Raw genomic sequence first — 57,671 nt, forward strand, 5'->3', positions numbered from 1 at the left:
AGTATCATTTTACTCTTTCCAAAATAGACCTGTGCTGGTGTTAAATTGTTAATGGCTTCATGATAACGGTTAAAGTTATAGTGCTGAACAAACTTTTCCAATGCTTTTTCTAATTGGCCAGGAGTATAATAATTGTCTAGTTTTACTATATTTTTCATGGAACGGTGGTATCTTTCAATCTTACCCTGTGTCTGAGGATGTAAAGGACGACCTCTTACATGTTTGATATTATTGTCTTGCAAATAGGTTGCCAGCTCATTGGAGATGTAACAGGAACCGTTATCAGATAATAATTTAGGCTTGGTATTGTTGTTTAATACTTGTGCCTTTATTTGCGCTTGGTCTATGGTATGCATGACCTCTTCTGTTTTCATGGTGGAACAGAGTTTATAATGCACAATATAACGGCTGTAATCATCTAAAACGGTAGACAGGTAGTACCATCCCCAACCTACAATTTTAAAGTAAGTAAAGTCAGTTTGCCACATTTGATTAACAGCTGTGGTTTTATCTTTAAAGCTATCGGAAGCACTGGACATTCTAAAGGCTGGCACGGATATTAAACCATTGGCCTTTAAGATGCGGTACACACTGGATTCACTAATGTAATACTTATAGGTGTCGGTGATAAACCATGCCAGTTCCCTAGAGGACAGTTCAGGATTTTCCAAAGCAAGCTCTACCACTTTATCCCTATCGGCTTCATTGATTTTGTTCCATGCTGTATTGGATTTAGAACGCTTTCTAACTAATCCATCATAACCTTTTTCTAAATAGGCATTATACCAATTATAGAATGTGGTCTTATTGATTTTAAGTTCTTTAAGGGTTCTGGTAACCCCTAATTCTGATTGTTCCACAAGGCGAATAATCTCGTATTTTTCACTTGGACTGTAATGCATGTACTTTCTGTTTTTTAAATGTCGCCATTTAAGTTTTTTTTCAATACCCTGTTCTCTAAGGAAAGTTCTGCCACCAGTTCTTTTAAGGAGCTATTCTCTTGCTTTAATTCATTGACCTCTGTAGTATTGGCTTCTCGCATGGTGTCCCCGCTTAAGCGTTTCTTGCCTGCTTCCATAAAATCCTTGGTCCACTTATAGTAAGTACTATCGGTTATACCTTCCTTTCTACAAAGCTCTGCAATGGTGTATTCTCCCCGTATCCCTTCTATAACTATGCGTATTTTTTCCTCTGTGCTATAAAGTTTACGTGTCTTGCGTTTTACGGTTTTGATTAATGATTTTGCATTGTGTTCTCTGTTCATTGTAATGATTTTTAAGGTTAAAATTATAATCTTTTTTCTCTCTTAAAAATCAACCTATAAAAGTTCACTTTTTGCTGACGTTAAACACCTTTTACTGGAAAAGTTGAAGACTTTGACGAATATATTGCTGAAGATAAAAACAACTAAAAACAAAGGAACTAATTTAATAACGTGTACAACCTGTAACCGTATTTCAGAACGAGACATTTTTACAAAAACCAATCAATGAGAATTACGATTTTAATAATAATATTTCTTTCAATAAATTTTGCTTTCGGACAAAATAAGAAAGTGGAATACAATGAAATTATTCCCGAATATATAATTGCTGTTTGGGAAAATAACAAAACTTCAAACAGCTCGAAATTTATAGCTTCTGAACTTAATCAAATCAAAGGGTTTTTCGCTGAAATAAGTAAAAGAAAAAATAATATAACATCAATTGAATTTTTGAAAAAACCAACTAACAATACTTTAGTTGCTCATTATTTGAACATAAAACTTAAATGGAATTCATTCAACGGCCCTCACGTTGGATTAAAAAAAGAATCAAACAAAAAAGTAATCAAAAATTCTTTAAAAAATCTACCAAATAAAAATGCACTTTTAGCTTTTTATTACAGTTCCATTTTTATTGACGTTTTGAATAAACAAAAACCAATGAGCTTAGCTGAAGCAAACATTGATTTGGAAACTTTAAACCTTGATAATGATTCAGAAAAAGCTATTCTATTTTTAACTGCAATGAGACATGTTGGAAATCAAGTAACTTCTTATGCAACAACTCGATTTCCTAATAATTGTTTTAGAGCAAAAGAATATGTGGAAAATATGCCAAAATTTAATGGAAAAGTATTTTATGAATTTGAATTACCTAAGTTCGAGGATTTTAAAATAGAAGTAGATAAGCGAAAACCAAAAATGAGTTTCAAAGAAAGATATATTCCCGAATTCGAAAATGCTAAATTGGCAATTAAAAAATGTTTAGCAGAAGAAAAAACTAATCAATGAAAAACACCTTTCTTATACTGTTTCTTTTGCATTTCTTATCGGGATGCGGCAACCAGAAATTAACTCATAAAGAGACAGTCACTAAATATTACAATGCCTTTAATTCATCTGACTACAATAAAATTAAAACATTAATAAACGATAGTATTACAATTATTGAAGGAGATTACGCTATGCCTTTTACCCATGATAGTTTTTATGAACACTTTAAATGGGATTCCATATTTAAATCGTCTTATGAGGTAGTTGAAATAAAAGAAAAAAACAATCAGATTATTGTCTCTGTGGCTGCAAATTCTTTACGTTATGAGTTTTTAAAAAACAACCCTTTGACGTGTCATTACAAAATCTCTTTTAATTCTGGGAAAATCTCAAAAATTGAAACATTGGAATGCAATGGTGCTGATTGGGATATTTGGCAAAGACAAAGAGATTCTTTGGTTAGTTGGATTAACAAAAAGTACCCTAAACTTGATGGGTTCATTCATGATTTGACAATGAATGGCGCAATAAATTATTTAAAGGCGATTGAACTTCATAAGAATAGAAAAACTGCAAAAAATCAAACACAAATGGAATTGATGGTATTATCAAATTACGGAGCTGAAGAAAAAATAATATCTGATAGTACATCTATTGAACAAATTACGAAAACAATGAAAAACCTTAATTGGAACAAATTTCATCAAGTAATTCTTTCGACAGATAATAACAATTGGATTGAGGTTGGTGGTAACCTTTATGAAGATGGTCTTTCTTCTATGTATGAGGAAAATGGAAAGCAATTTATTATAAACAAACCACCATTATCAATTGACCATATGATAGAGATACTTATATCTTATTTTAATGAAGATGGGGAATTTAAAAAAGAAAACAGATATGAATAAAAGGAATCTAAACTTTCTAATAACTTTGCTTCTAGTTCCAATTATTACCATTGGACAAATACCAAAAGGACATTTTATAGACGCAGACAAAGCAACTGAAAAAGGGTATGTAGTAAAGCCCTTTAAACAAGAGAAAGAGGGTATTTATCATTACGCTGTTTTAACAGAATTACCATTCGAAAATGATTGCACAAATCGGCTTTCAGAAAAAGAGCAAATTGCTTGTGCAGAAAAAAAATTAAGAAAGCTTATATATGAAAAACTAACTTCTGAAAATACTTTTAAAGGAAACGTTTATGTCTATTTATCAGTAACTAAAGATGCTGAAATAACAGATGTTAGCATAAATTCATATCCTAAGTCTAAAGAGATAGAAGAGTTAATAAAAGAAGCTATTAGCAAAATAGAAATTAAAGCTGGAAAATTCAACAATGAAATAGTTATATCAAGATTATGGACTTCTTTTACATTTCCATCATCCTCTAAAGAGTTATTATCTGAATCATTGGAGAAAATGAAAGCAGATAAAAATGCTGAATACAAAAAGTACGAAAATCTCATTTTTGATGCAACTCAATATATTTTTTCAAACCCTATTTACCCTAATGGAAAAGAATTTCAAGCAGCAAACAAAATAATTGGATTTTGGAAAAATAAAGACACAGGGTTAAATATCCCTATTGGTAATGATTTCTACAATGTATTAACAAACAAAAACCAGCAGCAATACTTATATATGGTTGGAATGATGAATCACTCTCTTAATCAAAAGATAAACCATAAAAGAATATTAGCTTGTAAGCCAATTGAAGGACAAAAATATAAAGAACAAAAAGATGTTCAGGAAGTACAACTAGAAGGAGCCAAAATTCTATTGAAATTTATAGGAAACTCTAAAAACAATGTTCCAATGAATTCAAAAACAAAGAAGTATTATAAAGCATTTGAAAAGAATAAATTGAATGAAAAATTATTTAATTAAATGCAAAAAGCGTTAATCATTTTCTTTTTATTACCTATTTGTAGCATACTAAACGCTCAAGAACTGGACACTTACGATTTCAATTCCATAAACATCAACAATTGGATGAAAGTTCCTCATGTAAATGGGAGATTAGCAACCCAAGAGGATGTAAAAAATAATAGGGCAATTTATATTAGTAGTAAATCAGAAAAGTATGTTCCTTTAGATTTAGATATTCCATTTCTTGCTTACTTTATAGATGCTAGGACTGAAAGAAAGGATACGGTAGTGGTTATTCAAGCTAATATGACAAATAATGGGATTTATACTGGATTTAGGTCATTTCATACTGGGGGTTATGGCACTTCTTTATTAAAAGATTTAGTTCTAATTAATACAAATCAACTTATTGGGCAAGAAAAAATAGGAATGAAAGAAGTTTATATTCACAACAATTTAGTTTATAAAATATCTAATGATAGCCTTTTAAATGGAGTTGCTCAACGCAAACGGAAAAATGGACATTTAGTATATGAAGAAGAATACAAAAAGGGTGTTATTCTAGTTAGTAAGCTATATTTCAATGGAAAAGCCAAGATAGTTTCCAATAAATTTATATATAATCCCAATAAACCACAAGTACTTTCAAAAGAATACGCTTATAATCTCAATGGCGAGATTATCGAAGTTAAAACCTATGATGATAATGGTGTAAAAGTACTTCTAGAACAATTTCAAAAAGGAAAGTTGACTTATAGCTGCCAATATATTGGAAAAAAGAAACACGGACTTGAATTAGGATATATAGGAAGTAAAGATGGAAAAAAACCAACCTATCGTTGTGAATACGTTAATGGGGAAAAACACGGAACTCAATATTGTCTCAATGAAAAAGGTATTGAAGAAATAAAAAGGTTTAATAACGGGAAAAGAATAAAAACAACTATCGTCAACAAAGAACTTAACTAATGAAGAATTTAATTTCGCTCTATATCTTGATTATTCCAATTCTAGCTTTTGGGCAATTTAACCCATTTGAAAAATTGGACTATGACAAAGTTATAGCTTATGAATATCAAGGAGAAGGTGGATTACTTATTGAAAATTGCCTTAATAAGAAAAAAGAGAAAATTTATAAGAAAATAACTTTAACTGAAAAGCAAACTGAAAAACTAGAAACCATACTTATTTCCAAAAAGAGTTACGGTAATACAACTATGTCTTGTTTTGACCCTCATTTTGGGGTTGTTTATTATCTAAAGGAGAAAATAGTTGGAACAGTTAGTATTTGTTTAGAATGCAACTACCTGATTTCATCTGAAAAAATTCCAGCAACAGAATTAAAAATGATAAAAATTTCAGATGACTATTCATATCCTGCTAAAGGATTCAGTAAAATAGCTCGAAAAAAAATATATAATTATTGTAAAGAAATCGGATTTATCAAATATTTGAAACCGCTGACTTCATATCTTGATGAATAACACAAATGGATAAAAGACTAAACCAAAAACACACCAAAGAATCTTTTTATTATTGTCTGTCGAGAATGCTAGAAAGAGCATCTTATTATGGTCTTCGTGCTCTAGTCGTTTTATATATGACTGGAGAAATCCTAAAAATGGAAAGCACAGAAGCAATAATGATTTTTGGGTGGTTCGCTGGTTCAGTCGTATTCTCACAAATTGTTGGGGCTTTACTTGGAGACTTACTAATTGGAAATAAAAAATTGGTAATTATTGGTGGCTTCATTCAAACAATTGGTGCATTTAGCCTTTGTATCCCTTCGACAACTGGACTTTACATAGGATTATTTCTTATCGTAATAGGCAGTGGGTTTTATACGCCAAATATTATTTCAAATTTCGGAAAATTATATTTGACCAAAACAAAGCTGTTAGATTCAGGGTTCACTTTATTTTACCTAGCAATAAATTTAGGTTCATTTCTTGGAATTTTATTAATAGGATATTCTGGAGAAAAATTTGGTTACAATATTGGATTTATTATATCTGGAATACTAATGTTGCTGTCATTGGTTCCTGTACTTATTTTAAAAGAAAGGACATCTAACAAAATTAAAGGAAACGAATTACCAATAGGCAAAAGAATTTTAAACATATCTATTGCTTTCATTGCTGTAGGACTCTTTTGGGCTATATATGAAGTCTTAAATATTCGGATTTTTGATTTACACTTGGAATTCAGTGAAATTTCACCTTTGAGTATTCCTAAAAGTATGTGGCAGTCCCTTAACGCAATATTTATTTTACCCATTAGTATAGTTGCAATTGTTTTGTGGACATATTTCTACAGTACTCAATTCTTTAAATTAATGCTTGGTTTTATTTTTGGAGTAATATCATTTGGAATTTTATTCCTTATTCCTGAAGTACCTTCTGAACAACATATAATGACATATTTACTATCATTACTTTTTCTTGGTATTTCGGAAATACATATTGCGCCAATAATACATTCAATATTGACAAAATATTCTAACCCAAAATATTTAGCAATTATAATTAGTTTGGCATTTATCCCTACAAGATTAATATCTATAATTTTTGGTTTATTCAATGATAAATTTTATGACAACCCAATTTCGGGATTAACATTTGGAATAATTACAATGGTCATAATTGCTATTGGACTTATAGGATATGTATCGTGGAATAAAAAAGCACTAAATTAAACATGATATTTACTTCTGATAAGGACTACAAATCCACAAAAAAAATAAAACAAGGTGTCTCAAAAATAAAAGAGGAATTTGAGCCTCTTGCAAAATGGATTGACCAAAAGTATGATGTAAAAACTTTAAATGTTTTATTTGATTATATGGACAATATCAAATCTCATCCTCGTCTACAAGTTTGTCTTGAATATGCAAGCGATAAAGGAAAGTTCATGGATAATAGAACTTATAATTTTGACGTAAGAAAACAAAAGGAGATTGCAAAAAAATTTGGAGAGATTACTTCAAATTACGAATTGAAAAATAAGCCGAGTTGGATTCAAAGAATACTTGGGTTAACTTATAAGTCAAAAAATCTATACGTTTATTTTACTGATTTTGAATCCATAGCAAAAATAGAGGCAAATGAAAGTATTCCCGATAAGGAAATAATTCAACTGAAATCTAGATTAAATAATCAAGAGCTATGGGAAATTGACAAAAAATTTGATGGAGTAACTTTCTTCTTGTTCACAGATGAACTATTAAAAAAATATCAAGATTCTGAAACACATAAAATATGGAATGGACAATATTTTCATTTATTGACTAATTACGATGAATTCGGGTATTTCAAAAAAGATTATTTCTATGTTCATCTTGATAGCAAAGAGAATTTTGATAACAATTATGAAAGTAACTGGTTTTATTACTATAAATAGCAAAGTATTGCAACGAAAAACTAAATTAAAAACAAATATAACCTTTAGTTATATTTCAGGACATAGCATTATGAAGCAAACCTATGTATTTGTATTTCTGATTTCATTTTTCAATTGCAAAAATGATGTTTATTCTGATAAAGAAAAATTCATTACAACAGTTGATGGGAATACAAATGTCCTTTATAAGAACTCTTTTGAGAATGGTGTGGTTAAGGATTCAATCTCAGCATGGTATTATGACCAAGGCATATCGCTTAGTTCTAGACTGAGTTATAAAAAAGCAAAAGAAAATTTTGAAAATGCAAATAAATTAGAGCCAAATAATGTGAGTATTATTAATGTTTTAGGAAATGTTTGTGCTGAATTAAAAGAATTTGATGAATCAAATAATTATTTTGAAAAAGCACTATCATTGGATAGTAAATATTGGATGACTTACTTGAATTATGGCTTCTCAAGAGCCAGAAATGATGAATATGAAAAAGCTATTGAATTATATAACAAAGGACTTAGCTTTCAAAGAAATGGAAAAAAAAGAGGCTACTTCTATTATAATATGTCAAGAGCTTATTATCAATTAGATGAAATTGAAAAAGCTAAAAAACACATTAATAAAGCGATTGAACTAGTTAATGATGAATATTTAAAAAAAGAAGTTATTAATTTTAGAAATACAGTTTACAAAAAATGATTTTAACCATATTTTAAGGAACTGACTTTCAGTGAATCAAGAATTGAACATATCTGAATTAATTATCGATTACCAAAATTCGACTCAACAAGTAGTTCAAATTGTAAATGAATTATCAGATAAATTGGTAGAGTTATTGTAAAGATAACACGCAACTTCAAATAAATCCTAAACATGATAATATTTAATCAGTTGTAACAAAAACATATTATCTATATACAAACACATTGTATATCACATGAAGAATGACTTATAATAATCTAATAATAATTAAGGGTGGTTCCTATATTAATATAAAAAAGGCATTACAGCAATGGATTGATTTATATTCGGAAAATTTTTCAAACAATCTTCAATTTGAATTATACAAAAATGGTCGTGGGAATCACATCATAAAAGCAGACGATAGACTGGATAACAATAGATTTTTTTATTTGGTTAATTATATGGATTATCCGGAAAACATAAATTATAATGTTGACATAAAAGGATATACAAAAGCTAGGGAACTCGATAAACAATTAGACAATCAAGAATTGTTAATTTACATTCCAAAATCAGATACTGAATATGACAATGTCTATGCTGTTACAAAAGATAACAGGCATTTTAAAATTGATTTTGGTGGCAAAATAAAAGAGGTGACTGGTGATATAACTTTTTCTTCACATAATATCGAAAAGCTTGAAAACCCAGAAACCTTAAAAGCGTCCCTACATAAAAGAAAAAAAAGAGAGGAAGATTCTGTTGATAGTATCAAAAAGCGATTTAATATCATCTTCATTATTTTTATAATCGTTTTGTTTCTAAATCTCATAGTTCCACACTTAAAAGTTGATGTTGAAGTTTTTCAAAAAACAACATTATTTACAGGTATGGGAGTTGGTCTTTGGTTTTTTATGGATTATGAAATGTTAAGACATAATTCCTTTTACCTCAAAAGTTTTTTAATTGCATTAGGATTTTACTATTACGGTTTATTTCTAGAACACCATTATTCGTCATATTTCTCCAATATGACAGCTGGTAATTTTTTATATCCGCTAACGCTATTAATTGTTCAATACCCAACTAGAAGAATTTATAAATTAATTTTTAATAGAGAACCCGAAGTAGATAAGCATGGGAAAATTGCAGATTTAATCTATACAATGATTCTGTTTTTTTCATTCGCTATATTACCTTTTCTAATTGTGGATTATTTAAAATAAAATGGGATACACTTTAAAGGCATATTTAGGAAAAACCGAAAACTTAAACTCCATTTTAGAAAGGTTCAGTGAAGCTCAAATTGTAGATTTAAAACATGGCTTTTCTTTAATTCCTATGACTGAAGAATTGTTTGATGAAATCAATAATGATGAAGCTAGTGCAGGAATATCCACATTCGAGTTTCTTGACAAAAAAATGGAGCAAAAGACCATTGAATTAGTTGGAGATAAAGAAATTGCCTATGTTGAATCCGATTTTTTTGGTGGAAAAGGTGGGCATATTGGAATCATTTGGAAAAATAAACAATGTGTATTTCTTGGAAAGTTTAAAAAAGGAACAATGAACAAAGTTTTAAAAAAGTTGGGAGTAATTCGAACTTTGCTAAAAGACGAATTTGAAACTGTTGGATTAGATAAAAACAGACATACTGAAGATTGGATTGAATAATATTTTACTAACTGGAAACTATGTTTCACTCATTTTCGTTTTCGTTAACTAGAACTCTGCTATATTTTAGAAGGAAACTATAAATCATGAAAAAAATAATTATAACTACAATTTGGATTTTTATTTCCCAACTTGTTATTAGTCAAAATTGTTTAGATGTTAAATTCAAATTACGTGGATATTTCTATGCTGGCACAAGCCAAACTGATTCAATAGCTGCCGGGGGATTTTATGAAGACCAAAATTCTCCTAAAACTATTGATAACAAAATTAATAGGCTTTCGTCTGACGAGAAGTTTCAGATTATTGCAAAAAACGACTCTATTTCAGAGTTTTCTACAGATATAAAAGGATTTAAAGTTTTCGTAATAAACAAAACCGATTCTATAGTTAAGCTACCAGCGCAAGACAGTAGGTTATACTTAAAAAGGCAAGTGTTTTATAATGATAAATGGAGAGATATAGAATACCTACCTAGCAGTTGGTGCGGAAATAGTTATCACTCTGTTTTTATAAAACCAAATGAATACTGGGATTTTAACGCTCCATGCCTAACTGGGAAAATAGAAGCGAAATTTAGATTTGAATTGTATGTCAATGAAAATTTAATTATTTATTCCAATGAATTTAGTGGTAACTTTAACAAAAAGCAACTAATAAAAGAACAGGGACATAAACTAGTTGGATTAATGGACCCTTACAATAATTAAGGTCGTATACAATAAATAAAGGCCTTACAAATAACCGTAATCATACTTCAAAACTGTGTACATTAGAGCATCATTGATTTTAATCTTCTTAACCTTATGTGATTTCACCTTTGGGCAAAATACTATAAGGGTTGCAGGAAAAGTACTTTCTGAAGAAGGAGTCGTCCCCGAGGCATTTGTCATGATTGGTTCTCAGGGTTCAATAACAAATGAAAAAGGTGTTTTTAAATTTCAATATACTTCTGAAACTTCTCCACTTGAATTAAAAATTGAAGTTTCTGCGCTTGGATATAAAGCTCAGGAGTTAATCTTTTCAGCTAAAGAGACGAACTTTGAAGAACTTTCAATTACTTTAAGTCTGTTTCCTAATGTTAATGCTAAAACAGCTTTAGAAGACATCAAAAAAGGAAAAATTCAATTTTTGTTATCTGGCGGTATTGCTCCTGTAATTTATAGTTCAGACAAGAACTTCACTTTAAAGTATGGTGTTTCATTTTACGAATTTGGCTGTGAAGCTATTTCAAATGAATCATTAAAAAAATACAATGCCGTCATTGCAGAATATTTAGACAAAAAAATCGGTAAAAAATGGAGAAAAGAAGTTCGAGATGATATCATTGGGATAAAATAAAAGGATTAAACATTATATAATTTTAAAATAATGAAATACCCGATTTACTTTCTGCTATTGTTTACAATTTGGAGCTGTAAACAAAATCAAATTGAAGGAATTGAGATTGGACATACACTTTATACAAACCAATCACTAAAACAAAACAAAGAACTAACTGATTTAATAGCTCGAATAATTAAAAAAGATTCGAAAGCTCTTGAATGGCTAACCGAGTTTTGGTGTGGTGGTGGAGCTGGTTGTTATGATTTAGGAATCATCACGTCTGAAATTGTTTATAAAATTGGAGAGGATAATTTTATGAAAATGACATCCAAATTAAACACAAAGCAAAAAAATAATTTAGAGGGACTTTTGAATGCTGGATTAGAATATGGATACGAACCAGACAGGAATTTAAATATAGAGTTTCCTAATTTGTATAAATTCTTAAATGCTCAAGAACTTGAAAATTTGCAGCTCAACAAACCAAATACATTTGAATTTATAGACCTAAATAAAATTCCAGATTCACTCGAATTAATAATTAATAAAAGTTTGAAGGGTGATTTCAATGGGGACGAAGTAGTAGATTTTTTCTCATTAGTAAATAACAAGAAGACAAACGAAAAAGGAGTGTTAATAATACATAATTCAGTATCTCAGGAAACTTTTGTCTATGGCGCTGGAAAAGAAGTTCATGGAATGACAAACTTGAATTGGATTGAGGTTCTTGAAATTATACCAAAAGGCGAAATTGTTGCGCCAGATTTAGTTGACAAGGAAACTGGAGATATACTTGGACCGGACCAAACTCAAAATTTTAAATTAATTGGAAACGGAATATCTATGAGTGTTGAAGAATCTCATGGTGGCGGAATTCTATTTTGGAACGGTAACAATTATCAATGGTATCATATAGAATAAAACCCACCACAATACCCCACCACCATAAAAAACAAAAAAGCCCTAGCATCTGCTAAGGCTTATCATTACTAGTGGAGAAGATGGGATTCGAACCCACGACCTCTTGACTGCCAGTCAAGCGCTCTAGCCAACTGAGCTACATCCCCTTAAATTCATTTTAATCCACTTAAAACTAAAACGGGTATATTACTGTTAAAGTCTTTTTTTAAGATTACGTTTTTCTCCCATTTTTTTATAAAAAAACCTCGTTTTCTTCTTACCACACATAGCATATCTGGGTTATGAGATTGATAATGCTCTAAAACACCATGGTACGTAGTTGCATTTTCTGTTTTGGTAATATTTTCAACTATACTTTTCAGCTTTTTACTTACATCAAAATCACCATCGTTATAATAATGCGTTTTTACCAATAACAGATTTACAATAGTTTTAAAATTATCTTTAATATCAATTAAAGGGGATAAAGCTTTTTCCTTTCTAATAATTGCTGACTTAACAGCTAACAAAATATTTTTAAAAGGCTTAAACTGATAACCTTCTGGGATAATAAGTGCAGGTATTTGAGTTTGCTTAATAATTTTTCCAGAGGTTTTTCCTAAAAAGACCTCATCTTTTATTGAGTTTGTTCTAGGCTCAACTAAAATTAAATCAACGTCAGCTGCTTTACATGCTAGCTCTAGTGTATCAACTAATTTCCCTTTTAAAGTTTTTACAATAACATCAACTCCTTTTGTATCAATTTTAGATACTAAATCGTTTAAAAAGGTTTTACTCTCCTGCTCTATAATATGGTCTACTTTTATCATAGTACCAGCTTTGGTATATACATTATAAATTTGTACAATGTATAATTTTGCATTAAAAGCTTTGGCAAAATCTACGGCATATTGCAAATGACTTAGAGCATTTTTTGACGATCCTACAGGTACTAAAATATTCTTCATAATAAAAAATTTAAAAGACTAAATTTGTAGCAACTTTATGCAAAAGTAAACATTAAAAATGATTCGTAAAGCAACACTTAAAGATATCGATGAAATTATAAAAATAACCAAAGCATGTGCTCGTTTTATGATAAGTAAAGGTATTTATCAATGGAACAAACATTATCCCAATAAAAGTGCTTTTAAAAATGATATTTTAAGAAACGAATTACATGTTATTGAAAGCAAAAAAACGCTAGTTGGTTGTGTAGTTATTTCATCGCTTATGGATGAAGAATATGCACCTATTTCTTGGTTGACTGAAAATAAACGTAATATTTATATTCATAGATTAGCAATTCATCCAAATTATCAGGGTAAGGGCTATGCACAAAAATTAATGGATTTTGCTGAAAAATTTGCAAAAGAAAACAATTACAGTTCTGTAAGATTAGATACTTTTTCTCAAAATAAAAGAAATCAAAAATTTTATGAATTACGAGGTTATAAACGATTGGGAAACATTTATTTCCCTAAGCAAAGTCAACATCCGTTTTACTGTTACGAACTAGTATTGTGAGAACCAACATAAGTTTAAAACATATAAACAAATTGGCTATTCCAGCTTTAATATCTGGAGTTTCTGAGCCCATTCTGTCATTAACCGATGCTGCCATAGTTGGAAACGTTGATTTTAATGCTACCGAAGCTTTAGCTGCGGTTGGTATTGTAACTACTTTTTTATCGATGCTAATTTGGGTTTTGGGGCAAACCAGAAGTGCTATTTCTTCAATAGTATCTCAATATGTTGGTGCTAACAAGCTCGATAAAATTAAAAACCTTCCAGCGCAAGCTATATTTATTATTACATCATTAAGCATATTAATAATTATAGGAACTTACCCTTTTGCTAATAACATTTTTAAACTTTATAATGCCTCTGGCTTAATTTTAGATTATAGTGTAGAGTATTACAGAATTCGTGTTTTCGGGTTTCCCTTCACACTTTTTACCATAGCTGTTTTTGGTGCTTTTCGTGGTTTGCAAAACACTTATTACCCCATGCTAATTGCCATTACAGGAACTATAGTAAACATTATTTTAGACTTTCTTCTAGTTTACGGAATTGATGGTTTTATTTCTCCAATGCATATTAAAGGTGCTGCTTATGCCAGTGTAATTGCTCAATTAGCTATGGCTGTTTTATCTGCTTATTATTTGCTTAAAAAAACATCAATTCCTTTAAAATTAAGCTTTCCTTTTAACAAAGAAATAAATCGTTTTTTATTAATGATTATTAACCTTTTTGTGCGCACTATAGCTTTAAACGTTACGCTCTATTATGCTAGTGCTTTTGCCACAAGTTATGGTGCAACATATATTGCAGCCTATACTATCGCCATTAATTTATGGTTCCTTGGCGCCTTTATTGTAGATGGTTATGCTAGTGCAGGTAATATTTTATCGGGTAAATTATTTGGAGGAAAAGAATATAATTTACTTATTTCTTTAAGCAACAAGCTAATAAAGTACGGCATTATTATAGGGGTGCTAATTGCGGTTATTGGTGGTTTATTATATTATCCTTTAGGACGTATATTTACAAACGATCCCGAAGTTTTAAAACAGTTTTACAGCATATTTTGGATTGTTTTAGCAATGCAACCACTTTGTACACTTGCCTTTATTTTTGATGGTATTTTTAAAGGTTTAGGCAAAATGAAGGTATTACGAAATGTGCTTTTAGCATCAACTTTTTTAGTGTTTATTCCTATTTTGTTTTGGCTAGATTATTTGGATTATAAGCTTTATGCCATTTTTATCGCTATAACATTTTGGATTATTGCTCGTGGTTTTCCTTTAATTCTAATTTTCAGAAAAATATTTATTCCGCTGTCAAAAAACAATTAACTTTGAGCCTATAACACACCCTTAATTAAAAATAATTTTCATGAAACCGTTAATCGCCTTACAAGAATCAGAAGCTTATGATGCGGGATATAACATAGGTTACACTATTGGAAAATATTTGCCTTTAGTAGTTGTAATTGTAATAGCATACTTAATTTACAGGTACATTAAAAATAAATCTAAAAAATAAAAGCAATGGATATATTAAATTTTATAAGTGGAAACGGATTGTTTCTGTTACTAGGTTTAGTTTTAATAATCGTTTATTTTGTAAATAGAAGAAAAAGAAGATAGTATCTTTGTACAGCAAATAACATTATAACATGAGCAATATTCGTATAACAAAACAATTTTCTTTTGAAACAGGTCATGCCCTTTATGGTTACGATGGCAAATGTAAAAACGTACATGGGCATAGCTATACGCTTTACGTTACTGTTATTGGTAAACCTATAAAAGATGCTTCTAATGCAAAGTATGGAATGGTTATCGATTTTAAAGATTTAAAAAATATTGTAAAAGAAGAGATTGTTAATATATTCGATCATGCCACAGTATTTAATAAAAACACGCCTCATGTTGAGCTAGCTAAAGAGCTAGAAAATAGAGGGCATAATGTGCTTTTAGTAGATTATCAACCTACAAGTGAAATGATGGTTATCGACTTTTCTAAAAAAATTAAAAAACGTTTACCTGAAAATATTAAACTCCATTCATTAAAACTTCAAGAAACGGCAACTTCGTTTGCTGAATGGTTTGCAAGAGACAATGAATAACCTCTACAACATATCAATTCCAGAAGGAAAATATATATATTTTGCATCCGATAATCATTTAGGAGCACCAACCAAAGAAGCATCTTTGCCTCGTGAAAAGAAATTTGTTGCATGGTTAGACCACATAAAACAAGATGCTGTAGCTATTTTTCTTTTAGGCGATTTATTCGATTTTTGGATGGATTATAAAAAAGTAGTCCCAAAAGGATTTACCCGTACGTTAGGCAAACTTGCAGAACTATCAGATTCTGGAATTCCAATCTACTACTTTGTAGGAAATCATGATCTTTGGATGAATGGTTATTTTGAAGAAGAACTCAACATTCCTGTATTTCATAAACCACAAGAATTTATCTTTAATAGGATTGCCGAGGGTACTCGAAGTACATTTTTTATAGGCCATGGTGATGGTCTAGGACCAAGTGACAAAGGGTACAAGCGCATGAAAAAAGTGTTTACTAATTCGTTTTGTAAATGGCTGTTTAGATGGTTACACCCTGATTTGGGGGTAAGGTTGGCACAATATTTATCAGTAAAAAACAAATTGATTTCTGGTGAAGAAGATGCTAAATTTTTAGGTGAAGACAATGAGTGGCTTGTACAATATTGCAAACGTAAACTTGAAAAAAAACACCACGACTATTTTGTATTTGGGCATAGGCATTTGCCTTTAAATATAACCCTAAACGAAAAATCAAAATACCTAAATCTTGGCGATTGGATTAATTATTACACGTATGGTGTTTTTGATGGAAAAACTATGGAGTTAAAAACATTTGGATAAGTGTTTTGCCCTTTTAAATTATATCAATTTAGCTATATCTAAATTAAATACTGATTATTTACTTTATTATTAACCTTTTGTATTTATAAACGTGGAAGACCTTTATTTGTATTTAATAATTTTTGGTGTAGGGATTGCCGTTGGTATTATTAACACAATTGCTGGAGGAGGTTCTTTGTTAACATTACCGGTTCTAATATTTTGTGGTTTACCTCCTGGCGTTGCAAACGGTACTAACAGAATAGGTATTGTATTTCAAACGGCTATGGCAACTGCTGGCTTTAAAAGCAAAGGGATTTCAACATTTCCATTTAATATTTATTTAGGTATTTCTGCCATTTTTGGAGCAATAATTGGAGCTAATATAGCTGTTGATATTAATGGCGAAACTTTTAACAAGATTCTTGCCTTAATTATGGTAATTGTTGTGCTTTTAATTTTATTTAAGCCTAAACTAAAATCTATTGATTTACAAGAACGACTTACAGGAAAATATTTATGGGTTGGTATAATAGCCTTTTTCTTTTTTGGAATTTATGGTGGTTTTATAAATGCTGGATTAGGGTTTATTATTATTCTGTTTTTACACTTTTTTCATAAAATGGATTTAATTAGAGTTAATGCCACAAAAGTTGTTGTAGTTTTTATTTATACTCTTTCTGCTCTTGCTGTTTTTGTTATAAACGACAAAGTAAATTGGGAAATTGGATTGGTTTTAGCTTTAGGAAATGGACTTGGAGCTTGGTTTGGAAGTCGATTTTCTGTTAAAAAAGGAGAAGGTTTTATAAAATCTTTTTTAGTTGTAATGATTATACTTATGTCTATTAAACTATGGTTTTTTAACTAATCCCTTTTCTAGTTTAAAATTATTTTTTATATCCCTCAATTTAAGCTGAAGAGTTGTATTCCCTCTAAATTCATTTTCATCAATAGAGTAAACTGCTTTAAAAGGTTTTTTTTCTGAAATAACATCAAACTTTTTGCCCATACCAAACCCAATACAAACTACACTCTTAGAAGATTCTGTTTGAGTAGCTGTTAAACGCAAATGTGTTTTGTCTTGTCCTACACATTTTCCGTAACCGGTATCTATTAAATTTTCAGTCATAAAAACGGGGGTCATATTCGTTGGCCCGTAGGGTGCAAACTGCTTTAAGATTCTATAAAACTTTGGCGTAATGTCATTTAAATCAATTTGTGTATCAATTTCAATCTCTGGAGTTAATAAATTTCTATCAATCGTTTTATTTACTTCTTCTTCAAAAGCTTGTTTAAAAGCTTCGTAGTTTTCTTCTTTAAGTGTTAATCCTGCTGCATATTTATGTCCGCCAAATTGCTCTATATGTTCACTACAAGCTTCTATTGCATTATACACATCAAACCCTCGAACGGAACGTGCTGATGCTGCTAACTTTTCGCCACTTCTTGTAAACACAATTGTAGGCCGGTAATAGGTTTCTGTTAATCTAGAAGCCACAATACCAATAACGCCTTTATGCCAATCTTTATGGTAAACAACAGTAGTAAGTTGGTTTTGCTCTTTATTGTCTTCAATTTGTTTAAGTGCTTCTTGTGTAATTTGTTTGTCTGTTTCACGCCTGTCTAAATTATATTCGTCAATTTCAATGGCATATTGTCGTGCTTTATCATCCTCTTCTTCAGTCAACAATGTCACTGCATAATTACCGTGTTTCATGCGTCCAGCAGCATTAATTCTTGGGGCGACAATAAAAACCACATCAGTAATAGTAAGTTCGGTCTTTTTAACTTGATTTAAAATAGCTTTTATTCCTGGTCGTGGATTTGTATTAATAACCATAAGCCCGAAGTAAGCCAACGTTCTGTTTTCGCCATCAATAGGCACAATATCTGCACCAATGGCTGTAGCAACCAAATCTAAATAATCGGTTAAATCTTCAATGGTTTCTCCATCTTTTGATGCTAAAGCTTGAACCAATTTAAAACCTACACCACAACCACATAATTCTTTATATGGGTAATTACAATCTTCTCGTTTGGGGTCTAAAACTGCTGCTGCTTTTGGTATTTCTGCTCCTGGCCTGTGATGATCGCAAATAATAAAATCGATACCTAATTTTTTAGCGTGCTCTACTTTTTCAACCGATTTAATACCACAATCTAAAGCAATAATTAACGAAAAATCGTTTTCTAAAGCAAAGTTTATACCTTTATATGAAATACCATAACCTTCATCATACCGGTTAGGAATATAGGTATGAACAAGTGGGTAATTCGTTTTTAAATAGGTAGACATTAAAGCTACCGCCGTAGTACCATCTACATCATAATCGCCATAAACCAAAATATTTTCTTTATTGACCATGGCTTTTTTAATGCGCGCCACAGCCTTATCCATATCTTTCATTAAAAATGGATCGTGCAAATCTTTTAAACTGGGTCTGAAAAACGTTTTAGCCTCTTCAAAAGTTTCAATACCACGTTGCAACAATAGGGTTGCAATAGCAGTATTTACTTGTAATGCTTCTTTTAATAACGCTAATTTATTGGCTTCTGGTTTTGGCTTAAGTGTCCAACGCATTTTTACGAATTATGATAATGGATTTGAATTTTTATATCGGCAAAATGACGAAACATTTCCATAACACCACAATATTTTTCAACCGATAAATCCACTGCGTTTTTAATTTTCTTTTCTTTTAAATCTTTACCATAAAAATGATAATCGACTGATACTTTATGGTAATATTTTGGGTGCTCGTCTGTAAGTTCGCCTTCAATAACTATTTTAAAATCATCTATTTTAACGCGCATTTTATTTAAAACTGAAACGACATCTAACCCCGAGCAGCCAGCAAGTGAAGATAACATCATAGCCTTAGGAGCCATGCCAGAATTGGTGCCTCCAAAATCCTCTGAAGCATCCATCATTATAGAATCCCAACGCGGGTTATCCGATTCAAAAACCATATTACCTTTCCAATTTGTGGTAACTTTATCTGCCATTTTTTTAATATTTTTTGTTTCTTATAATTTCAAAAATACTACTTAAATACTTAAAACAATAATCTTGATATTATTATGAGATCCCTTTTTAAATTTATATTTATTATTAATAATACTTCCTCTCGTTAGTCAAACTAACCATTTTATCTCAAAAATATATGAAACGTATAATATTTATAGAGAGCCTATTTTAGAAAAAGTTGGATTAAAATAATGATATTCAATCTTTAATTAACAGGTTTAAAAACAAAAAGTATTTACTTTAAAAAAGTAGGACAATTTATTGATGGATGAGATTTAACTTGAATTTACAACAAAAAAGCGACTATAAGAGTCTCTGTGCTCAGTGATCTCAAAAAAATATTGCCAAATTTGGTTTACCGCTCTAATTCGGAGAAGCCAGGACTTTTAGACTCAATAACTACCACGGTTTTGCAGAAATCAATTTCTGTTGGGTTGTTTCTTAGCTTATTTTCAAATTCTTAAATGCTCATTATTCTATTTGTTCTTGCCTTCTACCACAATGACTATTTCTCCTTTTGGCAATTTATTGGTATAATATTCTAAAACTTCTTTTGCAGTACCTCTTACTGTTTCTTCATAGAGTTTAGTAAGTTCTCTTGAGACAGAAACTGGTCTGTCTTTACCAAAATATTCACAAAAGTGCCCCAATGTTTTTACCAGTTTATGTGGGCTTTCATAAAAAATTATAGTTCTAGTTTCTTCAGCTAAAAGTTGCAAACGGGTTTGTCTTCCTTTTTTAACAGGTAAAAAGCCTTCAAACACAAATTTATCATTTGGCAAACCTGAATTTACCAAAGCAGGCACAAAAGCGGTAGCTCCGGGTAAGCAATCTACTTCAATATGGTTTTCAATGCATGCTCGACTTAGTAAAAATCCAGGGTCTGAAATAGCTGGTGTGCCTGCATCACTTATTAATGCTACCAATGTTCCTCCTTTTATTTTTTGAATAATGCTTTCTAAGGTTTTATGCTCATTATGCATGTGGTGAGACTGCATATGCGTTGAAATATTAAAATGCTTTAGTAATTTCCCAGAAGTTCGTGTGTCTTCAGCCAGAATTAAATCGGCTTCTTTTAAAACTTCAATGGCACGAAAGGTAATGTCTTTTAAATTGCCTATAGGTGTTGGTACTATGTAAAGTTTACTCATGTGTTAGGGATTGAACGGTCTGTTTGATCTCGCCGACGAAGGAGGAAGCAAGTAGTGAAATATTTATATTCATGAGTTCAATATTATAAAATTTTAACCCACGAATAAAGTGCGACCTATTTTGGTGTCTGAGGTTTTCGAAGGCACCAAAATAGGTAACACCCAAATTTTAAACAAATTTACTTTTTATTATATGTATAAAGCGTTCTTCAAACTCTTTTTTGTCTTCCCAGTCGTTATAATCTGGTTTTACAATATCTTCTATAAAACGTTTAGCATCGCTAAAAGAAACTGTAGTGTGTAATTGAGACAAAACGCGATTGTAATCTTCGCTTTTACCATTAAACAAATGCTTAATAAAAGCTATTTTATCGTTTAGCCCAATATTAAATTCGCCTGTTTTTAGTTTATCGTTTAACGATTTTTTTTCGCTACTGTTTTGCATTTTTGAAACAGGCTCGAAAACTGGTGTTTTTTCAAAACCAGAGGTAATAGTTTCTAAATCTGTTTTATGCTCTGCCGTGGGTTTTACAGGTTGTTTTTTTGGAAGAGCTTCCTTAAAAACCGAATCAACTTGCAGCGTTTCTTGAGGCATTTGAGCTACCATATCTTTAATCGTTTCCATTAAAGGTTCGGTAATTTCTTCATCCTCAACATCGTCAAGATTAATGTAGACTTTATCTTCTACCTCAATATTATCGCTTACTTTATTATTAAAAGCAGTTTCTAGCATGTCAAAAAAAGAGGAATCGCTACCAATAGACGGAATGTCGTCTTCAAAATTTTCGTGAGCAAATTTTAGTACCGAAAGTTTTTCGTAAAGTGCACGAGCCTCTGTATGCATTTTTAAAACGTCTTCTTTCCCTTTTAATTTAAGAATTCTATGAGCTATACTAATGAGTTCCGACTCTAATTTCTTCTTCATTATTTATATTTTTAAAATTATTGCTATTTAGGCTTTTGATTTTTAATAAATTTACGCCACCTTTATACAAACGAATAAATCCTTTGTTATAGTGTTAAAATTACGAAATGTTTCTTGAAAATACAGTAAATCATAAAGAACAATTTGGTTGGATTGAAGTTATTTGTGGCTCCATGTTTTCTGGAAAGACAGAAGAACTTATTAGAAGGCTTAAACGTGCGCAATTTGCAAGACAAAAAGTTGAAATTTTTAAACCTGCAATTGATGTGCGTTATGATGAAGATATGGTCGTCTCTCATGATGCTAACGAAATTCGCTCTACGCCTGTGCCTGCAGCAGCTAATATTCCTATTTTAGCTGATGGTTGTGATGTTGTTGGTATTGATGAAGCCCAATTTTTTGATGATGAAATAGTACGTGTTTGTAACGATTTAGCCAATAAAGGGGTTCGTGTAATAGTAGCTGGATTAGATATGGATTTTAAAGGTAACCCCTTTGGTCCCATGCCAAATCTTATGGCAACTGCCGAATATGTAACCAAAGTGCATGCGGTTTGTACACGAACAGGAAATTTAGCTCAATACAGTTATCGTAAAGCTAAAAGCGATAATATTGTGCTTTTAGGTGAAGTTGACGAATACGAACCTTTAAGTAGAGCCGCATATTACAAAGCTATGGTGCGTGATAAAGTACGAAGTATGAAAGTTAATAATGCCGAAGAAGTTATTTCTAAACCAAAAAAATCGAATGCCTAAAGCGCAAGAAACGGTACTTGAAATTGATTTAAAAGCACTTAAAAATAACTTTGAGTATTTAAAATCTAAACTTAATGATAACACTAAGTTTTTAGCGGTTGTTAAAGCTTTTGGATATGGGAGTGATGCTTGCAAAATAGCCAAATTTTTGCAAAATCTTAGTGTTGATTATTTTGCAGTAGCTTATGTTAACGAAGGTGTTGCACTACGAAATGCAGGCATTGCAAAACCTATTTTAGTTTTGCATCCGCAAACTGTAAATTTTAAAACTTTAATAGAATATTGTTTAGAACCTAGCTTATATAACGTAAAGGTTTTAAATGAATTTATTACTATCGCTTCCGCGGAAAAGCAAAACAATTATCCCATACACATTAAACTCAATACAGGTTTAAATCGATTAGGGTTTTGGGAAAATGATGTAGATTATATCATTTCAAAATTAAAAAATATAGATGCTGTAAAAGTGAAATCTGTTTTTTCACATCTAGCCGCAAGCGAAGATTTAAATGAAAAGGCATTCACATTAAATCAAATTAATAGTTTTAAAAAGACATCAAAATATATGATTAATGCATTGGGATATTTACCAATGCTTCATTTATGTAATACCTCTGGCATATTAAATTACCCTGAAGCTCATTTGGATATGGTTAGAAGCGGTATTGGACTATATGGCTTTGGAAATTCTGAAAAAGAGACTAAAAACCTAAAACCTATTGCAACTCTTAAAACTATTATTTCTCAAATTCATCTTATAGAAAAAGGCGAATCTGTAGGTTATAATCGCGCCTTTAAAAGTAATGGTTTTTTAAAAACAGCAACACTCCCAATTGGACATGCAGATGGTATAGGAAGACAGTACGGTAATGGCAAAGGTTTTGTAACAGTAAATGGGCAAAAAGCCAAAATTATTGGTAATGTTTGTATGGATATGATCATGATAAATATTACAAATATAGAATGTAAAGAAGGTGATGAAGTCGTTGTTTTTGATGTTAATTATACGGCAGAAGACTTGGCAGAAACCGTAAATTCTATTTCCTATGAATTAATAACTAGTATTTCGCAACGTGTTAAGCGCATTTTTAAAAATTAACTTTTTTAACTATTTTAGTAACTTACTAACTAAAACTATTAATTATTATGCTAAAAGAGTTTAAAGAATTTGCAATGAAAGGCAACCTTGTAGACATTGCAGTTGGTTTTGTAATGGGGGCTGCTTTTAACAAAGTAGTCGCTTCGTTTACAGGAGGCATTGTGTCTCCGCTAATTGGTTTGTTATTCGACACTGATTTTAAAGACTTAAGAATGAAATTAAGAGACGGAGTTGAAAACGACGCAGGTGAACAGGTAGGAGAAATTTGGTTAGAACATGGTCAATTTATCACTAATGTATTAGATTTTATTATTGTAGCATTCGTAATGTTTATGGTTGTAAAAGGTGTTAATAAAATGAAGAAAAAAGAAGAACCAGCGCCAGAAGCACTAGCAGGACCATCGCAAGAAGATTTACTTACTGAAATTCGAGATTTGCTTAAAAAATAAAGATTGTTAAATAAATAACATTTTGTTATTTGTTGTCAAAAACCCTTTGTTTTTTTAAAACAAAGGGTTTTTATATATTTTAAAATAGAATTAATACTTAGTTTTGTAGCTCTAATTTTATAAAAAAACAAAAAATGAAAGTAGCTGTTGTAGGAGCCACAGGAATGGTTGGCGAAGTGATGTTAAAAGTATTAGCAGAACGTAATTTTCCTATTACCGAATTATTGTTAGTTGCCTCAGAGCGTTCTGTAGGTAAAAAACTAAAATATAAAAATGAAGAATATACCGTTATAGGTTTAGCTGATGCTGTAGCTGCAAAACCAGAAATTGCCATTTTTTCTGCTGGTGGTGGCACATCATTAGAATGGGCACCAAAATTTGCTGAAGTTGGTACTACGGTAATTGATAATTCTTCAGCTTGGAGAATGGATCCTACTAAAAAATTAGTGGTTCCAGAAATTAATGCCAACGAGTTAACTAAAGCCGATAAAATTATAGCAAATCCTAATTGCTCAACTATTCAAATGGTTATGGCATTGGCTCCTTTGCACAAAAAATATAAAATGAAACGTGTTGTTGTTTCTACATATCAATCGGTTTCTGGTACTGGCGTAAAAGCTGTACAACAGCTAGAAAACGAAATAGCTGGTATTGATGGCGAAATGGCTTATCCCTACCCAATTGGTAGAAATGCTTTACCTCATTGCGATGTTTTTGAAGACAACGGTTACACCAAAGAAGAAATGAAGTTAGCACGCGAACCTCAAAAAATATTTAACGATAAAACCTTTTCTGTAACAGCAACCGCTGTTAGAATTCCAACTGCTGGTGGACATAGTGAATCTGTAAATGTGGAGTTTGAACATGATTTTGATTTGTCTGATGTTAGAAAACTTTTACATGAAACTTCGGGGGTAGTAGTTCAAGATAATACCGATACAAACACTTACCCAATGCCAATATATGCACATGATAAAGATGATGTTTTTGTGGGCAGAATTCGTAGAGACGAAACCCAACCAAACACATTAAACATGTGGATTGTTGCCGATAATTTACGTAAAGGCGCAGCAACCAATGCTGTACAAATTGGAGAGTATTTAATTGAAAATAATTTAGTATAGTTTTTTAACTTAAAATTATATTTAGCCTTAAAGAGCCTGTCTTTTCAGACAAGCTCTTTTTTTTGCAATTTTTCTAGTAAATTCTTAAATTTTAAGAATGAGTAGAAAAGTAGTTTTGAAGACTTATAATATAACCAAGATCACTTAACCCCATTATTCATCGTCGCTAGAATTTTGAATAGGATTCAGATTTTGATTTTATAATTTTGCTTTTGTCTGATTTTTGGAAAATTCACTCTACTTTTAAAAGTTTTACTGGGGGGGTTCTTTGTTTTTAGAGCAAAAACAGACGTTTAAGACAAGACATAGCAATTCCAAGGTTGTTTTTATGCAAACAACAACCGTTACTGTGTCATGAGTTCTCGAAATAAATCTTTGTACACAAAAGCTTTGGACAAGTTATAATAGATGCGCCTTTTTGGGATTTTTATTGTAGCACCTATTTTGAGTAAGTAAGTTCTTATACTACTTATTTGCCATGTTTTGGGTTTGTGATAAGTTGTGTTTTTAATTTTACTCTTTAACAGTAAAAACATTTCATAGGCTAGGCTACCAAGAAACAACAGGAAGAAGTTAGCCCAAAACCCGTGGTTAGATAAGCGGTCTGAAAAACACATGTTTTTCACTTCCTTGATACGATTTTTACTAGCTTCGCCTGGTTTTACCTAGAAGTCAAAATAAATCGCTCTTGCTTGCTGGTTTTCTATATTACTTACAAAGTGACACACATTGAGACCTTTTCCTGTACTTTCTACTTTACAATAGCATTGTTTCTGTTTATGCCAGCTTTTGGCACGATATGTATAAGTGATAAAGTGTTGGTGTTTTTTACCTTGATTTAGGTATAAATGCTTAACAGCTTTTTCTGTACGTATAGTCTTTGTTTTTAAAACACCATTTTACTAAATCCTTACATCGAACTCAGGTTTAAAGATAACCACCATTAGTATTTACTAAAGAAAACGCAAAAGAATTAATTTTTTATTTAAGAAAAATATTGACGAAAGATTTTATGCGTTTGCATTTATAAAGCCTTTAACTTTTGTTATGACTTCTTTTAAATGATTTGGAAGTATAGATTTATCCCAAGGGTGTTGTGCACCAAAAACATGATTTGCATCTTTTATAATTTTTAGTTTATTGCTTGAATTCCATTTATTAAGCTGTTGTGCTTCATCTAGTATTACGCTAGAATCCGTATCTCCATGAATAATTAAATAAGGGATTTTTAAATTTGATACTGCACGTTTGATTGTAAGTCTATTTTTATTAGCAATAAAGTCTTCATAAAACTGATAGTAATGTGGCATTTGCTGTTTTGTTCGCCCATTTAAAACATATTTTACACCATCTTTTTTCCATTGTTTTAAATCGCCTAATGCCGATACTCTTTTTTCAAAATCACATACACCTGCTAAACTAATTACCAATTTTATTCTACTATCTTCTTCAGCTTTTATTGTTACAATACCACCAGCTCTACTATGCCCCATTAAAATAATATTATTTATATCAGCATTGTTTTTTAGCTCAGAACTAGAGCAAATCCAATCTATAACTAGTCCTAAATCATCCAATTCTTTGGTGTAATTATTATTTGCAAAAGCCTCCAAATCTGGAAAATCAATAGGTTGTTTAACCGTGCCACCATTATGAGAAAAATTAAATTTTATAAAACAAAAACCAGCATCAGCAAATGTTTCTGCCATTAAATTCCACGCACCCCAATCTTTAAATCCTTTGTAACCGTGACAAAAAATCACAACCTGTTTTTTAATACCGTTATTATTAAAATACAAATCGGTTAAAATGGGTTTTTTGTGTTTTCCGTTAATAATTATATTTTTTTCAATAGTCATTTATACTTCTTTTTCAATGAAAGGCATATCTATATCACAAATTTCTAAAATGAGTTTTTTTAGTTCATCGCTAAATTTATCTAATGTAGTATTCGTGATTAAAGCATCTTTTTTAGCATGAGCTCCCGCCTTATCTTTTTTAGCAAATTTTAAAAAGCCACGACGCATATTTTTAAATGAGATAATACCAGCCTCAACAGGAAGTTTTATCTGATTAGATTGACGCATCATTAAAGCATAAGTAAGCACCTGAAAGCTCTTACTGTATTTTTTATAATCGGTTGTAATTGCTTCCCAGTTTACAATTTCAACATCACCTTTATTAACAAGCTCTGTTTTGTAATCAATAATTCTTGTGACTCCATTACGCTCATCAACACGATCTACTTTACCTGTTAAATTAATTAAGAATTTAAGTTCTGGTATGTTGATTTGAACCTTGTTTTCTGTTTCAATAGCAATTATTTTTATGTGGTTTCCAGCTTTTAAATCTTCTATTTCTAAATCTAAAAAGTTAGACACATAATGTTTTGTTATTTCAAAAACAATAAGATTTTTACCTTTTGTTATATCACCTTCTTTATATTCATTTTTAAAATGATAGCTTACTCTTTCAGAGATTTTTAATTTTAATTTTTCAATATTTTCAACCGTTAAAAATACACCAATAAATGGCTTGTAAAAATCTTCAAGTGTATTGTGCACTATAGTGCCTAAAGTATTTGCGGCAACAGTTTCTTCAACGTTATCGTAGCCTTTTATTTTTAATATTTTCTGATAATAAAAATCAATAGGATTCCTGATGTAGTTTGTAAGAGACGAAGGCGAAAACCCTTTTTCTGCAACTTCAATAATTTGATTTAGTAGCTCAGGTGTTTTACTTATCTCGTTTAGTTTAGGTTCTATAATTGGTACATGAGGCGCTATAATTTGATGTTTTATGTTATGAATTTTCTCTAACTGTAACTGTGTAATAAATCTGCTTTTTTCGCCACCAGTTAGCACATCGGCTTCAGTACTATATAAAATATAAATGTTTTTAGCACGCTGTAAAAGTCTGTAAAAATGATAGGTGTAAACGGCATCCTTCTCTTTATAAGTAGGCAGATTGTTTTCTAATTTAACATCAAACGGAATAAACGAGTTGTTAGTTTTTCCAGAGGGTAAAACACCTTCGTTAACTGATGAAATAATAACAGTTTTAAAATCTAATACACGAGATTCTAGCATACCCATAATTTGTAAACCCTGCAAAGGCTCTCCTTGAAAATCTAGGGTTTGAGTACTTAACAATTCTTTGTAAACACCAAATAATGTTGAGATGTCTTTGATGTGATTGTACTCTAAATTTAATTGAGATAACTCATTAAATAGCGTATTAAACTTTACTAAATATTCTAAAGACAAAATGTTTGAAGCTTTGTTTTTAGATAAGTTGTTTTTTATGGTTAAAATTAATTGTGAGCAATTTTTTAAAACTTCGGTAATAGATGTTTCCCAATTAGAAAATAGGATGTCAATAATACCTTCAGTGTTGTTTGCAATTTGTTTAAGCCTATTTATTGTTAGATAAATAATATTATTAGCCTCAATAGTTTCAATTATTTTTGAAGCGTAATCTGTAGAATTAAAATAAAATAAAGGTCTTATAAACTGGTTAGATATAATGTTTATAACATCTTTATAATAGAATGATTTTGGAGTATTTTTATGAAGATTAAATAAGTTCTCAAATAACGATGCTAGCGAAATAGATTTAAGCGGAAAACCCATTGTAATATTTAAAGCATCAATGGTTGGTGGTAATGAGTTTAAAACAGGAATTAATAAGTTCTCGTCGCCTAAAACAACAGCGGTATTTTGTAAAGACGATTTTTTTTTACTTAAATTATTTAAAAGTGTACCAATGTGTTTTGATTGTCCAATGTTTTTTGGAATACCATAAATATAAATGTTTTTTTCTTCTGAATAATTATTAGTTATCCAATTAAATGGGTGCTTTTCAAAGTGTTTCCAGTTTGTTTTATGTTGTTTTATAAATAATGCCGCATCGTGTTTTGGGTTGTTAAAAAACTCAGCATCAATATCCCAATACATTGTTGCTAAGTTGTTTTCTAGTAGCTTTTGTATTATAGTTTCTTCGGCTGTATTTAAGGCGTTAAACCCTAAAAAAACATGCTGTTTTTCTGAGTTTTTTATGATATAAGAATTTATATTTTTTGCTGCTTCCCTATAAATTAATCCTTGATAACCAGAGTTTTTACTTAATAGCTGCTTAGTAAAATGTGTGTAATAATTGTAAAGTTTATTCCAAAAGGACAGATGTTTTTTAACAAAGTCGGTTTGGTTTTCGTTTAAGGACCAATGATTAAGCTCTTGAATATTGCTTAAATAATTAAATATGTTTTCTTGTGGGATAAGGTATCTGTCAATCTCATTAAAATCTTGAAGTAATATTTGTGCCCATTTTGAAAATGACTCAAACGAATCTTGCTGTTCTTTAGGTGTTTGCTCTAAATAGCTATTGTAAAACTCAAATAAAAGCTTAGTATTAGAGATAGGTTTTATTTGAGAAAGATCTTCTACAAATTCCTCGATACTAATAATTTTTGGAGAAAAAATAGTTTTACTTGAAACTTTATAAAGTTGATGCTTTAAAAATAGGCCAGCTCTTTTACTAGGTAAAACAAAGGTTAATTTTGAAAGATTTATTTGGGAATCTTTTAAATCTTTTAAAACATCAAAAATAAAAGTCGTCATTAAAGTTTAATTGATATGATATAAAAATAAAAAACGCTTCGGGATATCCGAAGCGTTTTTATAAAACTTATTTATTTAAAAACTAAAACTAGTTTTTTATTTTGCTAAGTTAATTTCAACACGTCTGTTGTTAGCTCTACCAGCTCTAGTTTTGTTAGTATCAATTGGTCTAGATTCTCCGTAACCAAGAGCAGATAATCTAAATGCATCAATACCATTTTCAATTAAATATTCCTTAACTGAATTAGCTCTAGAATCAGATAATCTTTGGTTTAATGTTTCGCTACCAACACTATCAGTGTGTCCTTCTACAGTAAATTTAGAAGTTGGGTATTCTTTTAAAATTTTGATAATATCAGATAAAACAGCTGCAGATTGTTTTTTGATAGTAGATTTACCAGTATCAAATAAAATCGTTTTAGCATACGCATTAAGTTGCTTTTGTACTTCTTCTGTTACTTCTGGGCAACCGTTATTAGCAACAGTGCCTTTAATGTCTACACAGTTATCATCTTTATCCAAAACACCATCACCATCAGTGTCTGGCCAAGGACATCCTTTGTTTGCAGCAGGACCAGCAGTGTTAACACACTTGTCATCACCATCAGCAACACCATCACCGTCAGCATCTGGACAACCAGCTAAAGCTTTTAAACCAGCTACTGTAGGACAGTTATCATCTTTATCGGCAACACCGTCACCATCAGAATCTGGGCATCCATTGAATTCAGTTAAACCAGCTTCGTTTGGGCAAGAGTCTTTAGAATCTTCTATGCCATCACCATCAGAATCTGGACATCCGTTGAAAGCTTCTAAACCAGCAACATCTGGACAAGCATCATCTTTGTCGTATATGCCATCACCATCGGTGTCAACTCCACCAAATTTGATAGAGATACCAACAGTATGTTGGAAATGTGTTTGTAAATAATCTTCAAATGCATGTTTGTATGCAGACTGAACTGTTAAACCAATGTTTTCATTAAACCAAACATTTAAGCCTAAAGTACCGTTAACTGTACCAGCTCCAACTTCGTCAATCCAAGTATAACCACCACCTAGACCTAAATAAGGATCAATGGTTGTGCCATTCAAGAAGTTGTACTTAATAGTACCATCAAGACCATAGTATGATAAATCATCTACCGTTATTGCTTCTGAACTTCCAGGTACTTCACCCCATTTACTAATTCTATTAATAGAACCAGCAACTCCAAAAGAAAATTTGTCTCCTAAGTATTTAGATACAGAGATCGTTGACAAAGAAGGTAAAATGTTGTAATTATCCGTATCAACAAATTTACTAAAGATTGTTTCACTAAAAGGGATACCATCTCCAGAAGGATATGCGTCAACTGCATTTGTCCCTATGGTAATTTGCCACGGGTTGTTTTCGTCTTGTGCATTTACGTTGCTATAACCAAGTACAAGCAACATAGCGAACAATAATCTGCTAAGATTTTTCATATTCAAAAGTTTAATTTTTAAGTGTTATTTGTTAGCAAAAGTAAGTTGTTAAATTTTATTAACAAAGACAAATGTATAAAAATATTACATAATTCGTTTGTTTATCGATAGTTCAGAATGATTTTAGATAATATTTAGTGCTTTCCCAACTTTTGTAAACGCAGCAATAGCCTTGTCTAAATGCGTTTTTGTATGAGCAGCTGATAGTTGTACGCGAATTCTTGCTTTTCCTTTCGGTACAACGGGAAAAAAGAACCCTATAACATATATTCCTTCATTTAAAAGCATATTTGCCATGGTTTGAGATAATTTTGCATCGTATAACATTACAGGAACAATAGCAGAGTCGCCATCAATAATATCTAAACCTGCGGCTTTCATACCTTTTTTAAAATAATTAGTGTTCCATTCTAGTTTATCTCTTAATTCAGTATTGTTTGAAAGCATATCAAAAACTTTAATTGATGCCCCAACAATAGCTGGAGCTAAAGAGTTTGAGAACAAATAAGGTCTAGACCGTTGGCGTAGTATATCGATAATCTCTTTTTTACCAGTAGTGTAACCGCCCATGGCACCACCTAATGCTTTTCCTAAAGTACCTGTAATAATGTCTATACGTTGCATCACATTTTTTTCTTCTAGTGTACCTCGCCCTGTTTTTCCAATAAAACCTGTTGCATGGCATTCGTCTATCATTACCAAAGCATCATATTTATCAGCTAAATCGCAAATTTGATCAAGTGGCGCTACCAATCCATCCATAGAAAACACACCGTCTGTAACTATTATTTTAAAACGAGCTCCATTTTTATTAGCTTCAATAAGTTGGCTTTCTAAATCTGCCATATCACTATTTTGATAACGATAACGTGCTGCTTTACACAAACGAACACCATCAATTATAGAAGCGTGATTTAAAGAATCTGAAATAATAGCATCATCTTTTGTTAGTAAAGGTTCAAAAACACCTCCGTTAGCATCAAAAGCTGCGGCATATAATATGGTGTCTTCGGTTTGATAAAAATCTGCAATTTTTTGCTCTAATTCTTTATGAATATCTTGGGTTCCACATATAAAGCGAACAGAACTCATGCCAAAACCATGAGTATTCATAGTGTCTTTTGCTGCTTGAATAACTTCTGGGTGCGATGATAAGCCTAAATAGTTATTAGCACAAAAGTTTAAAACGGTTTCGCCTGTATTTAAAGTTATTTCGGCACCTTGTGCTGAGGTTATTATGCGCTCTTCTTTATAAAGCCCTTGGTTTTTAATATCCTGAATTTCTTTTTGTAAATGTTGTTTTATAGTGCTGTACATTTTATATGAGTTTTTGCAAAGTTATATTTCTTTTATTTGAATATCATTATTTATATAAACAAGAATTTTTTTAATAACTTTTAAATTCATCTGTTCTAAAACATCTTGATACGATTGTAATTGTTGCTCATGTTTTTTGTTCTCTAAACCTGTTTTGTAATCTATAATAACAGCTTCGTTGTTAGGGTTTATCACTACGCGATCTGGTCGTAAAACAATACCCTCTGTTGTAATAATATCACGTTCATTATATATAATATGGTTTAAGGTAAAATAGTCTTGAAGTTTTGAATGATTAACAATATCGTTTACAATGGTTTTTAAAATTGTGGATTGTTCTTTATTAATAGAAGAGTTATTTGTAAAATCGTTTATGGCATCATCAATATCGTTAGTAGTATTGATTTTAGACATAATGTTATGTATAAGATTTCCTTTTTCAATAGCTTCTTTCTGCACTGTATCCCAAAGTAAGCCAGATTTTGTTACTACTTTAATATTGAGCGCCTCTTTGGCTGTTGAAATAAATTCTTGCTGAATTTGAGTTTCTTTTTTAGTACTTCTTTTAGCGCTTATAACTATCGGGGTTCCGAAGCTATAAGTTAATTTAGAATCTTGCCATTCGTTAATAGATTTTAAATACTCAATAAACAACCCAGAATATTTTTTAGTATTTACATCGCCTTTTGACGAAATATCTTTTGTAGAAATAACATGCAGTTGCTCTACAGCTCGGGTTAATGTTACATACAGTAAATTTATGTTGTCTAATTCTTGCTCAGATTTATGTTTGTTAAATATACGTAACCCTTCATCATCATAATGTTCAAAATCTTTATTATAATTTAAAAGTGTATGCGAAAAGCCATTGTATTTTTCTTTATTTAGCGCAAACCATTCTTTGGGTTCCAACTCTCGATAAATATCTAAATCGGCAAATGGAAAAATAACTACCGGAAATTCTAAACCTTTAGATTTATGAATAGTCATTATTTGAACTGCATTTTGTCCTTTTGGAGACACAATACTTAAGCTTTCTTTTTTCTTGTCAAAATAGTTTAAAAATCCAGAAATATCTGAGCCTTTCTTTTGCGAATAATCTAAAACTACATCTAAATAAAACTGAATGTACGCGTTTGATGTTTTTACCAAATTAAAACTTCTTACAATAGTTTCTACCATATTGTAAAGTGGTAATTGTAATAAATCGGCACTACTTATTTTAATATTAAATTCCTCAAAATTTTTAAATAGTTGCGGTAATTCTAAATTGATATGATTTGTAAAGAACTCATGCTTATCTTTAACATTAAAAAGTGTTGCTAGATAAATTAAAAGCGCCATTTTTATTTCTTTGTTTTTGGGCTGAATTAAAAGTGCTAAAACATCATTTATAAAATTAACTTCGGGGGCATTTCGTAATAGCAAAGTCTCAGAAGATACAATAGGAATATTATGCTGACTTAAATAATTTGCCACAGTAACGCCTTCTTTTTTCTTGCGTACTAAAACACAAATATCAGTTAAATCAAAACCATTTTCTAAACAATTATTTATGGCATTTAAGGTGTGTGCTGAAAACAACGCGTTTCTATCATCCCCTTTTTCAATATCTAAAAACAATAATTTTACATAACCAGCTTCATTTATCGTGTTATTTTGGTATGCATTTTTATAAAGCGATTTGTAATTATCATCAGTAAAAACTTGTTGCGACAAAAATTTAAAAAAACCATTGTTAAAATCTACTATTTCTTTAAAACTTCGGTAATTGTCATCAAGCGGTTCTACTTTTTGTTCAATATGAAAAGGCCGTTTAGTTTTATTAAATAAATCTATAAACTGTTCTGCTTTACCACCGCGCCAACGGTAAATAGCTTGTTTAGCGTCGCCAACTAACATGGTAGTTCCATTTTCGGCAGAAAGGGAGTTGTCTAAAAGCGGAATTAAATTCTCCCATTGTAAAACTGATGTATCCTGAAACTCATCAATAAAATAATGTTTAAATTTTTCGCCAATGCGTTCGTATATAAAAGGCGTTGGCTGGTTTTGTATTTCTTTACTAATAATGCTGTTAAATTCTGAAATAAGCATTTTATTTTGCTCAATTTTTAAAATACGTAGTTCATTATTTATAGCATTTAAAACCGAAAGAGGTGTAACGTTTTTATAAAAAGCTTTTAAAAATTTAAGATGAAAAACAAATTGCTTTGTGTTTTTAAAAATACTAACTAATTGAGGCTGATTTTGGTTTATAATTGAAGCAACATCATCAGAAACTTTTTTAGGATAAAGCGGGTTATGTTCTAATAAATCAACTTGCCAATTCAAATCGAAATTAACATCAAACTTTTTATTTACAAGATTTTGAAAGTGTTTTGGCAACGACCCTCTCGAAAAATCGCCAAACTCCAAACCTGCTTCTTCAATTAAAGTTAAAACACTTTGAGCTTCCTCAATAATTTGTTTTTCAAATAAAACAATATCTTTTTTTAAATGGGTTTTAAGACCTTTAAAATCACTTAAAGTTTTATGCTTTAAGGTTTCAATAAACGGCATATCGTTTTCGTTAACCAACAATTTTGCAATCTTATTAAAATCAAAAGACACATCCCAACTTTTATCATCATTGGCTTTTTCAATAGCAAAATCCACCAAAATTTTAGTAAGTGCATCATCAGTTCCTGCTTTTGCAATTAAACTATCAACCGCTTCATTTAAAAGTAGATCTTGGTCTAATTCAACTTCAAAATTTAAAGGCAATTTTAAGTCGTGTGCAAAGGTTCGTATCAATTTATGTGTAAAACCATCAATAGTGCTAATATTAAACGCAGCATAATTATGTATAATGGTATTTAGTAGTTTTTTAGATTTTTCATGAAGCTCTTTAGGTTCTATTTCTAATTCTTTACAAATGTCATCAAACATACTACTTGAAGTTTTCAAAATAGCGTCTTCAGAAAACGTTTTTAACATGTCTATAATGCGCTCTTTCATTTCGGTAACCGCTTTATTAGTAAACGTAATTGCCAAAATATTTTTAAATAGATACTGGTTACTAGAGCTAAATAAAATTTTTAAATACGCTTTTACTAAGGTGTAGGTTTTCCCGCTTCCTGCAGAAGCATTATAAATTGTAAAAGATGAATTTAACTGCATAAAACAAATTTAGAGACAATATAGAAACTATCAATGGTTTGATAACAATTTATTATTTTTTATTAACCTGTTTTATCCGTAAATTTGAATGAAAATAAATACTAATATTTAAAACATAGAAAAATTATGGCTTTCGAATTACCGAAATTAGGATACAATTATGATGCTTTAGAACCGCATATAGATGCTCGTACTATGGAGATACACCATTCTAAACATCACCAAGGATATACAAACAACTTAAATAATGCTATTGCAGGAACAGATTTAGATGGAAAATCTATTGAAGATATTCTTGCAAATTTAGACATGAATAATGGAGCTGTTAGAAATAATGGTGGCGGATTTTACAACCACTCATTGTTTTGGACAGTTATAAATCCTGAAGACAGAGGCTATTTATCTGGCGATTTAAAAGATGCTATAGAAGCAGCTTATGGATCTAAAGACGAATTTATTGCGGCGTTTAGTAAAGCAGCAGCAACACGTTTTGGCTCAGGTTGGGCATGGTTATGTGTACACAAAGGTGGTAAAGTAGAAATCTGCTCTACACCAAATCAAGATAACCCATTAATGCCAGGAGTTAGTTGTGGTGGCACACCAATTTTAGGATTAGATGTTTGGGAACACGCCTATTATTTAAACTACCAAAACCGTCGTCCAGATTATATTAATGCGTTTTTTAACGTTGTTAATTGGAATGAAGTAGAGCGTCGTTACGCAGAGGCAAAATAAGCAATGAACCAATTTTGAAATAAAATTGTGTGAGTCGTTTATGCTGAGGTAGTTGAAGCATCTTATTAAATATAAATCGTCTAGTACATGTGCTAGACGATTTTTTTATGGCGTTACCCCAAGGGTCGAGCTTTCACTACTCGCTTCCTCCTGCGTCGGCGAGCTCAAACATGTCGTTCAATCCCTAACGCGCGCGTTTGCAGAAAACAATTATTAATTTAAAGTTGGATTATTATTATTTAAATTCAGAGTTTAGAATTTAAGGAATTAAATAAAATAGCTTTAATTTGTTTAGACGTATGTTGTTTACAGTATTTCATTTTAATTCATATAGATGATTGTCAAAATCCTCTAAAAGGAATACTTTTTCAAAAGCTGTCTCAAAACTTAGTTTTAAATCATTTTTTACATAAAATGAGTGCTCTCCAACTCCACCAATTAATAGTAATAGCCATTGTTTACAATTTGTATTACTAATATATTTTTTAACTTTTTTAACTTTTTTTTCTTTTTTATCAATTGCTTTTAATAGTTTTTCCTCATTAAGTGTGGGAACCATATATGCTCCGAAATTCGCGTTTATGCTTTTTTGTGAATGCGGCATTTTTATTAAGTCATCGAATAAATTATTCTTAATAACAATATCGTTAATAACAAATTCTCTTATAACATCAATAAAAATTTTCAAAATATGATTCTTGTCTTTATTAGAGAATAAAATGCCTTTTCTTATGTAACAATTAACTAAAAAATTTGGCATATCAACTTCTTTTTCAAGTTCACGCTCAGCAAGTAATGCTATATTCTTGAAAAAACCTGTTCTTTCAAGAATTTTATCAACAAATATTGATTGATGCTCAAGTCCAATTTTTATAGAACCATTAGTTATTATAAAATCAGGTTGTTCTCTTGACTCAGAAATCTTAAAATCAGGAAAATAGGTGCATAAAAATTTTCCAACTTGACACAATTCTAAATTTTTTTGATTCTCACTTTGGTTGAACCTGTCTAAACCCTTAACTAGATGATATATTTTTGTTTTTAAACAGTCATTCAAAGGTGTTTTGTTTTCTTTTGGTTGGAGTAAGTTCATATAATGGGAAATGTGTTATCGTAATAACTTTTATAACTCATACCATATAAAGATAATTTTTTAAAAGGAGTAAGAATACAATAAATACAAATAATTATAAAAAAGAGGTTCCCGTGGAAGGTAGGGGTTAATAAAAAAATGAAAAAGGTGAACGAGTGTTCACCTTTTTGCCCCAAATCTACCATAAACTTAACCTACTTATGTTATGGTGAAACAAATATATATTGCTAAAACAGCTTACTAAAATATTTTAGGTAAACGGTTTATATATTGGCTTAAAAGAGATAGTACAACATTTGTTAGGCAAAAGGACTTTTTTAAAAACAACTAGAAATACGTCAGTTATATGCATAAAAAAAGGCGAACATATGTTCACCTTTTTTTGCCCCAAATCTACCATGAACTTAACCTACTTATGTTATGGTGAGACCAATTTATATGTATTTAACATAAATCGATTATTTTTTAGACAAACGGTATATTTTTACAGATTAAATGTTTTTTAGCAAAAAAGATGCAATAAAATTATGTAGTTCTTATTTAATAAGCGCGCTCATTATTGCCTTCGTAAAAATTAATAAAAGCTCTGTTTACAACTCTGTTTCCTCCAACGGTTGGATAGTTTCCTGTAAAGTACCAATCACCTAAATGTTCGGGGCATGCTTTATGTAAATTTTCTACTGGTTGAAAAATAATTTTAATTTCTGCCTTAACACTTTCGTCACTTAATAATTCTGATGCTTTATCTGATATTTCTTCATCAGTAAATGGATCGTAAATTTCCTTAACAAAGTTTTTTACGTCTTTATCGTCTAATTCGGTTTGACCTAAACATTTATTGTAAACATCTTCTACAATATGATACATGTTTCTGTCTTTAAGTAATGCTAATGCAGACCTAAAAGCAATTAGCGTTTCAAGATTAGCCATATCTATACCGTAACAATCTGGATAACGTATTTGTGGTGCCGAAGAAACAACTATAATCTTTTTCGGATTCAATCTATCCAACATTTTAAGAATACTCTTTTTTAATGTTGTGCCACGAACAATACTATCGTCTATTATTACCAAATTATCGTTTGGTTTAATAACGCCATAAGTTACATCATAAACATGTGCAACTAAATCATCTCGACTACTGTCTTCGGTTATAAATGTTCGTAACTTAACATCTTTAATCGCTATTTTTTCAATGCGTGGTCTTTCTTCTAAAATTTCAGTAACGCTTTTAGCAGACATTTTCCCGCCACCACTTAAAATAGCTTTGGTTTTCTGTTCGTTTAAATAATCTTCTACAGTTTCAATCATTCCAAAAAATGAAGTTTCAGCTGTATTAGGGATATAAGAGAAAACAGTATTTTTTGTATCTCCCCCAATAGCTTCAATAACTTTTGGCATTAATAATTTACCAAGTTCTTTTCGTTCTTGGTATATTTCGGCATCACTTCCTCGAGAAAAATAAATACGCTCAAACGAACAGGATTTTTTTTCTAAAGGGTCTAATATTTTTTTGATGCCTACTTTTCCTGACTTTTTTGTAATAATAGCATGCCCGGGTTCTAACTCTTTTACATCTTCAAAATTTACATTAAAAACCGTTTGAATTACAGGGCGTTCTGAAGCTACAACAACCACTTCATCATCTTTATAATAATAAGTAGGGCGAATACCTGCAGGGTCTCTTAAAACAAAAAAATCGCCATGACCTATAAGACCAGCCATGGCATAACCTCCATCCCAATTTTTTGCTGCTCGTTTTAAAATTTTACTTACCTTAAGCCGTTCAGCAATTAGTGGTGAAGCTTCTCTTTTGTTATAGCCTTCTTTTTTTAGGTCTTTATAGATTTTGCTTACAGCGTCATCTAAAAAATGACCTATTTTTTCCATAACTGTAATGGTATCAGTATATTCTTTTGGATGCTGACCTAATTCTATAAGGTTGCTAAAAAGCTCTTTAACATTGGTCATGTTAAAGTTTCCAGCCATTATTAAATTTCTATGCATCCAATTGTTTTGTCTTAAAAATGGATGCACACTTTCTACGCTATTTTTTCCAAAGGTACCATAGCGTACATGACCTAATAATACTTCACCGATATACGGGATGTTCTTTTTTTGAGCAGCAACATCGTTAGCATATTCTGGATGTTCATTAAATTCTTTATTAATGCGCTCATTAATTTGCGCAAAAATATCTTGAATGGGTTGTTGTGCTATTGAGCGCACACGACTTATGTAACGCTCACCTGGTTTGGTGTTTAATTTAATGCTTGCAAAACCAGCACCATCTTGTCCGCGATTGTGCTGTTTTTCCATCATTAAATACATCTTATTTACACCATAAAATGCGCTACCATATTTTTCTTTATAATATTCTAGTGGTTTTAAAAGCCTAATTACTGCTATTCCACATTCGTGCTTTAGTGCATCACTCATTATAAATATTATTAGTGTTTTTGATTTTTAAATATCTTTTATAAAAACCTATTTTAAATTAAAAACGCACTCTAAATAGAGCGCGTTAGTTTATGTTAATTCAATATCAAATTGCGTTAGTTGTTTAAACTGCAATAATCGTTTATGTACTTCTTCACTTGTTAGGTTTACCATACGTTCTGTTCCAAACTTTTCAACACAAAATGATGCTAATGTAGAACCGTATATTACTGCGTTTTTCATGTTTTCGAATGATGTGTCTCCTGTTTTTGCAATGTAACCTGCAAATCCTCCAGCGAAAGTGTCGCCAGCTCCTGTAGGATCAAAAACTTCTTCAAGGGGTAAAGCTGGAGCGTAGAACACATGGTCGTTGTGGAATAGCAATGCGCCATGCTCACCTTTTTTAATTACGACATATTTTGGCCCCATTTCATGAATTTTTCGTGCAGCAACAACCAAAGAATACTCGCCTGTTAACTGTCTTGCTTCCTCATCGTTTATAGTAATTACATCAATACGTTTTATAACATTATGCAAATCATCTAAAGCAGAATCCATCCAAAAATTCATAGTGTCTAAAATCACCATTTTTGGTTTAGTTGTTATTTGATCTAAAACACCAGATTGAACGATAGGATGTAAATTCCCTAACATAACCACTTCAGCATCTTTATAATTTTCTGGAACTACAGGATTAAAATCAGCAAGTGTATTTAACTCGGTAGCTAAGGTGTCTCTAGAATTCATATCGTTATGATAGCGTCCGCTCCAAAAAAACGTTTTGCCGTTTTCAACAATTTCAACTCCTGAAAGGTTAATATTTTTGTTTGATAATAAATCTAGATAATCTTGAGGAAAATCGCCACCAACAATTGAAACCGCAGTGGCATCTACATTAAAATGAGAGGCAGCAAGACTAATAAAAGTAGCAGCACCACCAAGTATTTTATCGGTTTTACCGAAAGGCGTTTCAATAGCATCAAAAGCCATTGTGCCTACAATTACTAATTTACCCATGAAATGGTATTAACATTTTTTGCAAATATAAGCCTTTTAAGTACTATTTGAAGAATATATTTTTTGAAATTTTTTTGTTTCTCTTGATGAAGGTTAAAAGTTAGAGATAGAATTATTTACCCCCAAAATACTATATAAATAATTCTTTATTACTTCAGTGTTTTTCTTGTTTTGGAGAGCTCTCATGTGACTTTTGAAAAGATTATGTGTCTTAGACATGTAAATTGTTGTTATTAAAAAAATTGTATGAAATATATAAAAGCTTTACCGCTATCAATATTATTGTGTTTCTTTTTTACTGATTCAGTGTTTTCTCAAGTTGGTATTGGAACAACATCACCAAGTGCACATTTGGAAGTAGATGTGTCATCTGATGTAAATCTTCCTGCACTAGAGTTAAATACTCAAGCTGTACCAACAGGTTCTGCAGAAGGTCAATTGGCTGTTATTGGAGATGCAACAAATGGATACAAGCTATACATGTATGATGATGTTAGAGATAAGTGGTTAAGTGTTGAAGTTTTTGTTTTACCATTTGGCAGAAACGGAAATGTTGATAATACGCCCATGAAGACTGCTGGAAATGTTACCAATAATAGAGTTGGATATCGTATGCCATTTAATGGAACAATTATACATGCCACAGTAAGAACTAACGATAATAGTGGTGCTCAAGCTAAACAATTTGATATTCAAGTTAGAACTGGAAATGCAAATATTTCTAGTACACCTATAACTACTGCAGCGGCTGAAGCAACAAATACAGCATTAAATGTAGATTTTTCTGCTGGGAATTATATTAATGTTAGGATTAATAATGACGGGAATGTAAATGTTAATAACCCAGTTGTAACGCTTTGGGTTAAATGGCGTCAATAATTATTTCCTCCCAAAATCTGCTGGAATTTCTCCCCAAGCTTTAGTTTCCCATTTTACAATAACGGTTTTGTAGTTGTTATTCCTCAGCCAATCAATAGCTCTATCAATAAGCTCAAAAAGCGATTTGTTTTTATCAGTTCGAGCTAATTTGGTGTTACAGTTTTTCTTTTTAACCCAACTTATAGCTGTTCTAGAATCGGTATAAAGAATCCTATCACTATTATTTTTTTTAAGAAGAGCTAACCCATGTACAATAGCTAGAAATTCACCTATATTATTTGTGCCTTCTTCAAAAGGGCCTTGAATAAAAAGTTGTTTTTTTGTTTTTGTATCAACACCTCGGTACTCCATTTTTCCTGGATTTCCACTTGAAGCGGCATCAACCGAAATAGAATTATAATTAGGTTGTCCTATTTTTTTTAATTGAACTTCAGAAAGTTCACTTTTAAATTTAGCCGTTTTACCAATGTAGTCTTTATAATTACCTTTCAAAGCTTTTTTTGCGGCATCAAAGGTTAAAAATGATTTGTACTGTGCACCTTGAAAATCTTTTATTTGAGCTTTACAATCATCCCAAGATTCAAAAACTCCTGTGTTGTGTCCTTTCCAAACAGTGTAATATTTCTTTTCCTTTTTTGACATGAATTATTTTTTAACACGAATTTTACGAATTAGCACTAATTGCTTTGGGTTTTAGTTTTTTTAAATTTAGAATTTAAGTAACCGTTCAACCACCTTCGGGAAATGTTCCATCTCCAATTCATGAATTTTTGCAGCAATATCTTCAGCTGAATCATTTTCATTTACCTCACATTTTGCCTGAAAAATAATAGCCCCTTCATCATAATGTTCGTTTACATAATGAATAGTAATACCTGTTTCAGTTTCATTATTAGCAACAACAGCTTTATGGACGTTCATTCCATACATGCCTTTCCCTCCATATTTTGGTAATAACGCAGGGTGCACATTAATAACTTTGTTGGGGAAAGCATTTAGAATGTTTTCTGGAAATTTCCATAAAAACCCAGCTAATACAATTAAATCTGGGTTAGATGCTTTTAAAATATTTAAAACATTATCCGTTTTAGTAAAAGCTATTCTGTTAAATGACAACGCGCTAACTTTTAGTTTTTTACAGCGCTCTAAAACTTTGGCATGAGGATTGTTAGTTAATACCTGAATAACAGAAGCATTATCTCTGTTGTGAAAAAACTTAATTAAATTTTCAGCATTAGTACCACTTCCGGACGCAAAAATTACAATACGTTTCATCTGTTGGTTTTTATTTTAAAATTAATGTCAGATGTAATTCGTAAATCGAAATTACCACAATGTTCAGCAAAATTCATAAGCTCATTTCATTTTACAGATAATCAATGTTATATTATTCAAACAAAAAAAAGAATAATTATTAACAATTAGAAGGGAAAATAGAAATACTTAAAAGTAATTTTAGTAAATTACCAACACATTTTTTTACTAAAAGGTTGTTTTAAAATAAAGTTTTTTATTTTTGCCACTTAATTAAAACTTAAAATTAAAAAATTATGTCAGACATTGCATCAAGAGTAAAAGCGATTATCGTAGACAAATTAGGGGTAGATGAGAATGAAGTTGTAGCAGAAGCTAGCTTTACTAACGATTTAGGAGCGGACTCATTAGACACTGTAGAATTAATCATGGAATTCGAAAAAGAATTTGATATTCAAATTCCAGACGATCAAGCTGAAAACATTGCAACAGTAGGTCAAGCTATATCTTATATAGAAGCTGCAAAATAAGCACTAAAAATTTATGGAAATAAAGCGCGTTGTAGTCACAGGATTAGGGGCTTTAACACCAATTGGCAATACCAAAGATAAATATTGGGAAGGTTTAATTAGTGGTAAAAGTGGTGCTGCGCCTATAACATATTATGATACCGAAAAGTTTAAAACCAAATTCGCTTGCGAGGTTAAAAACTTTAATGCAACTGATTTTCTTGATAGAAAAGAGGCTCGTAAAATGGATAAGTTTGCGCAGTATGCTATGATAGCATCAGATGAAGCTATTGCAGATGCCAACTTAAAAATTGATACGTTAAACAAATTGCGTGTTGGTGTTATATGGGGAGCAGGTATTGGTGGTTTAGAAACCTTTCAGCAAGAAGTATTAAACTACGCTGATGGTGATGGCACACCAAGATTTAATCCTTTCTTTATTCCTAAAATGATTGCAGATATTGCACCTGCAAACATCTCTATAAAACACGGTTTTATGGGGCCAAATTACACAACAGTTTCTGCTTGTGCATCTTCGGCTAATGCAATGTTCGATGCTTTAAACTCAATTCGTTTGGGGTATTGCGACGTTGTAGTAACTGGAGGAAGCGAAGCAGCAGTAACCATTGCTGGTATGGGTGGCTTTAATGCTATGCATGCATTATCTACCAGAAACGAAAGTCCAGAAACAGCATCTAGACCTTTTGACGGAACCCGAGATGGTTTTGTTTTAGGCGAAGGCGCAGGCGCTTTAGTTTTAGAAGAGTACGAGCATGCCAAAGCTAGAGGCGCTAAAATTTATGCCGAAGTAGCAGGAGGCGGTTTATCTTCTGATGCTTATCATATGACGGCACCACATCCAGAAGGTATTGGCGTTGTTGAGGTAATGAAAAATTGTTTAAGAGACGCAGGACTTAAGCCTGAAGATGTAGATCACATAAACACTCACGGCACATCAACACCTTTAGGAGATGTGGCAGAACTTAAAGCCATCTCTAAAGTATTTGGTAGTCATGCAAAAAATATAAATATTAATTCAACTAAATCAATGACAGGGCACTTGTTAGGTGCAGCAGGAGCTATTGAAGCTATATCGGTTATATTGGCAATGGAGCACGGTATTGTACCGCCAACAATTAACCATACTACTGCAGATGAAAACATTGATCCAGAATTAAATTTAACACTAAACAAGGCTCAAAAGCGAGATGTAAAAGTAGCTATGAGTAATACATTTGGATTTGGCGGACACAACGCTTGTGTATTATTCAAGAAAATATAGACAGAATCCCGAATGAAATAAACCATAACGATAAAATTAAATTTTACATTATTATGAACCCTGGTTTATTACATCTGACACTTTAATAAAAATATTAATCATCAGATGAAAAACATTCGTAACATATTAAATTCCCGTTTTAAAAGCAACGGGAATTTTTTTATGCAGTTAACTAAGATTCTTGGATTTAAGCCAAAGAAAATAAAATTTTATAGTACAGCATTTACACATCGTTCAATGAACATAAAAGATAGTAAAGGCAATGCTATAAATTACGAACGCTTAGAATTTTTAGGCGATGCTATGTTGGGCTCTGTAATAGCATCACACTTATATATTGAAGTTCCTAGTGGAGACGAAGGTTATTTAACTAAAATGCGTTCTAAAATTGTTAGTAGAGAGCATTTAAATGAGTTGGGAAAAGGACTTAATTTAATAGACTTGGTTGAAAGCAAAATCCCTACAGGTCAATTTGGAGATAATATTCATGGTAATTTATTTGAAGCTTTAGTAGGCGCTATTTTTCTAGATAGAGGCTATAAATACTGCGAAAAGTTTATATATAAACGCGTTATAATTCCTTATGTTGATATAGAAACCTTAGAAGGTAAAGTTATTAGTTATAAAAGCTTATTAATAGAGTGGTGCCAAAAAGAAAAGAAAACTTTTGGATATCATGTATATGAAGATACTGGTAATGATGATGTTAGGCATTTCTCGGTAAAACTTTCAATTAACGAAAAAGTAATAGCTAAAGCACGAGCAACTTCAAAGAAAAAAGCAGAAGAAAAAGCTTCAAAGCGTGCTTTTTTCGCGTTTCAAAATAGTATGTCTAAAATGATGTGAAAAAGGACTTTTTTTAAATCAAATTAACTACAACGTTTTAGTTCTATTTATTGTTAAGAATAGGATAAACATATTTAAACTAACTATTTAAAATATTATATTTACCACTTTTAACAATAAGTTATGGCTGTTCGAAAACTTGTTTTAGATGATGTTTTTGAAGAGGCGCTATATACTTTAATAGCAATTCATTGCACAATTGAAGATTATAGACTAGCCTATCTTCTTAACAAGCATTTAGGAATAAACCTAGTTAGAAAACCATCAGATTTAGATTGTAAAAAAGATAAATCAGCCTATTCAATTTTTGAATGGAAAGACAATAAACAATTAACAACGTGGAATTTAGTATCAAATATTTGTAAAACTCAAGAAACTTTGCCACAAAATAATCAGCAGTCATTATTTAGTACACAGGAGTACATTACAAAAACATTTAATTTAATATCAGAATATAAAGATGTAAACTATTTTTTAAAAATAGATAACGACAATAATTTTAGTAAAGAAGCCTATATTTTAAGTCATATTTTAAATATTCCACAAGTTGTAACTGCTTTTAGTGTAGATGTTAACCAACTAAAATCCAAAGACAATTTAATTTTTAGCTAATGCCAATAAGAAAAAAAACCAAAATAGTAGCCACATTAGGTCCAGCTACAAGCACAAAAGATGTTTTAAAAGGAATGCTTGAAGAAGGTGCAGATGTATTTAGAATTAACTTTTCTCATGCCAATTATAAAGATGTAGAAGCACGTATTAAAATGATACGCGAACTAAACGAGGAGTTTGGTTATACAGCAGCGATTTTAGCAGATTTACAAGGTCCAAAACTACGTGTAGGCGTTATGAAAGAGGAAGTTGTTGTAAATGAAGGCGACGAAATAATATTTGCAACAGGCGAGCGTTTTGAAGGCACTAAAGAACGTGTTTATATGACTTATGATAGGTTTCCGCAAGACGCGAAACCAGGAGAACGTATACTTTTAGATGATGGGAAATTAATTTTCGAAGTCGTTTCTACCAACAAAAAAACAGAAGTAAAAGCACGCGTTATTCAAGGTGGTCCATTAAAATCTAAAAAAGGAGTAAATCTACCTAATACCAATATTTCTCAACCTGCTTTAACTGAAAAAGATATTGAAGACGCCATTTTTGCTATTAGTCAAGATGTAGATTGGATTGCTTTATCATTTGTAAGGCATGCCGAAGATTTAATGCAGTTACGCGATTTAATTAGCAAACACAGCGAACATAAAATCCCGATAATTGCTAAAATAGAAAAACCAGAGGCGGTAGAAAATATCGATAAAATTGTAGCGCATTGCGATGGTTTAATGGTAGCCCGAGGTGATTTAGGGGTCGAGGTACCTGCTCAAGAAGTTCCACTTATCCAAAAGCAATTAGTATTACGTGCTAAAAAAGCTAGAATACCAGTAATTATTGCAACCCAAATGATGGAAACCATGATTTCAAGTTTAACCCCAACTAGAGCCGAGGTCAATGATGTTGCAAACTCGGTTATGGATGGTGCCGATGCCGTAATGTTATCTGGCGAAACTTCTGTTGGAAGCTATCCCATTCAGGTTATTAAACAAATGGCAAACATTTTAAAAAGTGTAGAAGACTCAGATTTGATAAAAGTTCCACAACTGCCACCACATATTCGTACCAATCGTTACATTACAAAATCGATATGTTATCATGCTGCAAATATGGCAAACGAAATTAACGCTAAAGCTATTTCTACATTAACAAATAGTGGGTATACAGCGTTTCAAATTTCGGCTTGGAGACCATCATCTCACATATTAGTTTTTACATCTAACAAGCGTATTTTAACACGACTTAGTTTACTTTGGGGTGTTAAAGCTTTTTATTACGATAAGTTTGTAAGCACAGACGAAACCATTGAAGATGTAAATGCTATTGCCTGCAAAAAAGGCTATTTAGATGTTGGTGATATGCTAATAAGTTTAGCAGCAATGCCAATAAAAGATAGAGGTATGGTAAACACCTTACGAGTTACAGAGATTGAAACGTGTAGTTTTTAATACATTTATTTATAGCAAATTAGTTTAGCGTTAAAACTGAAACCTCAACTGTACACTCACACTTTTTTGCTCAGGTTTTTTCTTAGTTTCTGTATTTAAGTTTGATAAAGATATACCTAATAATCTAACCGAATTATTCAGTTTTTCTTGGAATAATAAATCCTTGGCAGTATCCAAAATCATACTTTTATCACTAATAAAATAAGGCAGTGTTTTACTTCGTGTCTGCAAAGTAAAATCACTGTATTTTATTTTCAGAGTTACTGTTTTTCCTGCGACTTTACTTTTAGTTAAACGTCTTGAAACCTCATCGGCAATATGTTTTAATTTTTCCAACATAAAAATTTCAGACGATAGGTTTTCACTAAATGTACGTTCGGCAGCAAGACTTTTTCTAATTCTATTTGGTTTTACCTCACTATTTTGAATCCCACGAACAATGTAATAATAATACCTACCAGATTTCCCGAAATTAGAGTCTAAATATTCTAAAGATTTTTGCTTTAAATCCAATCCTGTAAAAATGCCTTTTTGGTACATTTTTTCGGCAGTTACTTTACCAACACCATAAAACTTCCGAATATCTAGTTGCTCTAAAAAGCTTAAAACTTCTTCAGGATTTACGGTTTTTTGTCCGTTAGGTTTATTGTAATCACTCGCTACTTTTGCAATAAATTTATTGATGGATATACCGGCTGATGCAGTTAAGCCAACTTCGTTAAAAATACGCTCCCTAATTTCCTTGGCAATTAAGGATGCGCTCGGATTTCCTTTTTTGTTATCAGTAACATCCAAGTAAGCTTCATCAAGAGAAAGCGGTTCAACTAAATCTGTGTAATCATAAAAAATGGCTCTAATTTTTTTAGAAATTTCAGAATAACGTTCAAAACGTGGTCGCACAAAAATTAAATCAGGGCATAATTTTGCCGCTAAGTTCCCAGCCATGGCACTTTTTACGCCAAATTTTCTGGCTTCGTAACTTGCTGCACTAACCACACCACGCTTGCCGTCTCCACCAACAGCTAATGGTTTGCCCTTTAAATCAGGGTTATCCAATTGCTCAACAGAGGCATAAAAGGCATCCATATCTACATGGATAATTTTTCTAATTGGTAAATCCGTAGACATAATGTAAATTTAGGCATTTAAAGCCTTTTAATTATATTTACTAAAATGCTTATTTAATAATTAATGATAGAAATAGAACGTAAGTTTTTAGTAACCTCAAACAATTTTAAAAACCTAGCTTTTAAAAGTACACGAATTATTCAAGGGTTTTTAAATCGAGATCCAGAGCGTACCGTTAGGATAAGATTAAAAGACGATATAGGTGTTTTGACTGTTAAAGGAAAATCATCAACTAATGGGTTATCGCGTTTTGAATGGGAAAAAGAAATCTCTAAACAGGATGCAGAATCGCTTTTTAAACTATGCGAAAAAGGGATTATTGATAAAATGCGCTATGAGGTAAAAGTTGAAAGTCATATTTTTGAAATTGATGAATTTTTTGGAGATAATGAAGGATTAATTATGGCTGAGGTCGAATTGCAAAATGAAAACGAAAGCTTTAAAAATCCAGATTGGTTAGGAGAAGAAGTTACCGGAAATATAAAATATTACAATTCACAATTAAGTAAACAACCCTATAAAACCTGGCAATTATGAAAAAAACAGTTTTAACGTACATCATTATATTAGTTTTTATAGGATGTAAAGAAGATGCAAAAACATTAGTTAAAGAAGTAAAAGAAACTATAACCGAAACGGTAGTTGAGCCTATAGACTCTATAGTCGAAGTCGAAATAAAAGAACCCGTTAAAAAATCCGCTAGGCAGCTAAAAGAAGAGCTCACAGCAAGAGGCTTTAAAACTTTTGATTATGTTGATAAAAAAACAAACGATACCATTTTAATGCAACAGTATTTTATGGTTTTTTTAAAACGCGGACCAATTAGAGGACAAAACGAAGAAGAAGCAGCCGATTTACAAAAAGCACATTTAGCACATTTAAGCAAAATGTACGAGTTAGGCTATGCCGATATTTCTGGCTCATTTGGAGATGATGGCGATATACGAGGTATTACTATTTACAATGTGCCAACGTTAAAGTTGGCAGATAGCTTAGCCAAATCAGACCCTATGGTAAAAGCAGGTCGATTAGAAATTGAAATACATCCTTGGTGGGCTGCTAAAGGCTTTCAATTAAGATAATGTTAAAAATAGTTAGAGCCTTATATCTCTTTTTAAACGTAGCAATTATTTTAGCGTTTTTGGCTATTCACTTTATTTATAAAGAAGATAGTTACCAAAGCTCGCTGTTATATTACTCATTTCCGTTGCCAATTATTATTTTAGCCGTTTTAGTGCTTTCCATTTTTTTAAATAGAAAATTCAGAAAATTCAATCTATTAATAGCATTATTATTATTACTTATATGGTTAGGTAGAAGCTTTAAAATTAAGCTTTCTGAAGAGATTAAAGAGAGCGATTTAGAAATTGTTTTTTGGAATGCCTCACGTAATAATGACTTTGAAGATGCTTTTAATATAAATAAAGGGATTCCACACCTTTTTGTTTTAGTTGAATTGAATAAAAATAACATGAAAACTCTTCAATTAGAATACCCAGATTATCATTTTTATTTTTCAGAAGAAGAAATAGCTGTTTTTTCAAAAAAACCGATAAAAATCAACCTAGAGAGCACAACCAAATACAATTCAACAATCATAAATTTTGAAACAAATGATATCAATTTTTATGTTATCGATATTACAGGAAGTCAAGATGTGCCTCGATCATGGGAACTAGGGTTTGTAAATGAAAATATTAAAATAAAAGAAAAAACCATTTTGTTAGGCGACTTCAATGTGCCTTACGAATCTAAATATTTAAGTGATTTAAAAACTAATTTTAATCATGCGTTTAACAAAAAAGGCAATGGTTTTAGAGAAACTTGGTTTTGGAATATTCCTTTACTTTCTCTCGATCATATTTGGGTATCGAAAGATTTAAAAATTATTAAAACAAAAAAAACAGGAACTTTTAAATCAGACCATAGTATGCTTAAAACTTATATTAGGAAATAGATGTTTGGCTAGATTCAATTAATAAGTGAAGCATTAAGGTAAAAAAATAATTATGTTTTCTGTAAGGTTTTAAAATCTGTATTTAAACTATTCCAAAATCTTTATCCGCCGTTTAGCTTCATTACCAAATTCATCAACCACAGTAACAAGATATTCTCCCTGTTTTGGTTTAATAGCAAATTCATGAATATTTTTTGTGCTTCCTAAAAATGTATCATTCAAATACCAAAACAATGTAGATTCTGTTTTAGAATGTGCTATTTTTAAAACAAGTTCATTTGTATTACCATCAAAATCTTTTGGTAAAAAAATACTGTTATTTTCTTTAGGATAAATAAATGCCATGGTTATGGCATTAGCCTCTAAACAGTCTTCTCTAAATTTTGGTAACGGCTTGTAAAAAGGATTTTTAGCTTTATAATAATAAGCCATTAAAGGTGGTAAAACAAACCATGATTTATGTGTAATATTGCTAACATCTTCACATGAGGAATTGACTTGAAACGTTTCAGTTTTATCCAAATGGATTAAAACATGATACGGACAAGGCTTTGTTTTTAATCCACTTATTTGAATGAATCGATTTTCTGTATCAGCACAATTTTGAGAGGCTCTGTGTCCACTTTCTTTACAAATTTCAACGTCTTGCATTTCATCAAAAGGTTTTGCAAACCAATTGCTATTAGGTAGCAAATCAAACACATCAAATAAAATAGGCGCAGCAGTTTCAACGCCAACTAAACCTGGTCGACCTTCGCCATCGGCATTGCCCACCCAAACACCAACAACATAATCTTTAGTAGTGCCAATAGCCCAAGCATCACGAAACCCAAAACTAGTACCAGTTTTCCAAGCTATTTGTTTCGAGCCATCAAAAAACTCCCAACTTTCATCACTTTCGGGTCTGTTTACTTCTTTTAAACTGTTGTAAGTTAAATAAATTGAAGCTGCATCAAATAAGGTTTTATCTGTGGTCTTTTTTTTAAAATCTATGTTTTCAGAAGCTAAAAAAATGGGGTCGCAAAATTCATTTGAAAAATACTCGCTAGAAGTTTCAGAAAAATGATTTATGGTTGAAGACAAAGCCGCATAACTTTTACATAAATCCCATAAGTTACTTTCTGCGCCACCAAGAATTAAAGACAACCCATAATGATTGGCATTATACTTTAAATCTTTTAGGTTTAATGCCTTTAAATAATGATGGAATCTATCTAAACCAAACGTTTGTAGCATTCTAACCGATGGTACGTTTAAAGACCGCGATAATGCTCGACTTGCAGGCACAACACCATCATAAGTTTTTTTATAATTTTCTGGGTTATAGTTTCCAAATTGAGTTGGAACATCTGCAACCAAAGTATTTGGTAAAATGTCGCCCGCATCTAACATAGCGGCATATAAAAAGGGCTTTAAAATACTACCTGTGCTTCTGGGTTTATCAATAATATCAACATCTTTTTGATGTGTTTTATCTGTTGGCGTATTACCTACATACGCTAAAACTTGTCTAGTTTTTACATCTAAAACTAAAACGGCAGCGTTGTAAATTTCATTCTGGCTTAGTTTATTGTAATGATTTTTAACAATATTATTTACCTGTTTTTGAAGCTGTAAATTTATTGTGGTTTTGATGCGCTTTCCGTAATGATATCTTGTTGTTTTTTGTAATAAATGTGGTGCTGTTTGTGGTAATGGATATGGTTTTTGTGGTAAACCTTCAACAATTGATAAATTATAAGTAAGAGAATCGATAACAGTTTTTTCTAATAACTTTTTAAGTAATCGATTTCTTTTTGTTAGCAAGCGTTCTTGGTTTTTCCCTGGATAGATTAAACTTGGTGCGTTTGGTAAAACGGCAAGTGTTGCACTTTCTGCCCAAGATAAATCATTAGCATTTCTATTAAAATAACGCCACGATGCAGCATCCAAGCCTACAACATTTCCCCCGAAAGGGGCATGACTACTATAATAAGATAATATTTGGTTTTTAGAATCTCTAAATTCTAATCTTGTGGCGAGTAGTATTTCTTTAAATTTTTCAAAATAGGTACGTTTTGTCCCTTTTCTAGATAAGCGAATAACTTGTTGTGTTATAGTGCTTCCACCTCTTGTTACTTTGCCAGATTTTATATTATCTCGTAATGCTTTGAAGATAGAAATTGGGTTAAACCCAGGATGTTTATAAAAATATTCATCTTCAAACTGAACGATGCAAGTTTTAAACTTTTTTGGAATCGAATCATTTTCTGGGAATCGCCATTGACCATCTTTAGCAATTTGCGCACCTAATAGTTCGTTATTTGAACTTGTAATAACTGTTGAGGTAGGATCTTTAAAAAGTTGGTTTGGTAAACAGAAATAATAAACAATTAAAAGCACAGCAAGTATTGCTGATTTAATTTTGTTGCGTTTTATGTATTTTACTAATAATGTCACTTAAAAATATATACTCTAAGTGGTTGAGTTTAGATGTGCTTTAAGATAATTTTATGACGCTTTTTTTTGAATTAAATTCATACTCGCGTTCAACTTTACAAATTCGTACGTTGTACCAATTGTACCAATCTTGTCGTCCTTTTTGTTGGGCTTGTAAATGCTCACTTTGTTGTTTCCAGTTTTTTATAGCCTCTAAAGTTTCCCAATAACTCACTGTAATTCCAATAGTGTTTCGTGCGCTATCCATTCCTGAAAAACCTGTTTGTTGTTTTGCTAGGATTTTCATTTTTTCTGACATTTCCGAATAGCCATCAATATCTTCGTTTTGTGTTGAAGTGAAAATAACAGCATAATAGGGTTTGAAATCTTTTTTCATAATTTACGTTTTATTTTATCCCAAGTTAAAACTTGAACGCCTTTTGAGTAATGTATTTTATCAGGTTTATTATTAATTAAATGGTTAAATCTGGTATAATTTATTTCAAGGTTTTCTATACTTATGTTTTGCATAGGCCATTCAATATGATGCACATCGTACTCAATAATGTGCTTTTTATAATCCTGAAAAACTGCATAGCGTTCGGTTAGCCTTAAATCGGTTTTATCTTTTTTAACAGGAAGGTTGTCTAGGTTATATTTAATGTGAAATGAATCATTAAACTCGGTATTATTGGAGTTATAATTAGCCTCATTTATTTTCATTTTTGAGTACCGATACGGAAATTTAGATAACCTTTTTAACACCTTGCAAGACGACCGTTTACTGCTTTCCATACTCAAAAAGTAAACACTTGGTTTATTATTACAAACCACACAAACTCGAATGTTTATCTCGAAAAAATCTGAAATGTATGGTGCTTTTGGAAAGTTTTTTAAGCCAATATTATTCATATTAAAAGCCACTAAACTTACCCAAGTTTTACCGTTTATAATTTCTAATTCTATGCCTTTGGGTAAATATGGTGTAATCAATTCAGGATTTACTTCCCCATGTAAAAAAACAGCTTCGTTCCATTCTTGATAAAACTTCCACGGGCGTTTAGGGTAATTAAATGGACGATGTAACGTTTGTTTTAGTATCTCAGTCGATTTCATAATTAAAAACCATATTTTCTACTAAGATAACTTGCTTTATTGTTATATTTAATCTGAATTATTAAAAATAAAATTTATCAATAAAAAAGCCCAAATACTAATTTTAGTTTTTTTCAATCTATCAATTTTAAAGTTGCAAGCGCAGTTAGGATTTTGTGGTGGGAATTCTGGCGACCCTATTTTTACCGAGACTTTTGGTACAGGAATAACAAGCTACCAATTACCTGTAGGAACAACAAGTTATACTTTTACTAACGGTTTGCCTAATGATGGATTTTATACCGTTTCTAGTAACACCAATTTTTTTGGTTGGCATGATATAGACGACCACACTCCAAACGATATAAACGGAAGAATGCTTGTAATTAATGCAGATTTTACTGCTGGAGAATTTTACAGAACAACAATAAGTGGATTATGCGAAAACACAACTTATGAGTTCTCATCGTGGATGATTAATTTATTGCCAAGTACAACCCAATGCCCCAATGGTGGTATTCCTATAAATGTAAGATTTGAAATTTGGGATAACACCGATACCAACCTATTGGCTAGAGGCGATACAGGTAGTATAAGTGGCACAGTAAACCCTAATTGGGAGCAGTATGCATTAGTATTTCAAACGCTATCCGCGCAAACTTCTGTGATTTTAAAGATGCTAAATAATGGCGATGGCGGATGCGGTAATGATTTGGCTATTGATGATATCGTTTTTAGAACCTGTGGTGATACCGTGGTTATTGAAGACACATCTAATAACACAATTGCATATATATGCGAAGACCAATTTCCTTTTTCAACACAGTTAACAGCTATTCCAGATTTTGCTATTTTTTCATCTCATTTTTATCAATGGCAAGAAAGTACAGATGGTATAAATTGGGTGGATATTATTGGAGAGAACAACCAAAGTTATACTGCGCCACCTTTAAACAACATTACTTTTTATAGAGTTTTAGTGGCAGAAGATGCTGTGAATTTAGCAAACTTGTCATGTAACTCTTCGTCCGAGATTTTTGAAATTAGAGCTATTACATTTCCAAATACTCCAATAAGTAATGGAGATTTAATGGCTTGTGAAAACGATAATACACCCCTTAGAGTAAATGTTGCAAGCAATGTTAAAGTAAATTGGTACGATGCTGCCGCTGGAGGTAATTTACTTCAAGCAAATAGCACCATATATAACCCACATGGTATTCCAGGGATATATTATGCCGAAGCCGAAACTGAACTTGGCGGTTGTTTATCTACAACAAGAACTGCCTTAGAGGCTACTTATTTCGAAATGCCTATTGTTACAGATGAAACCTTAGAGTTTTGTGAAAACACCACCATAACCCTATCTGCTAATCCAACAAATCCAGATATTGTAACATCTTACTTGTGGAGTAATGGCGCAATAACTGAACAAATTAATGTATCAAACCTAGGCACTTATACGGTTAGGGTGAATAGCGGTACTTGCTCGGTTACTAAAACCATTCAGCTTAATCAAATTGATAATCCAGTAATTGAAAATGTGACTTCAGATGGTAATGAAATTGTTATCGATGCCACATCAAACACTGGCAATTTGTTGTACTCATTAAACGGAAACATTTTTCAATCCAACAACACGTTTTTTAATGTAGATGGTGGCTTATATACGGTTTATGTAAAAGATCGTAATTGCTCGCATATTACAACCCAAACCTATTTACATTTTTATATTCCTAAGTATTTTACACCTAATAACGATGGCGAAAATGATGCATTCGATTTAAAAGGGATTGAGTATTATTTATCGTCAACAGTCTCTATTTTTAACAGATACGGCAAGCTTTTAAAACGTTCTAGAAATAGACCGTTTTCATGGAACGGAACCTTTAATAATGAGTTGTTACCAACCGATGATTATTGGTATGTTGTTGTTATTGATGGGCAAAGGTTTACAGGACATGTTACTTTAAAGCGATAGTTGTCACCCTGAACTTGGACTTTCTATATTAGACTGGACATTAAGTTGCGAGATTTACCGTCTTCAACACAATCAAATGGAGAGGTATTATGTTTGTTCTTTACTCGATACTCTGCGCTTATTGCTAATATTCCTCTGGAAGCTAAGTATTGACTTTGTTGATAAAATTATAGTTGATGACCACCTGTCCATCCACCGCCAAAGAAGAATACAATAGCTGCAGTTGGCTCTATAGACCCATGAGGTTTAAATATATGTAAATTAAAGACTATCTCCATTTATCACTTTGTATAACAAGTTTTGATTAGGTTCAATATTTTTAGCGCGAGCACTAAATGTTATTAGAACTAAAGTAATAAACAATAATAAGTTCTTTTGTATTCTCATAATTTCTGTTCTATAATTTAATCAGTTTATAATATCTCCACTTTTACTAATATCAATCTGTATGGGATGTTTTTCTCTTTGAGTATTAAAGCTAACGATTTGTATAAGAATAGTAGCAGGTTTAGTAATTCTTTCCTTTCAAATTAAAAGCATGTTTAAAGTAAGCACAATCGTTCAATTTACTAATCAAGGGTTATCTTTCCTTGCTGAATACTCTCTTTCACGATACTTCTAAAGTAAGTTAAATAAAATGGATGAAAATTTATTTTAATATCTAGATACTGCCTAGTTATCCCAATGCATATCGATAACCTTCTGAATATGTGGATAGTTTTCATCCGTTTCGTCCAGTTCCTCTCTCAATGCTATTAAGCGATCTTTTAAATTCTTAATAGTATCAGAGTATTTGGGGTCAGCATACAGGTTGTTCATTTCTTCTGGATCATTTGTTAGGTCATAAAATTCCCATGCTGGAGGTGTATGAAAAGAAAAGCGATTACCCCAGTTATCCTTGTCCCATTGAGCATTTGGGTCATCGGTATCCACCCAGTATCTTCCATAGTAAAAAATTAGTTTATGTTTCTTTGTTCGTATACCAAAATGAGCAGGATTGGCATGCTTGTGCGCCATGTGCATCCAATATCGATAGTAGGTGTCTTGCTGCCAGCCCTCGGGCTCTTGACCAGTCTTCAGAATTGTTTCAAAAGAATTACCCTGCATGTATTCAGGTTTATCTCCTCCAGCAAGAGCAAGAAGAGTTGGGGCAAAATCAACGTTATTGATGATCGCATCGGTTCGACTACCTGGTTTAATGCCCTTCGGATAGCGTATGAAAAAGGGCATTCTATGTGATTCTTCGTACATCCACCGCTTGTCCACATAATCATGCTCTCCTAGCATGAATCCCTGATCACCTGTATAAACAATAATGGTATTCTCGAGCAAACCAGACTCTTCTAGATAGTCTCTAAGTCTTTTAATATTATCATCAACTCCTTTT

At 31.4% G+C, this 57,671-nt stretch carries 57 protein-coding genes and 1 tRNA gene (1 of these 58 running past the window's edge); 34 read left to right on the forward strand and 24 right to left on the reverse strand.

Annotated features, from left to right (window positions below; genetic code table 11):
* Together L3X37_RS02680 and L3X37_RS02685 are read right to left on the reverse strand one after the other, a co-directional pair.
* The coding region (locus L3X37_RS02680; protein ID WP_237238636.1) for an IS3 family transposase at window positions 1-902 on the reverse strand (902 nt) is incomplete at its 3' end.
* A gap of 14 nt (window positions 903-916) precedes the next feature.
* Window positions 917-1,264 (reverse strand): transposase, encoded by a 348-nt coding sequence (locus L3X37_RS02685; RefSeq protein ID WP_237238637.1) that lies wholly within the window; start codon window positions 1,262-1,264, stop codon window positions 917-919.
* A 225-nt stretch (window positions 1,265-1,489) separates the two neighbouring features.
* Between L3X37_RS02685 and L3X37_RS02690 the strand changes: the two genes are divergently transcribed.
* The 13 genes from L3X37_RS02690 to L3X37_RS02750 all read left to right on the forward strand — a co-directional run bounded on the left by L3X37_RS02690 (window position 1,490) and on the right by L3X37_RS02750 (window position 12,128).
* On the forward strand, window positions 1,490-2,275 hold the full coding sequence (locus L3X37_RS02690) for a hypothetical protein (RefSeq protein ID WP_237238638.1): 786 nt from the start codon (window positions 1,490-1,492) through the stop codon (window positions 2,273-2,275).
* Window positions 2,272-3,165, forward strand: coding sequence for a hypothetical protein (locus L3X37_RS02695; protein WP_237238639.1), 894 nt, complete (start codon window positions 2,272-2,274; stop codon window positions 3,163-3,165). The genes L3X37_RS02690 and L3X37_RS02695 overlap by 4 nt, the downstream gene beginning before the upstream one ends.
* A complete protein-coding gene (locus tag L3X37_RS02700; protein ID WP_237238640.1) occupies window positions 3,158-4,147 on the forward strand; it encodes a hypothetical protein in 990 nt (329 codons plus the stop codon). The genes L3X37_RS02695 and L3X37_RS02700 overlap by 8 nt, the downstream gene beginning before the upstream one ends.
* Window positions 4,148-5,098, forward strand: a complete 951-nt coding sequence (locus L3X37_RS02705; protein ID WP_237238641.1) for a toxin-antitoxin system YwqK family antitoxin — start codon at window positions 4,148-4,150, stop codon at window positions 5,096-5,098.
* A complete protein-coding gene (locus L3X37_RS02710) occupies window positions 5,098-5,613 on the forward strand; it encodes a hypothetical protein (RefSeq protein ID WP_237238642.1) in 516 nt (171 codons plus the stop codon). Before L3X37_RS02705 ends, L3X37_RS02710 begins: the two co-directional genes overlap by 1 nt.
* Before the next feature lie 65 nt (window positions 5,614-5,678).
* On the forward strand, window positions 5,679-6,824 hold the full coding sequence (locus L3X37_RS02715; RefSeq protein ID WP_262910773.1) for a POT-type proton-dependent oligopeptide transporter: 1,146 nt from the start codon (window positions 5,679-5,681) through the stop codon (window positions 6,822-6,824).
* A 2-nt stretch (window positions 6,825-6,826) separates the two neighbouring features.
* On the forward strand, window positions 6,827-7,528 hold the full coding sequence (locus L3X37_RS02720) for a hypothetical protein (protein ID WP_237238644.1): 702 nt from the start codon (window positions 6,827-6,829) through the stop codon (window positions 7,526-7,528).
* Entirely contained in the window at window positions 7,497-8,222 is a 726-nt protein-coding gene (locus tag L3X37_RS02725) for a tetratricopeptide repeat protein (protein WP_237238645.1), read from the forward strand. Before L3X37_RS02720 ends, L3X37_RS02725 begins: the two co-directional genes overlap by 32 nt.
* A gap of 245 nt (window positions 8,223-8,467) precedes the next feature.
* Window positions 8,468-9,433 (forward strand): hypothetical protein, encoded by a 966-nt coding sequence (locus L3X37_RS02730; RefSeq protein ID WP_237238646.1) that lies wholly within the window; start codon window positions 8,468-8,470, stop codon window positions 9,431-9,433.
* Window position 9,434: 1 nt separating this feature from the next.
* Window positions 9,435-9,881 (forward strand): hypothetical protein, encoded by a 447-nt coding sequence (locus L3X37_RS02735; protein WP_199114227.1) that lies wholly within the window; start codon window positions 9,435-9,437, stop codon window positions 9,879-9,881.
* Window positions 9,882-9,967: 86 nt separating this feature from the next.
* Window positions 9,968-10,591 carry a hypothetical protein gene (locus L3X37_RS02740; RefSeq protein ID WP_237238647.1) on the forward strand — a complete coding sequence of 208 codons (624 nt, stop codon included), beginning with the start codon at window positions 9,968-9,970 and terminating at the stop codon, window positions 10,589-10,591.
* Window positions 10,592-10,646: 55 nt separating this feature from the next.
* A complete protein-coding gene (locus L3X37_RS02745; RefSeq protein ID WP_237238648.1) occupies window positions 10,647-11,222 on the forward strand; it encodes an FEKKY domain-containing protein in 576 nt (191 codons plus the stop codon).
* Between the two features lie 30 nt (window positions 11,223-11,252).
* The gene (locus tag L3X37_RS02750; protein ID WP_237238649.1) at window positions 11,253-12,128 is read left to right on the forward strand and encodes a hypothetical protein; all 876 of its coding nucleotides are present in this window, start codon (window positions 11,253-11,255) and stop codon (window positions 12,126-12,128) included.
* A gap of 72 nt (window positions 12,129-12,200) precedes the next feature.
* Here L3X37_RS02750 and L3X37_RS02755 read toward each other — a convergent pair.
* Window positions 12,201-12,274 (reverse strand) — tRNA-Ala (locus L3X37_RS02755).
* A 6-nt stretch (window positions 12,275-12,280) separates the two neighbouring features.
* The gene (locus tag L3X37_RS02760) at window positions 12,281-13,075 is read right to left on the reverse strand and encodes a universal stress protein (protein WP_237238650.1); all 795 of its coding nucleotides are present in this window, start codon (window positions 13,073-13,075) and stop codon (window positions 12,281-12,283) included.
* 58 nt (window positions 13,076-13,133) lie between these two features.
* Between L3X37_RS02760 and L3X37_RS02765 the strand changes: the two genes are divergently transcribed.
* The 6 genes from L3X37_RS02765 to L3X37_RS02790 all read left to right on the forward strand — a co-directional run bounded on the left by L3X37_RS02765 (window position 13,134) and on the right by L3X37_RS02790 (window position 17,372).
* Window positions 13,134-13,634: a GNAT family N-acetyltransferase gene (locus tag L3X37_RS02765; protein ID WP_237238651.1), complete on the forward strand. Its 501-nt coding sequence runs from the start codon at window positions 13,134-13,136 to the stop codon at window positions 13,632-13,634.
* Window positions 13,631-14,965 carry an MATE family efflux transporter gene (locus tag L3X37_RS02770; protein ID WP_237238652.1) on the forward strand — a complete coding sequence of 445 codons (1,335 nt, stop codon included), beginning with the start codon at window positions 13,631-13,633 and terminating at the stop codon, window positions 14,963-14,965. Before L3X37_RS02765 ends, L3X37_RS02770 begins: the two co-directional genes overlap by 4 nt.
* 40 nt (window positions 14,966-15,005) lie before the next feature.
* Window positions 15,006-15,155: a hypothetical protein gene (locus L3X37_RS02775; protein WP_237238653.1), complete on the forward strand. Its 150-nt coding sequence runs from the start codon at window positions 15,006-15,008 to the stop codon at window positions 15,153-15,155.
* 133 nt (window positions 15,156-15,288) lie between these two features.
* Window positions 15,289-15,741: a 6-pyruvoyl trahydropterin synthase family protein gene (locus L3X37_RS02780; protein WP_237238654.1), complete on the forward strand. Its 453-nt coding sequence runs from the start codon at window positions 15,289-15,291 to the stop codon at window positions 15,739-15,741.
* A 10-nt stretch (window positions 15,742-15,751) separates the two neighbouring features.
* Window positions 15,752-16,525 carry a UDP-2,3-diacylglucosamine diphosphatase gene (locus L3X37_RS02785; protein ID WP_237238858.1) on the forward strand — a complete coding sequence of 258 codons (774 nt, stop codon included), beginning with the start codon at window positions 15,752-15,754 and terminating at the stop codon, window positions 16,523-16,525.
* 91 nt (window positions 16,526-16,616) lie between these two features.
* Window positions 16,617-17,372 (forward strand): sulfite exporter TauE/SafE family protein, encoded by a 756-nt coding sequence (locus L3X37_RS02790; protein ID WP_237238655.1) that lies wholly within the window; start codon window positions 16,617-16,619, stop codon window positions 17,370-17,372.
* On the opposite strand, the gene recJ is transcribed toward L3X37_RS02790, so the two are convergent.
* The 4 genes from recJ to L3X37_RS02810 form a co-directional block, all read right to left on the reverse strand.
* Window positions 17,355-19,085 carry a single-stranded-DNA-specific exonuclease RecJ gene (recJ, locus tag L3X37_RS02795; protein WP_237238656.1) on the reverse strand — a complete coding sequence of 577 codons (1,731 nt, stop codon included), beginning with the start codon at window positions 19,083-19,085 and terminating at the stop codon, window positions 17,355-17,357. The genes L3X37_RS02790 and recJ overlap by 18 nt on opposite strands.
* Window positions 19,086-19,087: 2 nt before the next feature.
* Window positions 19,088-19,510: an OsmC family protein gene (locus L3X37_RS02800; protein ID WP_237238657.1), complete on the reverse strand. Its 423-nt coding sequence runs from the start codon at window positions 19,508-19,510 to the stop codon at window positions 19,088-19,090.
* 498 nt (window positions 19,511-20,008) lie between these two features.
* On the reverse strand, window positions 20,009-20,683 hold the full coding sequence (gene rsmI, locus L3X37_RS02805) for a 16S rRNA (cytidine(1402)-2'-O)-methyltransferase (protein WP_237238658.1): 675 nt from the start codon (window positions 20,681-20,683) through the stop codon (window positions 20,009-20,011).
* A gap of 169 nt (window positions 20,684-20,852) precedes the next feature.
* Window positions 20,853-21,608 (reverse strand): DUF8457 domain-containing protein, encoded by a 756-nt coding sequence (locus L3X37_RS02810; protein ID WP_237238659.1) that lies wholly within the window; start codon window positions 21,606-21,608, stop codon window positions 20,853-20,855.
* Window positions 21,609-21,715: 107 nt separating this feature from the next.
* Between L3X37_RS02810 and L3X37_RS02815 the strand changes: the two genes are divergently transcribed.
* The 4 genes from L3X37_RS02815 (at window position 21,716) to L3X37_RS02830 (ending at window position 25,035) form a co-directional block, all read left to right on the forward strand.
* Window positions 21,716-22,363: a thymidine kinase gene (locus tag L3X37_RS02815; protein WP_237238660.1), complete on the forward strand. Its 648-nt coding sequence runs from the start codon at window positions 21,716-21,718 to the stop codon at window positions 22,361-22,363.
* Window positions 22,356-23,462 (forward strand): alanine racemase, encoded by a 1,107-nt coding sequence (gene alr, locus L3X37_RS02820; protein WP_237238661.1) that lies wholly within the window; start codon window positions 22,356-22,358, stop codon window positions 23,460-23,462. Before L3X37_RS02815 ends, alr begins: the two co-directional genes overlap by 8 nt.
* Before the next feature lie 47 nt (window positions 23,463-23,509).
* Window positions 23,510-23,911, forward strand: coding sequence for a large-conductance mechanosensitive channel protein MscL (gene mscL, locus L3X37_RS02825; RefSeq protein ID WP_237238662.1), 402 nt, complete (start codon window positions 23,510-23,512; stop codon window positions 23,909-23,911).
* A gap of 134 nt (window positions 23,912-24,045) precedes the next feature.
* Window positions 24,046-25,035 (forward strand): aspartate-semialdehyde dehydrogenase, encoded by a 990-nt coding sequence (locus tag L3X37_RS02830; protein ID WP_237238663.1) that lies wholly within the window; start codon window positions 24,046-24,048, stop codon window positions 25,033-25,035.
* Between the two features lie 344 nt (window positions 25,036-25,379).
* Here L3X37_RS02830 and L3X37_RS15370 read toward each other — a convergent pair whose 3' ends face one another.
* From L3X37_RS15370 to L3X37_RS02855, 6 genes are all read right to left on the reverse strand, one after another.
* Window positions 25,380-25,670, reverse strand: coding sequence for a transposase (locus L3X37_RS15370; protein ID WP_369409870.1), 291 nt, complete (start codon window positions 25,668-25,670; stop codon window positions 25,380-25,382).
* A gap of 375 nt (window positions 25,671-26,045) precedes the next feature.
* Window positions 26,046-26,894 (reverse strand): alpha/beta hydrolase family protein, encoded by an 849-nt coding sequence (locus L3X37_RS02835; protein WP_237238664.1) that lies wholly within the window; start codon window positions 26,892-26,894, stop codon window positions 26,046-26,048.
* Window positions 26,895-29,654, reverse strand: coding sequence for a PD-(D/E)XK nuclease family protein (locus L3X37_RS02840; protein WP_237238665.1), 2,760 nt, complete (start codon window positions 29,652-29,654; stop codon window positions 26,895-26,897). It lies immediately after the preceding gene.
* A 96-nt stretch (window positions 29,655-29,750) separates the two neighbouring features.
* Window positions 29,751-31,121: an OmpA family protein gene (locus L3X37_RS02845; RefSeq protein WP_237238666.1), complete on the reverse strand. Its 1,371-nt coding sequence runs from the start codon at window positions 31,119-31,121 to the stop codon at window positions 29,751-29,753.
* Window positions 31,122-31,244: 123 nt separating this feature from the next.
* On the reverse strand, window positions 31,245-32,438 hold the full coding sequence (gene kbl, locus L3X37_RS02850; RefSeq protein WP_237238667.1) for a glycine C-acetyltransferase: 1,194 nt from the start codon (window positions 32,436-32,438) through the stop codon (window positions 31,245-31,247).
* 21 nt (window positions 32,439-32,459) lie between these two features.
* Window positions 32,460-35,597, reverse strand: coding sequence for a UvrD-helicase domain-containing protein (locus tag L3X37_RS02855; RefSeq protein WP_237238668.1), 3,138 nt, complete (start codon window positions 35,595-35,597; stop codon window positions 32,460-32,462).
* Window positions 35,598-35,723: 126 nt separating this feature from the next.
* Here L3X37_RS02855 and L3X37_RS02860 point away from each other — a divergent pair, with 126 nt between their 5' ends.
* Window positions 35,724-36,332: a superoxide dismutase gene (locus L3X37_RS02860; RefSeq protein ID WP_237238669.1), complete on the forward strand. Its 609-nt coding sequence runs from the start codon at window positions 35,724-35,726 to the stop codon at window positions 36,330-36,332.
* 316 nt (window positions 36,333-36,648) lie between these two features.
* Here L3X37_RS02860 and L3X37_RS02865 read toward each other — a convergent pair whose 3' ends face one another.
* From L3X37_RS02865 to L3X37_RS02875, 3 genes are all read right to left on the reverse strand, one after another.
* The gene (locus tag L3X37_RS02865; RefSeq protein WP_237238670.1) at window positions 36,649-37,425 is read right to left on the reverse strand and encodes a hypothetical protein; all 777 of its coding nucleotides are present in this window, start codon (window positions 37,423-37,425) and stop codon (window positions 36,649-36,651) included.
* A 540-nt stretch (window positions 37,426-37,965) separates the two neighbouring features.
* Window positions 37,966-39,864: an amidophosphoribosyltransferase gene (locus L3X37_RS02870; RefSeq protein ID WP_237238671.1), complete on the reverse strand. Its 1,899-nt coding sequence runs from the start codon at window positions 39,862-39,864 to the stop codon at window positions 37,966-37,968.
* A 90-nt stretch (window positions 39,865-39,954) separates the two neighbouring features.
* Window positions 39,955-40,881, reverse strand: coding sequence for a PfkB family carbohydrate kinase (locus L3X37_RS02875; RefSeq protein WP_237238672.1), 927 nt, complete (start codon window positions 40,879-40,881; stop codon window positions 39,955-39,957).
* A gap of 246 nt (window positions 40,882-41,127) precedes the next feature.
* Between L3X37_RS02875 and L3X37_RS02880 the strand changes: the two genes are divergently transcribed.
* Window positions 41,128-41,760 carry a hypothetical protein gene (locus L3X37_RS02880; RefSeq protein WP_237238673.1) on the forward strand — a complete coding sequence of 211 codons (633 nt, stop codon included), beginning with the start codon at window positions 41,128-41,130 and terminating at the stop codon, window positions 41,758-41,760.
* Here the strand turns inward: L3X37_RS02880 and L3X37_RS02885 are convergent, their stop codons facing one another.
* Together L3X37_RS02885 and purN are read right to left on the reverse strand one after the other, a co-directional pair.
* The gene (locus tag L3X37_RS02885; protein ID WP_237238674.1) at window positions 41,761-42,402 is read right to left on the reverse strand and encodes a ribonuclease H1 domain-containing protein; all 642 of its coding nucleotides are present in this window, start codon (window positions 42,400-42,402) and stop codon (window positions 41,761-41,763) included.
* Between the two features lie 66 nt (window positions 42,403-42,468).
* On the reverse strand, window positions 42,469-43,035 hold the full coding sequence (gene purN / locus L3X37_RS02890) for a phosphoribosylglycinamide formyltransferase (RefSeq protein ID WP_237238675.1): 567 nt from the start codon (window positions 43,033-43,035) through the stop codon (window positions 42,469-42,471).
* 275 nt (window positions 43,036-43,310) lie between these two features.
* On the opposite strand from purN, the gene L3X37_RS02895 reads away from it, so the two are divergent.
* The 5 genes from L3X37_RS02895 (at window position 43,311) to pyk (ending at window position 47,705) form a co-directional block, all read left to right on the forward strand.
* Window positions 43,311-43,544, forward strand: coding sequence for an acyl carrier protein (locus L3X37_RS02895; RefSeq protein ID WP_076698750.1), 234 nt, complete (start codon window positions 43,311-43,313; stop codon window positions 43,542-43,544).
* Between the two features lie 13 nt (window positions 43,545-43,557).
* Window positions 43,558-44,805 carry a beta-ketoacyl-ACP synthase II gene (gene fabF, locus L3X37_RS02900; RefSeq protein ID WP_237238676.1) on the forward strand — a complete coding sequence of 416 codons (1,248 nt, stop codon included), beginning with the start codon at window positions 43,558-43,560 and terminating at the stop codon, window positions 44,803-44,805.
* Between the two features lie 105 nt (window positions 44,806-44,910).
* Entirely contained in the window at window positions 44,911-45,651 is a 741-nt protein-coding gene (gene rnc, locus L3X37_RS02905) for a ribonuclease III (RefSeq protein ID WP_237238677.1), read from the forward strand.
* Window positions 45,652-45,774: 123 nt separating this feature from the next.
* The gene (locus tag L3X37_RS02910) at window positions 45,775-46,263 is read left to right on the forward strand and encodes an IPExxxVDY family protein (RefSeq protein WP_237238678.1); all 489 of its coding nucleotides are present in this window, start codon (window positions 45,775-45,777) and stop codon (window positions 46,261-46,263) included.
* Window positions 46,263-47,705, forward strand: a complete 1,443-nt coding sequence (gene pyk, locus L3X37_RS02915; protein WP_237238679.1) for a pyruvate kinase — start codon at window positions 46,263-46,265, stop codon at window positions 47,703-47,705. The genes L3X37_RS02910 and pyk overlap by 1 nt, the downstream gene beginning before the upstream one ends.
* Window positions 47,706-47,735: 30 nt before the next feature.
* Here pyk and dinB read toward each other — a convergent pair whose 3' ends face one another.
* Window positions 47,736-48,833: a DNA polymerase IV gene (gene dinB / locus L3X37_RS02920; protein WP_237238680.1), complete on the reverse strand. Its 1,098-nt coding sequence runs from the start codon at window positions 48,831-48,833 to the stop codon at window positions 47,736-47,738.
* 63 nt (window positions 48,834-48,896) lie between these two features.
* Here dinB and L3X37_RS02925 point away from each other — a divergent pair, with 63 nt between their 5' ends.
* The 3 genes from L3X37_RS02925 to L3X37_RS02935 are packed head-to-tail and all read left to right on the forward strand — an operon-like array spanning window position 48,897 to window position 50,790.
* Window positions 48,897-49,370 carry a CYTH domain-containing protein gene (locus L3X37_RS02925; protein ID WP_237238681.1) on the forward strand — a complete coding sequence of 158 codons (474 nt, stop codon included), beginning with the start codon at window positions 48,897-48,899 and terminating at the stop codon, window positions 49,368-49,370.
* Window positions 49,367-49,915 (forward strand): YciI family protein, encoded by a 549-nt coding sequence (locus L3X37_RS02930; RefSeq protein ID WP_237238682.1) that lies wholly within the window; start codon window positions 49,367-49,369, stop codon window positions 49,913-49,915. Before L3X37_RS02925 ends, L3X37_RS02930 begins: the two co-directional genes overlap by 4 nt.
* The gene (locus tag L3X37_RS02935; protein ID WP_237238683.1) at window positions 49,915-50,790 is read left to right on the forward strand and encodes an endonuclease/exonuclease/phosphatase family protein; all 876 of its coding nucleotides are present in this window, start codon (window positions 49,915-49,917) and stop codon (window positions 50,788-50,790) included. The genes L3X37_RS02930 and L3X37_RS02935 overlap by 1 nt, the downstream gene beginning before the upstream one ends.
* A gap of 87 nt (window positions 50,791-50,877) precedes the next feature.
* Here L3X37_RS02935 and pbpC read toward each other — a convergent pair whose 3' ends face one another.
* Genes pbpC through L3X37_RS02950 form a run of 3 tightly spaced genes read right to left on the reverse strand, consistent with a single transcriptional unit; the run spans window position 50,878 to window position 54,324 of the window.
* A complete protein-coding gene (pbpC, locus tag L3X37_RS02940; RefSeq protein ID WP_237238684.1) occupies window positions 50,878-53,229 on the reverse strand; it encodes a penicillin-binding protein 1C in 2,352 nt (783 codons plus the stop codon).
* A gap of 40 nt (window positions 53,230-53,269) precedes the next feature.
* On the reverse strand, window positions 53,270-53,605 hold the full coding sequence (locus L3X37_RS02945) for an antibiotic biosynthesis monooxygenase family protein (RefSeq protein ID WP_237238685.1): 336 nt from the start codon (window positions 53,603-53,605) through the stop codon (window positions 53,270-53,272).
* Complete coding sequence (locus tag L3X37_RS02950) at window positions 53,602-54,324, reverse strand: YqjF family protein (protein WP_237238686.1); 723 nt, start codon at window positions 54,322-54,324, stop codon at window positions 53,602-53,604. The genes L3X37_RS02945 and L3X37_RS02950 overlap by 4 nt, the downstream gene beginning before the upstream one ends.
* A 133-nt stretch (window positions 54,325-54,457) precedes the next feature.
* On the opposite strand from L3X37_RS02950, the gene L3X37_RS02955 reads away from it, so the two are divergent.
* Window positions 54,458-56,284, forward strand: a complete 1,827-nt coding sequence (locus tag L3X37_RS02955; RefSeq protein ID WP_237238687.1) for a T9SS type B sorting domain-containing protein — start codon at window positions 54,458-54,460, stop codon at window positions 56,282-56,284.
* Between the two features lie 672 nt (window positions 56,285-56,956).
* On the opposite strand, the gene L3X37_RS02960 is transcribed toward L3X37_RS02955, so the two are convergent.
* A protein-coding gene (locus L3X37_RS02960) for a sulfatase family protein (RefSeq protein WP_439654826.1) crosses the window boundary here: on the reverse strand, window positions 56,957-57,671 show its final stretch. Its footprint extends 977 nt past the window's final position; only the last 715 of its 1,692 coding nucleotides appear in the window; the start codon falls outside the window, past its right edge; it ends in the stop codon at window positions 56,957-56,959.

The sequence above is a fragment of the Wocania arenilitoris genome (genome assembly GCF_021728535.1).
Classification (GTDB): domain Bacteria; phylum Bacteroidota; class Bacteroidia; order Flavobacteriales; family Flavobacteriaceae; genus Wocania_A; species Wocania_A arenilitoris.

Bases quoted from the DNA above. Each gene is read 5' to 3' on its own strand.
- L3X37_RS02775 (WP_237238653.1), top strand. From the start codon at position 15,006: ATGAAACCGTTAATCGCCTTACAAGAATCAGAAGCTTATGATGCGGGA.
- pyk (WP_237238679.1), top strand. From the start codon at position 46,263: ATGCCAATAAGAAAAAAAACCAAAATAGTAGCCACATTAGGTCCAGCT.
- L3X37_RS02730 (WP_237238646.1), top strand. From the start codon at position 8,468: ATGACTTATAATAATCTAATAATAATTAAGGGTGGTTCCTATATTAAT.
- L3X37_RS02740 (WP_237238647.1), top strand. From the start codon at position 9,968: ATGAAAAAAATAATTATAACTACAATTTGGATTTTTATTTCCCAACTT.
- L3X37_RS02860 (WP_237238669.1), top strand. From the start codon at position 35,724: ATGGCTTTCGAATTACCGAAATTAGGATACAATTATGATGCTTTAGAA.
- L3X37_RS02835 (WP_237238664.1), bottom strand. From the start codon at position 26,894: ATGACTATTGAAAAAAATATAATTATTAACGGAAAACACAAAAAACCC.
- L3X37_RS02870 (WP_237238671.1), bottom strand. From the start codon at position 39,864: ATGAGTGATGCACTAAAGCACGAATGTGGAATAGCAGTAATTAGGCTT.
- fabF (WP_237238676.1), top strand. From the start codon at position 43,558: ATGGAAATAAAGCGCGTTGTAGTCACAGGATTAGGGGCTTTAACACCA.
- L3X37_RS02700 (WP_237238640.1), top strand. From the start codon at position 3,158: ATGAATAAAAGGAATCTAAACTTTCTAATAACTTTGCTTCTAGTTCCA.
- L3X37_RS02935 (WP_237238683.1), top strand. From the start codon at position 49,915: ATGTTAAAAATAGTTAGAGCCTTATATCTCTTTTTAAACGTAGCAATT.
- L3X37_RS02895 (WP_076698750.1), top strand. From the start codon at position 43,311: ATGTCAGACATTGCATCAAGAGTAAAAGCGATTATCGTAGACAAATTA.
- L3X37_RS02910 (WP_237238678.1), top strand. From the start codon at position 45,775: ATGGCTGTTCGAAAACTTGTTTTAGATGATGTTTTTGAAGAGGCGCTA.
- rnc (WP_237238677.1), top strand. From the start codon at position 44,911: ATGAAAAACATTCGTAACATATTAAATTCCCGTTTTAAAAGCAACGGG.
- L3X37_RS02690 (WP_237238638.1), top strand. From the start codon at position 1,490: ATGAGAATTACGATTTTAATAATAATATTTCTTTCAATAAATTTTGCT.
- L3X37_RS02865 (WP_237238670.1), bottom strand. From the start codon at position 37,425: ATGAACTTACTCCAACCAAAAGAAAACAAAACACCTTTGAATGACTGT.
- L3X37_RS02855 (WP_237238668.1), bottom strand. From the start codon at position 35,597: ATGCAGTTAAATTCATCTTTTACAATTTATAATGCTTCTGCAGGAAGC.
- purN (WP_237238675.1), bottom strand. From the start codon at position 43,035: ATGAAACGTATTGTAATTTTTGCGTCCGGAAGTGGTACTAATGCTGAA.
- L3X37_RS02725 (WP_237238645.1), top strand. From the start codon at position 7,497: ATGAAAGTAACTGGTTTTATTACTATAAATAGCAAAGTATTGCAACGA.
- alr (WP_237238661.1), top strand. From the start codon at position 22,356: ATGCCTAAAGCGCAAGAAACGGTACTTGAAATTGATTTAAAAGCACTT.
- L3X37_RS02800 (WP_237238657.1), bottom strand. From the start codon at position 19,510: ATGGCAGATAAAGTTACCACAAATTGGAAAGGTAATATGGTTTTTGAA.
- dinB (WP_237238680.1), bottom strand. From the start codon at position 48,833: ATGTCTACGGATTTACCAATTAGAAAAATTATCCATGTAGATATGGAT.
- L3X37_RS02830 (WP_237238663.1), top strand. From the start codon at position 24,046: ATGAAAGTAGCTGTTGTAGGAGCCACAGGAATGGTTGGCGAAGTGATG.
- L3X37_RS02720 (WP_237238644.1), top strand. From the start codon at position 6,827: ATGATATTTACTTCTGATAAGGACTACAAATCCACAAAAAAAATAAAA.
- L3X37_RS02875 (WP_237238672.1), bottom strand. From the start codon at position 40,881: ATGGGTAAATTAGTAATTGTAGGCACAATGGCTTTTGATGCTATTGAA.
- L3X37_RS02930 (WP_237238682.1), top strand. From the start codon at position 49,367: ATGAAAAAAACAGTTTTAACGTACATCATTATATTAGTTTTTATAGGA.
- L3X37_RS02815 (WP_237238660.1), top strand. From the start codon at position 21,716: ATGTTTCTTGAAAATACAGTAAATCATAAAGAACAATTTGGTTGGATT.
- L3X37_RS02880 (WP_237238673.1), top strand. From the start codon at position 41,128: ATGAAATATATAAAAGCTTTACCGCTATCAATATTATTGTGTTTCTTT.
- L3X37_RS02765 (WP_237238651.1), top strand. From the start codon at position 13,134: ATGATTCGTAAAGCAACACTTAAAGATATCGATGAAATTATAAAAATA.
- kbl (WP_237238667.1), bottom strand. From the start codon at position 32,438: ATGTACAGCACTATAAAACAACATTTACAAAAAGAAATTCAGGATATT.
- recJ (WP_237238656.1), bottom strand. From the start codon at position 19,085: ATGCGTTGGACACTTAAGCCAAAACCAGAAGCCAATAAATTAGCGTTA.
- L3X37_RS02945 (WP_237238685.1), bottom strand. From the start codon at position 53,605: ATGAAAAAAGATTTCAAACCCTATTATGCTGTTATTTTCACTTCAACA.
- L3X37_RS02950 (WP_237238686.1), bottom strand. From the start codon at position 54,324: ATGAAATCGACTGAGATACTAAAACAAACGTTACATCGTCCATTTAAT.
- mscL (WP_237238662.1), top strand. From the start codon at position 23,510: ATGCTAAAAGAGTTTAAAGAATTTGCAATGAAAGGCAACCTTGTAGAC.
- L3X37_RS02925 (WP_237238681.1), top strand. From the start codon at position 48,897: ATGATAGAAATAGAACGTAAGTTTTTAGTAACCTCAAACAATTTTAAA.
- L3X37_RS02695 (WP_237238639.1), top strand. From the start codon at position 2,272: ATGAAAAACACCTTTCTTATACTGTTTCTTTTGCATTTCTTATCGGGA.
- L3X37_RS02780 (WP_237238654.1), top strand. From the start codon at position 15,289: ATGAGCAATATTCGTATAACAAAACAATTTTCTTTTGAAACAGGTCAT.
- L3X37_RS02750 (WP_237238649.1), top strand. From the start codon at position 11,253: ATGAAATACCCGATTTACTTTCTGCTATTGTTTACAATTTGGAGCTGT.
- rsmI (WP_237238658.1), bottom strand. From the start codon at position 20,683: ATGAGTAAACTTTACATAGTACCAACACCTATAGGCAATTTAAAAGAC.
- L3X37_RS02710 (WP_237238642.1), top strand. From the start codon at position 5,098: ATGAAGAATTTAATTTCGCTCTATATCTTGATTATTCCAATTCTAGCT.
- L3X37_RS02845 (WP_237238666.1), bottom strand. From the start codon at position 31,121: ATGAAAAATCTTAGCAGATTATTGTTCGCTATGTTGCTTGTACTTGGT.
- L3X37_RS02760 (WP_237238650.1), bottom strand. From the start codon at position 13,075: ATGAAGAATATTTTAGTACCTGTAGGATCGTCAAAAAATGCTCTAAGT.
- L3X37_RS02715 (WP_262910773.1), top strand. From the start codon at position 5,679: ATGCTAGAAAGAGCATCTTATTATGGTCTTCGTGCTCTAGTCGTTTTA.
- L3X37_RS02885 (WP_237238674.1), bottom strand. From the start codon at position 42,402: ATGTCAAAAAAGGAAAAGAAATATTACACTGTTTGGAAAGGACACAAC.
- L3X37_RS02735 (WP_199114227.1), top strand. From the start codon at position 9,435: ATGGGATACACTTTAAAGGCATATTTAGGAAAAACCGAAAACTTAAAC.
- L3X37_RS02840 (WP_237238665.1), bottom strand. From the start codon at position 29,654: ATGACGACTTTTATTTTTGATGTTTTAAAAGATTTAAAAGATTCCCAA.
- L3X37_RS02685 (WP_237238637.1), bottom strand. From the start codon at position 1,264: ATGAACAGAGAACACAATGCAAAATCATTAATCAAAACCGTAAAACGC.
- L3X37_RS02705 (WP_237238641.1), top strand. From the start codon at position 4,148: ATGCAAAAAGCGTTAATCATTTTCTTTTTATTACCTATTTGTAGCATA.
- L3X37_RS02810 (WP_237238659.1), bottom strand. From the start codon at position 21,608: ATGAAGAAGAAATTAGAGTCGGAACTCATTAGTATAGCTCATAGAATT.